Raw genomic sequence first — 56,087 nt, forward strand, 5'->3', positions numbered from 1 at the left:
ACCGCAGTACTGGCAGCCGCAACCGGCGCCGATACCGAATCCGCCGCCGCAACGTGGCGGCTGGGGATCAGCGCTGGGCACCTATGCGGTCCTGGTGGTCGTCGTCATCGTGATCGCCGGCGTGATCGCGCTGCTGGCCAACCTCTGATCGGCTCGCCGACCTGATCGGCGGGTGCCATATTCTGGTCAGAATGAGCGACTTCGACGTCTCCGCCGCCGACTCCATCGACCTCGACCGGTTGCGCCGTTTCGTCGCCGTCGCCGAGGAGTTGCACTTCGCGCGCGCCGCCAAGGCCCTGCGGATCCCGCGGCAGGCGCTGAGCGCCACCGTGATCGAGCTGGAGCAAGAACTCGGCACCCGCGTCTTCGTGCCCGGCGCCTCGCCCACCCAGCTCACCGATGACGGCAATGCCCTGCTCGCGCGTGCCAGGGACCTGATCCGGGTGCGGGAGCAGGCCGAACGGGAGCACAAGCCCGACGCCCCCGCGAGCCTGCGGGTGGGGTTCGTGCCGGGGGTGACGGTGTCGAAGTGGGTGCGGATCTGGGGTGAGCGGCTGCCCGATTACCCGCTCGAGGTCGTCGGCGTCGCGCAGGGCGAGCAGGAATCGGTGCTGCGCGAGGGGCGCGTCGATTTGTGCTTCGTCCGGTTGCCCATCGACCGGACGGCGACCAACGCGATCGCGCTGTGGCAGGAGACGCCCGTCGCGGTCGTGCAGAAGGACGACGCGCTGTCGCTGCTCGAGTCGATCAGCCCGGCGGATCTGGCCGACGAGACGATCCAGGCCGGCGCCGATCTCGATCAGGCCGTCGATACTCTCGCACTGGTCGCCGCCGTCGGCGGGGCGGCGATCATGCCGCAGTCGATCGCGCGTCTGCATCACCGCCGCGACCTGGTCTACCGCCCGATCAGCGACACCGAGTTCACCGAGATCGCGCTGGCGTGGCCCGCCGGGACCGACAGTGATCTGCTCGAGGAGTTCGTCGGCATCGTGCGCGGCCGCTCGGCCAACAGCTCACGCGGCGGCGTCTCGGAACCGGAGCAGCGCGCCGCGGCGCCCGCCCGCAAACCCGCGGCGAAGAAGCCCGCGGCCAAGAAACCGGCGCCGAAGAAGCCGGTCGCGCGTGGCCGCAAACCGGCCCGGCGCGGCCGCTGACACACGAAAACGCCTGCGGCGCTTGGTGTGATTGCCGCAGGCGTGGACGTACTTGTCGCCGAAGAGCTACTTCGGCATCCGCCGGGTGAGCGAGTCGGCGACCAGGATGAGCGCCATCACGCCCGCCAGGCCGACGAGGAAGATGTCCTCGACATGGCCCTGGTGGTTGCCGATGGTCATCCCGAGCAGGGCCACGATGACGACCCACGCCGCGATGCGGAAGGTCTTGCGCGACTCACCGCTCCAGCCCCATGCTGCCGAGGGCACCTCGGCGGGGTCGACGCTGGTGGCGACGGCACGCTCGGTGCTGGCTTTGTCGAGGTCCGTGGCTGCCACGATCGCTCCTAAGGGCTCGAGTTCTGGTTGGGCGAGTGAGCATATCGTGGCATACGACCGTCCGTCGTAGCCAGCAGCCCTGCCACAATGGGCCCGTGTCCCACCCCGCAACGCGTGCCCCGCACGACAGTTTCCCGTCCACCGATCGGGTGAAGGTGCTGCTTCTCGGCAGTACCGGCTCGATCGGTACCCAGGCGCTCGAGGTGATCGCCGCCAACCCCGACCGCTTCGAGGTGGTCGGACTGGCGGCGCGCGGCGGCAACCCCGCCCTGCTCGCCGAGCAGATGACCGCCACCGGCACCCGCAATGTCGCCGTCGCCGATCCCGCCGCCGCCCAGGCGCTCGGGCTGGAACTCGGTGGCCCCGACGCCGTGACCGAACTGGTCCGCCGCACCGACGCCGATGTCGTGCTCAACGCCCTGGTGGGTTCGCTGGGTCTGGAACCCACACTGGCCACCCTGCACGCGGGCACCCGCCTGGCGCTGGCGAACAAGGAATCCTTGGTCGCGGGCGGCTCCCTGGTGACGCGCGCGGCCGCACCCGGCCAGATCGTGCCCGTCGACTCCGAGCACTCGGCGCTGGCCCAGTGCCTGCGCGGCGGTCGCGCGGAGGAAGTCGACCGACTCGTGCTCACCGCGTCGGGCGGGCCGTTCCGCGGCTGGACCACCGAGATGCTCGAATCGGTGAACCCCGCGGAGGCGAAGACCCACCCGACCTGGTCGATGGGCCCGATGAACACCCTGAACTCGGCCTCGCTGGTGAACAAGGGCCTGGAACTGATCGAGACCCACCTGCTCTTCGGTGTGCCCTACGACCGCATCGACGTCACCGTCCACCCCCAGTCGATCGTCCACTCGATGGTCACCTTCACCGACGGCTCGACCCTGGCCCAGGCCAGCCCCCCTGACATGAAACTCCCCATCGCCCTGGCGCTGGGCTGGCCCGACCGCATCCCCGGCGCGGCCGCCGCCTGCGACTTCGGCACCGCCTCCACCTGGACCTTCGAGCCGGTCGACGACGAGGTCTTCCCCGCCGTCCGGCTGGCCCGACAGGCAGGCGAAGCGGGCGGCAGCGTCACCGCGGTCTACAACGCCGCCAACGAGGTCGCCGTGCAAGCGTTCCTCGACGGCAAGATCACCTTCCCCACCATCGTGGGCACCGTCACCCGCGTGGTAGAGGCCGCCGACCGCTGGCACGCCGAACCCGATACCCTGGACGACGTCCTCGCGGCCGACCGCTGGGCCAGGGAGTACGCGGCAGAAGCCATCGCTGGTAGCGCCACGCCCTGACCCGACGAGCAAGCGAGACCACCACGTTTTCGGCCGCCCCGGATCCGAGGGGCGAGACGGAATGCCGAACGCGCAGTATCGCCCCTCGGATCCGGGGTTACGAGGCCGAAAACACGCGGCGCCAGCCGCCAAGAACACAGGAGTCACATGGTTTTCGCGCTCGGGTTCGCACTGTTCGCTCTCGGCATCACGATTTCGATCGCGCTGCACGAGTGCGGGCACATGTGGGCCGCGCAGGCCACCGGCATGAAGGTGCGCCGCTACTTCATCGGCTTCGGGCCGAAGGTGTTCTCGTTCCGGCGCGGTGAGACCGAGTACGGGCTCAAGGCGCTGCCGCTGGGCGGCTTCTGCGATATCGCGGGCATGACGGCGCTCGACGAGCTCGAACCGGAGGAGGTCGACCGGGCGATGTATCGCCAGTCGACCTGGAAGCGCCTGGTCGTGATGTTCGGCGGCATCGGCATGAACTTCCTGCTCGGGTTCATCCTGCTGGTGGCTCTCGCGATCGGCTGGGGTCTGCCCCAGCTCGAGCAGCCGCCCGCCACCGCGCTGGGCACCATGAGCTGTGTCGCGCAGGAGACCCCGGAGAAGACCCTCGCCCCCTGCACCGGCGACGGACCCGCCCAGCGCGCCGGTTTGCAGCGCGGTGACGTGGTGAAGGCCGTGAACGGTGTCGAGGTGAGCACCTGGGCGCAGTTCCAGGCCGAAACCCAGAAACAGACCGGCACTTTCACCTACACGATCGACCGCGACGGCACCACGCTGACGGTCCCGGTCACCCCGGAGCGGGTCATGCGCTCGCCCAAGGAAGGCGCGAGTCGTGAGGTGAGCGCGGTCGGGGTCGGCCCCGACTACGCCGAGCCGAAGCAGTACGGCCCGATCGCGGCGATCCCGGCCACCGTCTCGTTCACCGGTGATTTCTTCGTCGAGACGGTGAAGTCGCTCGCCAAGATGCCGCAGAAGGTGTCGGCGCTGTGGGAAGCGGTCACCGGTGGCGAGCGCGACCCGGAGACCCCGGTCAGCGTGTACGGCGCCAGCCGCATCGGTGGCGAGACCGCCGAGCGTGGCCTGTGGGGCATGTTCATCCTGGTCCTGGCCAGCTTGAACTTCTTCCTTGGCGCCTTCAACCTGCTGCCCCTGCTGCCCCTGGACGGCGGGCACATCGCGGTGGTGCTCTACGAGAAGATCCGGAACACGATCCGCGGCTGGCTCGGCAAGGCTCCGGCCGGTCCGGTCGACTATCTGAAGCTGCTCCCGGTGACCTATGTGGCGGTAGTGATCGGTGGTGCGTTCATGGTGCTGACCTTGGCCGCCGATATCGTCAACCCGATCCGCTTGCCCTGACGGTGAGGTGCCCCTCACAGGGCGCCCGGTCACCCCGCGCGACTAAGCTCGGCAACAACAACCCAGGTCGATCCGCGAAACGTACGAAAGAAGGCAGCCGAACGTGACCAGCACAATCGGATTGGGGATGCCGGCCGCCCCCGCTGCTGTTCTCGCACCCCGGCGCAAGACCCGCCAGCTGATGGTGGGCAACGTCGGCGTCGGTAGCGATTCGCCGATCTCGGTGCAGTCGATGACCACCACCAAGACCCACGACATCAACGCCACGCTGCAGCAGATCGCCGAGCTCACCGCCTCCGGCTGCGACATCGTGCGAGTGGCCTGTCCGCGCCAGGAAGACGCCGACGCGCTCGCCACGATCGCGAAGAAGTCGCAGATCCCGGTGATCGCCGATATCCACTTCCAGCCGCGCTACATCTTCGCCGCCATCGACGCGGGCTGCGCCGCCGTTCGCGTCAACCCGGGCAACATCAAGGAATTCGACGGTCGCGTCGGCGAGGTCGCCAAGGCCGCGGGCGCCGCGGGCATTCCGATCCGCATCGGCGTCAACGCCGGCTCGCTGGACAAGCGGATGCTGGAGAAGTACGGCAAGGCCACCCCCGAAGCGCTGGTCGAGTCGGCGCTGTGGGAGGCGAGCCTGTTCGAGGAGCACGGCTTCGGCGACATCAAGATCTCGGTCAAGCACAACGACCCGGTGATCATGGTCGAGGCCTACCGCCAGCTCGCCGCGCAGAGCGACTACCCGCTGCACCTCGGCGTCACCGAAGCGGGCCCGGCGTTCCAGGGCACGATCAAGTCCGCGGTGGCCTTCGGCGCGCTGCTCAGCGAGGGCATCGGCGACACGATCCGCGTGTCGCTCTCGGCCCCGCCCGCCGAGGAGATCAAGGTCGGCGCCCAGATCCTGCAGTCGCTGAACCTGCGCCCACGCAAGCTCGAGATCGTGTCCTGCCCGTCGTGTGGCCGTGCCCAGGTGGATGTGTACACCCTGGCCGACGCGGTCGCCGCCGGTCTGGACGGCCTGGAGGTGCCGCTGCGCGTCGCGGTGATGGGCTGCGTCGTGAACGGGCCCGGCGAGGCACGGGAGGCGGACCTCGGTGTCGCCTCCGGAAACGGCAAGGGTCAGATCTTCGTCAAGGGCGAGGTCATCAAGACCGTGCCCGAGCACCTGATCGTGGAGACCCTGATCGAAGAGGCGATGCGCATCGCCGAACAGATGGACGAGCAGCCGGGTGCGGAGCCCGTCGTCACCGTGAGCTGAACCGGCCTGCGCACACCGTCGTCCGCCGGATTCGGCGGACCCGTACCGCTCGGCGTGCTTTCGTGGCAGGCTGGTGCCGTGCGGAGTCTGCTGGAGCCGACGCGACGGTCCAAAACCGCTCCCGCGCGTCCGGTGGCCGTGCGAGATCTCGGTGAGGTGCTGCGCGTCCTCGACGCCGACCCCGTGGCGTCGTGCATGATCGCCGCCCGGGTCCAGGAATTCGGGATCGACTCCCGGACCGGTGCCGGTGAGCTGTGGAGCCGCGGCGGGCCGGCCGACTCCCTGTGTTTCTCCGGGGCCAATCTGGTGCCGCTGCGCGGTGACCAGCAGGCATTGCGCGCGTTCGCCGATCGGGCGGGCCGCTGGCCTCGGGTGTGTTCCTCGGTGGTCGGCAGGCAGGAGCTCGCCCTCCCGCTGTGGGAGATGCTGCTCCCGGCCTGGGGTCCGGCCAGGGAACTGCGCGCCGATCAGCCCCTGCTGGCACTGGCCCGGCCCGCCGCCGCGCGCGCCGACGGGGGAGTGCGCCGCGTGCGGCCCGACGAGATCGACCGCTACCTGACCGCCGCGATCGCGATGTTCATCGAAGAGGTCGGCATCGACCCGCGCACGGGCGACGGTGGGCGCGGCTATCGGCGGCGGATCAAGAGCCTGATCGAATCCGGCAGGGCCTGGGCACGTTTCGAGGACGGTGAGGTCGTCTACAAGGCCGAGATCGGCGCGCTGTCGCGACGCACCGGCCAGATCCAAGGCGTGTGGGTGCATCCCGAATTTCGGGGCGCGGGGGTGGGTACCGCGGGCACCGCCTCGGTCGCCAATGCTGTTGTGGCAACGGGCCGGACGGCGAGCCTCTACGTCAACGACTACAACCGGATCGCCCGCCGCGCGTACAGCCGGGTGGGGTTCCGTCAGATCGCTACCTTCGCAACCGTCTTGGTGGACTGAAACTTTGGCGCGTGGCGCCGAGGTCGCGGCGCTTTTCGCCGCTACCATCGGTGCCGATGAGGACACGGATGCTCACCACGTGCGCGGTGGCCGCCCTCGCTGTCGCGGCGACCGCCTGTTCTTCCGGTGCCCAGGGGCCGGTGCCCGCCGCCGACGCCTTCGCCGAGGCATTCGCCGGACACGATCTCGCCGCGGCCGCGGCGCTCACCACGGCACCCGAGAAGGCCACGGCGGCACTGACTTCGACGTGGCAGGCGTTGCAGGCGGAGAAGCTGTCGATCCGCACCGGCGACGCGCGCGTCAACGGTGATACCGCCACGGTCGACTACACCTACGAGTGGACCCTGCCCAAGGGCCGTCAGTGGACCTACTCCGGCGAATTGCAGATGGGCCGCAGCGACGGGCGCTGGCTGGTCCGCTGGAGCTCCGCCGACATCCACCCCAAGCTCGGTGACACCCAGAGCATGGAGCTGCGCACCCGTCCCGCCCCGCGCGCCAGGGTCAACGAGGCGGCGGGCAGTGATGTGCTGGTGCCGGGCAAGGTCTCGCGGGTGAAGTTCACCGTGGCCGACGCTGCCGACCCGACCCGCGTCGCCGGTGCGCTCGCCGCGGCCCTGAGCCGCATCGACCCTGTCGCCTACACCCCGCAGTCCATCCTCACCTCGGCGCGCAAGACCGACGGCGCGCACACCGTGATCCTGCTCAACGAGTACGAGGCCGAGACCATCGGCGGTGAACTGATCGGCCTGCCCGGCGTGACGCTGACCCAGGAGTGGGACATGGTGCCCACCGACCGCAAATTCGCGCCCGACCTGCTCACCCAGGTCCGCAAGACGGTGATCGCCGAGGTGGACGGGAAGGCCGGCTGGAGCGTGGTCACCCGCAATGCCGACGGCGCCGACCTCGATGTGTTGCACGAGGAAGCGGCCGAACCCGCGCCGTCGTTCGCGCTGAGCATCGACCGGTTCGTGCAGAATTCCGCCCAGCACGCGGTGGACCTGCGCACCGAGCAGGCGATGATGGTGGTGCTCCGCCCGTCGACCGGTGCGATTCTCGCGGTGGCCCAGAACAAGTTCGCCGACCGCGACGGTCCGGTCGCCACCAGTGGTCAGTACCCGCCGGGCTCGATCTTCAAGACGGTCACGGCATCGGCGGCGATGGCCGCCGGGCTGGCCACGCCCGACACCGTGCTGGCCTGTCCGAGCAGCACCATCATCGGCGACCGCACCATCCCCAACTACAACATGTTCACCGTCGGTGACGTGCCGATGGCCACCGCCTACGAACGCTCGTGCAACACCACCTTCGCCAGGCTGGCCAGCACACTGGCGCCCGACGCGCTCACCCAGGCCGCGGCGCGCCTCGGCGTCGGCCAGGACTACAAGGTCGAAGGTCTACCGACGGTGTCGGGTTCGGTGCCGGCAGCCGAGGGGCTCGTCCAGCGCGCCGAGGACGGTATCGGTCAGGGCCGAGTGGTGGTGAGCCCGTTCGGGATGGCGGTGATGGCCGCGACCGTCGCCCACGGCACCGCGCCGGTGCCGTATCTGATCGCGGGCAGGCCCACCGAGATCACCGGTGATCGGCCCGCGATCGCGCCGGAAGTGGTCGAGGGGCTGCGGTCGATGATGCGCATGGTGGTCACCGGCGGCACGGCCGAGCGCATCAGAGATCAGGGCGAGGTCTACGGCAAGACCGGCGAGGCCGAGGTCGACGGTGGATCGCACTCGTGGTTCATCGGCTATCGCGGGGATATGGCGTTCGCGACACTGCTGGTGAAGGGTGGTAGTTCCGACAACGCCGTGGCCGTCACCAGGGACATGTTCGCCGCACTGCCCGCCGGCTACTGATCACGCCGGTCGGACAGGCGTTCGGGCCCTACGGGATTCGTGATGGTGCCGGGTCAGTTGGCGTTCTCGGTCGCCAGCAGACCCCGCACCACCGCGAGCGATGTGCTGTCGGTGTGGGATGACGCTGTGTCGTGCAGCACGTTGTAGCTGACCACGGGCTCGGGTGCGGCGGTGGCCGCGCTGTCGAGGACGTCGATGGCGGCCGCGCCGCCGAGGATCATCCCCGCCGTGGTCAAGATCAAAGTAGAACGCCTCATAGTTCGTCTCCCTCATTCAGGGTTTCGACGTGTTCGCGGAGCAGGTCGTTCGATTGTCTGGGGATTAGCTGATGCACAACCGTAGAACGGCGGTTACGTCGGCAACAGGCGACGGCAGCAAGCGACACACAATTGTTGCCCTATGTGCGGGCGTGTTCGAACGCAACTGCTACCGGGCCGTGATGAAAAGGTGAATTATCGGTTTCGATTCGGCAAAGGCGCTGATCAAAGGTTGTGCTCGGGTAAATGGCGATAATGCGCGTGCCTCAGCCGCGTTGCAGAGTTGCCGCCAGATGATGCTGCAAAGATTCGCCGACCGCCGCCATCCGTAGCGTGTACTCGATGGTGTCGCCGGTCACATGAAATGAGCGGCCGACGGCGGTAACCGGCTTTGCCGATTCGCTCAGACCGATATTCGTGGAGTTCAATTCCAGGCGAATCCCGTCCACCGTTTCGGTGATCGTGCCCTCGCAGACCTCGGTGATTCCGGTCGGGTGGGCGAGGATCAGTTCGACCCGGCCGGGCGCCGGACTGCGCAGGTATCCGGTCTCCGCGTGCAGCGGCCTGCCGTCGGAGCCGGCCTTGGTCCGCTGCTTGTAGGTGAGGAAGGGTCTGCCCAGGTGCCCGAAGGTGATCTCCTCGACGTAGTCGAAGGATTCGATGGTCGGGTATTCGCCGTGCCCGCGACCGCGCCAGGTGCCGAGTAGTGGTGCCAGGGCGGCGATGTCGGGATGCGGGGCGATGTTGGGGGAAGGTTCGACCACGGCCGACAGCGTAGCCCTGTGGTTCCTGCGACGGTCACGGCACACCACCGCATCAGCCACGATAAGGTCAGCCTCGCCTGAACGCCGTCCGGCGGAAGGTCGAAAGGACAAGAACGTTGAACGGACATGTGAGGGGCACCCGCGGGGTGCGGTCCGGGCTGGTGCGCGGTGCGGTACTCGGCGCGGCAGTGTTGCTCGCCGTGGCGTGCTCGAACACCGAGCCCTCGGCCGACGATGTGGCGGCGCTGGACGGCAACCGCTACGGCCAGACCAACCTGGCCGCCGACAAGGACTCCTATCACGCCCAGTTCACGCTGCCCGGCATGGTCAACGCCTGGGGGCTGGCCGACCGGCCGAAGGGCGCGGGCGGGCATTTCTGGGTCGGCGCGGGCGGCAAGTCGTTCCAGTTCCTCGGTGACGTGCAATCGTCCTCGGATCCCAAGCTGCAGAAGCTGACCCAGGACCAGCTCAAACTCGTTGGCGTCCCCGGCGCCGACGCCGACACCTCCGACAAGAGCATCGGCAAGGTCACCGGCGTCGTGTTCAACCCGGCGCCGATCACCTCGGATCTGTTCACGTTGCGCGACCAGTGGGTCGATGTGGACGGTATGCCGATTCCGCTCGGCGGTTCCTCGCGCTTCATCTTCGCCACCGACTCGGGCAAGATCTCGGCCTGGACCGAGCAGGCCCCCGACGGCGCGATCGTGCGACGAGACGGCGGCGCGAACCAGGTGTTCGACGGAACCGCCGCGGGCATGGCCTTCTTCGGGATCGCGCTGGCGCCTTCCGGTGACAAGCTGCTGGCCGCCGATTTCGGTGCCGACCCGCAGGTCCGCACCTTCGACAAGTTCTGGCAGCCGGTCGCGACCACCGGTTTCGCCAACCCGTTCGCCACCGGCGAGGTGATCGACGCGTCCTCGCCCGAGAAGGGCAAGAAGGCAAGGCCCGGCGATCCCGCGCCGTTCAACATCACCACCCTCGGCAGCCGGGTGTTCGTGTCCTACGCCGTCACTCGGCCCGACGCGGACGACCCGAAGGCCTTCGACAAGGGCGAGGAAGCCTCGCTCGACGCCGACCAGGACAAGGATTCCCACGGCAAGCCCGACAAGGGCAAGGTCGCCGAGTTCGACGGCGCGGGCAAACTGGTTCGCATCATCGACGACGGCGGCAGGCTCAACGCGCCGTGGGGTGTGGCGATCGCACCGTCGAACTTCGGCGCGCTGTCGGGCAAGCTGCTGATCGGCAACTTCGGTGGCCTCGGCCGGGTCCTCGCCTACGACGACACCACCGGCACCTTCGTCGACTATCTGCGCGACGGTGAGGCCGAGCCGGTCGAGATCGCGGGCCTGTGGGCGTTGATGTTCGGCAACGGCGAAAGCCTGGGCGACGCGAACGCCCTCTACTTCACGGCAGGCCCCGAAGACGAGAAAGACGGTCTCTTCGGCAGCCTGCGCGTGCAGTAGGAAGCCGGGGCGCGGCGGACACGAGGCGGCGAAGCGGACAATTTGGATGTCCGGTGCCCATTCGCTTCCGCCGACGGGCCGTTGTAGGGGACAGTGGTGGCGGAATGGTTGCCGGGTGGATGCGATCGGTGTCCACCCGGCGTGTTCCGTCCGCACGCGATGGCGCCTCCACCGGGGTGCCGTGCCCGAGCCGGAGGTGTGCCAGATGAAGTTTTCCCGTGTTGACGTCGTCGGTTCGGCGGGGGAGCGGTGAAATGCGGCACGCGGCACGAGAGGCGATGCTGCCCGGCCGGGACGTGCTCCTCGCGGCGTTCCGTGGTTTGCCACACGATGACCACCCCATCCTCGATGCCGCCGGGGAGCTGGCGCTGCTGCACCAGTTGCGCGAGCGCGCCCCACTGAGCGAGTCCGAGCGCATCGACCGGCGCCGCACCCAGTTGATGCGGGCGATCGACCGCTGGGTCATCCTCGCCGCTCCCGTTCCACACGCCGCGGCCGACGAACACTGCGAAACCCTCGGCGGCCTGGTCGATCGCCTGGCCATGCACTGTTCCCAGGCGTTCGTCGCCCTGGCAGGCGCTCCCGAGTCGGTGTTCTACGACGAATGGGTCCGCCTCGACGACCTCGCCGACAGCTATGAACGCTTGATCGACGATCTGTGGTCCGGTGTCCGCAGTCTTCCCGCGTACACGTACTGACACCAAGGGTGGATTCACCGCCACCTGGGTGGGTGAGACCGGGCCCCGGGGTTGGTGGGGGCCGGGGCCGTCCTGCGCCACAGTGGAACTCATAGCCTCTGTGGTCGGGTCGGCGAAGGAGTTCGAATGCGAAGTCGGTCTGCGGCGGAAGCCCCCGAAAGTATTGGGCTGCTGGGTGTTTCGCGCGACGTACCATGCGTTGTGAGCACTCGTGACGATCCGGCCGAGCTGCCGCCCGCCTGCGGGTGGACGGCTGATCGGCCCGAATCCTGCTCGGTGGACACGGCCCTCGACGAGCGCGCCGAGTCCGCGGCGACGGCCATCGTGCTCCCGATCCGCCCGCGCACCGCCTACGTCGACGGCGCACCCCTGTTCTGCCTGGCCGGTGAAGCGGTTCTGGCCTGGAACTATGTGGGCCTGGTCGCCCATATCGATCCCCGTGTCCCGATCTACGGTCTGCAGGCGAGCGCCGAACCGCGCACGATCCGCGACTACGCCACCCGCTACCTCGCCGAGATCCGCCGTATCGCCCCGCACGGCCCGTACCAGCTACTCGGTTGGTCCGCCGGGGGTTTCGTCGCCCACGAAGTCGCGGTACGACTCCGCGCGGCAGGCGAGCACGTCCGTGTCGTCGTCCTCGCGACCGACCCCGAGGCCCCCGCTCCGGCGCCCGCCGACTGTGTCGCCCTGCTGCTGGGCGACCGAACCCCGGCTTTCGCCGCGGCTGTCGAAGGCGCGACGAACCCGTCCTCCGACGACACCGCCGCGGCGATCAACGCCGCCATGGCGGGAACGATCGACGTCACCGGCGACGATCTCGACCGCCTCGCCGACCTGAGCGCCACGGCCGCGCGCATGGTGTCCGGACACCGACCCTCGTGGCTCCCCGGCGACCTCACCGTGTGCATCCCGGGCCGCGAACCCGGCGGCACCGATCGCCTCGACCCCGGCGCCACGGTTCGCCGGTGGCGCCCCTATGTCGAGGGCGCGGTCACCGGCTTCGTCCTCGACGCCACCCCGGACGAACTCACCGCACCCGACGTCCTGCCCGAGATCGCCCGGATCCTCGCGACCGCCCCGCCCTGCGCGCGCACGACATGCTGACCGGGTTACCTGGTCCCACCGCGTACATCGACCACGATGGGGGCGTGCAGACCGCCGGCGAGCTCGCGACCGACCGCGCGCCGACGGTGGCGTTCACCCAGTGGTGGGTGCTCGCGCGACGGTTGATCCGCCCGGCATGGCGCACAGGTGAGATCGTCACCGCTCTGCTCGCCCCCGCGGTGTTCACCCTCGGCTTCTACGTCCCGCTCAACCTCGTGATGACGGTCTACGGGCACGGGCTGAGCAGTTACGCCCAGTTCCTGATGCCGATGATCGTCATGCAGGCTGTGGCGTTCTGCGCCATCTCGGCCGCGTTCCGTGCTGCCACCGATGCCCGCGACGGCCTCGACGTCCGGTTCGCGACCCTGCCGATGCCACGCTGGGTTCCGTTCGCGGCCAGGATCACCGTGGCCGCCCACCGTGCGGTGATCTCGGTCGGCGCCGCGCTCGTCTGCGGCGCCGTCATCGGTTTCCGCTTCTACGGAAGCTGTTGGCACACGGTCGGTTTCCTCGCCTTCTCGCTGCTGATCGCGACGGCCCTGTGCTGCGGCGCCGATCTGCTCGGCAGCATGTCCTCCAGTCCCGAGGCCACCACCCAGATTCTCGTGCTGCCACAGCTGCTCTTCGGCATGGTGTCCACCGGCTTCGCGCCCGCGAGCCAATTTCCCGGCTGGATCCAGGGTTTCGCCCGCAACCAGCCCGTCTCCCAGTTCGTCGACGGCCTGCGCGCGCTGGCGGGCGATGCCACTGGCGACGCGGGCACCGTCGACCTCGCGACGCTGGGTCCCGGCCTGGCCTGGGCGCTCGGCATCCTGGTGGTCTGCGGCGGCCTGTCCTGGCGTCATGCCGCCCGGCGGACCGCATGACGACCCTTCCCCTGCCCGCTCTCGCGCGGCACAGCGAGTCGCTGCGAATGCTGCTGCCGCAGACGGCGATCCAGACCCGGCGGTTGCTGACACGCTGGTGCCGTGACCCGTTGACCGTGATGCAGGCCCTGCTGTTCCCGGCGCTGCTGCTGGTGATGCTCAATGCGGTGCTGGGCAAACAGGTGTCGTCGTTCGCGGGCGCTGACGCCCTCTACGGTTCGGTCCCGATGATCTCCCTGGTCGGGGTGATGTCGGGTTCCCTGGCCGGCGCCGTCACCCTGGGCCGCGAGCGCGATGCGGGCCTGTTGTCCCGATTCTGGGTACTGCCGGTCCATCGCGCGTCGGGTCTGCTGTCGCGCGTCCTGGCCGAAGGCGTCCGGATTCTGGTGTGCACCATGGTGATCTTCGCGGTCGGCATCGCACTCGGATTTCGCTTCACCCAGGGCCTGCCTGCCACGATCGCCCTGTTCGCCGTCCCGGTGGTGTACGGACTCGGCTTTGCGACGATGGTCACCGCACTGGCGGTCTACACCGCCAAAGCCGCACTGGTGGAGGTCGTTTCGCTGGGCTCATCGTTGCTGATGTTCTTCAGCACCGGGTTCGTCCCGCTCGCCGCCTACCCCGGCTGGGCGCGCCCGATCGTGGAGCACAATCCGCTCACACACGCCATCGACACCATGCGCGGACTCTCGCTCGGCGGGCCGGTGCGCGACCCGTTGCTGGCCACCCTGGCGTGGTCGCTCGGCGCGATCGCGGTCTTCGCCCTACCGGCCGCGATCGGTTTCCGGCGGGCCAGCCGCTACTGAGCGGACGCGGACCGGGTGATCGCGTCCCGTGCTTCGGTGATCAACTTCGCCGAATCGCGAGGACTCAGCGCCATGGCCCGCAGCTGGTCGAAGATCACGCCGAACCGGCGGATCTCCGAGTGCCCCTCGACCAGGTCGTGTACGGACATACTCTCCACGTACACCAGTTCCGGGTCGACGGGATTGCGGAAGTCGAGCAGCGTGAACGAGCCGGCCATGCCGGGGTGCGCGCCCGCGTCGAACGGAAGTACCTGCAGGATCACGTTCTTGCGCTTGGTCTCGTCTAGCAGCCGGTCGAGCTGACCCGCCATCGTCGCGGGTCCGCCGACCACCCTGCGGATCGCCGCCTCGTCCATCACCACCCACAATTCCAGCGGGTCGTCCTTGGTCAGGTTGATGGCGCGGTCCATGCGCGCCTGCGCCCTGCTCTCCATCACCGAGGCGTCGAGGCGCGGCATCGAGGTGTCGATCACGGCGGCGGCGTACTCGAAGGTCTGCAGCAGGCCGGGCACCGTCGAGGTCTGGTATTGCCTGGCCGACAACGCTTCCGCTTCGAAGTTGATGTAATTCGCATACACCTCCGACACCGCGCCTTCGTAAGGGCGCGACATGCCGGGTTTCAACGCGTCGGTCAGCAGACTGAGTGCTTCCTCGCGCATTTTGTCGTCGACCTGATACAGGTCGAGCATGGCGCCGAGAGTGCGACGTTGTGGGCGCGCCTGCGCCATTTCGATCCGGTACAGCGTGGTGACGTTGATTCCGGTGCGCGCGCTGACGTCTTCCTTGCTCAGCTGGGCACTTTCGCGCAACTCGCGCAGCATGGCCGCGAGCCTGCGGAGCCGGACGGTCAGGGTCGTGCGCTTGCCTGCCATGAAACGCATTATTGCGCTGCAAGGCCGCTCTGTCACGCGTTCGGCGAAGACGGCGGCATAGGTCCTGCCATGGTGCTCGGCGAGTCCGCGAGGCACGCCGGAAGACCGTGCGGCGCTGCGCATGTGACTCCTGGTTCTGTCAGGGCGGCTTTACTGCAGGAGTGATAACGCAATCTTGCGTTTCGCCTTCTGAGCGAGCATGATCCAGTTAGCCTGGTTGCGAACAATCCAAACAGATGACCGGGATAACCGAATCGAGAGCCAATCATGTTGGTAGACAAATCTTGGGTGTCGGGTGAATTCGGGGCAGTGCGATGAGCGCGCCGGTGATGGGGGTACTGCCCACCGCTCCGCAATTGTTGTGCGCATTTCAGGGGCGGCGATTTCAAGATCGCGAATTGTTGCGGTCAGCGCACGCGCTCGCTGAACTGCACGAACGGCGGGGGCAGGTGCGTGATACGGCATTGATCGCCGAGATCGATTGCCGTCGAAGTGAACTCGTCGACGATATCAACGACTGGTGTGTCCAGGAGATCCCGTTGCATCGCAACGGTGCCTCGCTGCACACCGAAAGTCTCGGTGCGGTCGTCGACCGGATGGCGCGTAGCTGGGTGGATGCCAATCAGGCGATCGATATCGACGGCGCGCGAAGCGACAACACCCACAAGCACTGGTACCACCTTGCCGAGCTTGTGGATGGTTACACAGATCTGGTCACCGATGTGGCCGGTGGACGGCGACGGCTGCCCGAGCAGTAAGGGGCTACGCCGGCTCCGGTGACAGTCTCGCCTCGAAGGCGATGCGGTCACCACGGTAGAGCGAGCGCACCCGTTCGACGGGTGCGCCGTCGGCGTCGACACTGCGCCGGTGCAGCAGCAACATCGGTAGTGCGGTGGTGCATTCGAGCAGACCCGCCTCTCGCGGGGCGGCGAGTACGGTTTCGATGCGTTCGCGCGCACCGGCGAGTTCGACGCCGGTGGCGCGGATCGCGGAGTACAGCGACGTGGTGGGGTCATAGCTGCCGCGCAGGGCGGCGAAGCGGTGCAGCGGCAGGTAGGTGCTCTCCAGTCCGACACGTTCACCGTCGGCGAGCAGTACCCGCTCCAGGTGCATCACCTCGGTGCCCGGCTCCACCTCGAGGTCGGTGGCCGTCGCCGCATCCGCGGCGACGTCTTCCCATGTCACCAGGATGCGGCCGGGGGTGCGGCCGAGGCTGATCGCGCCCTCGGTATAGGAGCGCAGCGACAGTGGCTGGGTGAGTTTGGGCCGGGAGATCACCGTGCCGCGGCCCTGGCGGCGAATCCTGCCTTCCACCAGTAGTTCTCGCAGTGCCTGCCGTACGGTTTCGCGGGCGACGCCGAAGCGGGTGGCGAGGTCGCGTTCGGAGGGCACCGGGTCGCCCTCGGTGAGATCGGCCAGGAGCAGATCGATTTCGGTGCGAACCAGGAACACCTTCGGAACCCGGGTCGTCTGCGGCGAATCCATGCCGCCCAGCGTACCCGGATTGGTCTATACCAAAAATTAACTTGCCGTTCTCGCGGCCCACACCTATCGGTCTAGACCATTTGCCACTATCGGTGGCATGCGATTGGTCATCATCGGTGGAGGGATCCTCGGCACCGCACACGCCTGGGCGGCGATAGCCCGTGGGCACGAGGTCGTGCACCTCGAACGCGAACGCGAAGCCCGCGGCGCGACGGTCCGCAACTTCGGGCTGGTCTGGGTCTCGGGCCGGTCGGCGGACGAGCTCGAGCTGACGCTGCGCTCGCGCGAATTGTGGGAGGAGATCGGCGGCCGGGTCGCCGGCGTCGGCTTCCGGCCCGCCGGTTCGATCACGCTGGTGCGGACCCCCGCCGAACTCGCTGTCGCCGAGGCCGCGGCGGCAGGCGACTCCGCCGATGCCCGCGGATTCACCCTGCTCGACCCCGATCAGGTGCGCGCGATCAACCCCGCGGTGCGCGGCAAATACCTGGCGGGCCTGCACTGCTCGACCGATGCCGCGGTGGAGTCGCGTCACGCGCTGCCCGCGCTGCGCGCCCACATGGCCGCGTCCGATCGCTACACCTTCCATGAGGGCACCGAGGCCCGCGCGGTTCTCGACACCGGTTCCGGCGCGGTGGTGGTCGACGATCACGGTCGCCGTCACGAGGCCGACCTCGTCATCCACTGCCCCGGCGCCGCCCACTCCGGGCTCACCCGTGAGCTGGCGGGCGAACTGCCGGTGCGCCGGGTGCGGCTGCAGATGATGCAGACCGCCCCGCTGGGCGAACCGCTCACCACCGCGATCGCCGACGGCGACAGCTTCCGCTACTACCCGGGTTTCGCGGGCCCGCAAGTGGATTTGCTGGCCGCCGAGCAATCGCAGACCGCGACCGCCGCCGAGCACAAGATGCAGCTGCTGTGCGTGCAGCGCCTGCACGGTGGCCTGACGATCGGCGACACCCACGAGTACGCCGAACCGTTCGCCTTCGACGTCGACGAAGCGCCCTACGACCACCTCACCGAGGTGACCGAGGAATTGCTCGGCCGCACGCTGCCGCCGATCGTGCGGCGCTGGGCGGGTGTCTACAGCCAGAGCGTCGACCCCGGCGTCGTCGTCACCCGGGTGCGGGCCGATACCAACGTCTGGGTCGTCACCGGCCCCGGCGGTCGCGGTATGACGCTCGGCCCCGCCATCGGCGAACAAACCGCCGACCAGATCGGACTGTGAGGAACAACTGTGCCGGACAACAAGATTCAGCTAGCCGCCCTCGACATGGCGGGCACCACCGTCGCCGACGGCGGACTGGTGTTGCGCGCCTTCGAGAGCGCGGCCACCACCGCCGGAATCGAGACCGAGGGCCCGGGCCGGGAACAGGCTCGCCGCTACGTGATCGACACGATGGGCCAGTCCAAGATCGAGGTGTTCCGCGCGCTGCTCGACGGCGACGAGACCGCCGCCCACCATGCCAACCGCGCTTTCGAAACCGCCTACGAGGCGCTGGTCGACGAGGCCGACATCGCGCCGATTCCCGGTGCGGTGGAAGCGATCACCGCACTGCGCGATGCCGGGGTCCGGGTCGCGCTCACCACCGGATTCAGCCGGAGCACGCAGGACAAGCTCCTCGCCGCACTGGGCTGGGCCGACCTGGTCGACCTCACCCTCGCTCCGTCCGACGCCGGACGCGGCCGCCCCTACCCCGACATGGTGCTCGCCGCCGCGCTGCGCCTCGGCGTCGACGCCGTCGACCGGATCGCCGTGCTCGGTGACACCACCAGCGATATCGCCACCGGCCTGGCCGCCGGCGCGGGCATCGTCGCGGGCACCCTGACCGGCGCGCACACCGCCGAGCAGTTGCGCGCCGCCGGCGCCACCCATGTCGTGGCGTCGGTCGCCGAGTTCCCGGCGCTGGTGCTTGCTCCTTGAGAGCTGGGCTCAATGACCTGCCGTCGCGGTATTCGCCGCGGCGTCGCCCTCCGATCCACCCGTCCCTGCGATTCCCCCGACATCTGAAATGAAAGTTGCTGTCAACGTGCGTACTTCCCTCACCGCGCGCCGCCTGTCCAAGGCCGCGCTGTTGCTGGCCGGCGTCACCGCCGTCGCGTTCACCGGCGCCTGCGGTGGCACCGGTACCGAATCCGCGGACGGCAAGACCGTCACCGTGTACTCCGCCGACGGTGTCGGCGGCTGGTACAAGTCCCAGTTCGACGCGTTCACCAAGGAGACCGGCATCGCGGTCAACCTCGTCGAGGCGGGCTCCGGCGAGGTCGTGAACCGGGTCGACAAGGAGCAGTCCAACCCGCAGGCCGACGTCGTCGTCACCCTGCCGCCGTTCATCCAGAAAGCCAAGCAGTCGGGTCTGCTACAGCCCAGTGGCATCGACACCGCCGCTGTACCCGCCGCGGCCAAGGACGCCGAGGGCACCTATGTGACCCTGGCCAACAACTTCCTGTGCTTCATCGCCAACCCGGCGGTCGACGCCTCGGCGCTCACCTGGGAAGACCTGTTGAAACCGGAGTACAAGGGCAAACTGCAGTACTCCACGCCCGGCCAGGCCGGTGACGGCACCGCCGTGCTGGTGCTGCTGCAGCAGTTGCGCGGCAAGCAGGGTGCTCTCGACTACCTGGCCGCGCTGCAGGCCAACAATGTCGGCCCGTCGTCCTCGACCGGCAAGCTGCAAGCCAAGGTGGACAAGGGTGAACTGCTCATCGCCAACGGTGACGTGCAGATGAACCTGACCACGGTGAAGGAGAAGGGCTCCAAGTTCAACGTCTTCTTCCCGGCCGCCGCGGGCAAGCGTTCCACCGTGGCCGTTCCGTACATGATGGGTTTGGCCAAGGGCGCGCCGCACAAGGACGACGCCACCAAGCTGATGAGCTTCCTGATGGCCCCGGCCGCTCAGGCGAAGCTGGGCCCCGAGGCGTTCGCTGTGTCGCCCCGCACCGATGTGCCCGCCCCGGCCGACGGCGGTCCGGCCGCCGCCATGACGGGTGTCGAGGTGGTCCCGGTCGACTGGAACAAGGTGCTGACCGAGCTGGACGCCGATGTCGCGGCGTACCAGAAGGCCACCGGCAGCTGACTGCGGCTGTGACACAAGGGAGTTGACGATGTCCGACGGTGACCTCCAGATGAAATCCGCCACCTCCGTGGCGGCAACCACCGAACCCGCGATCGTGTTCGACCGGGTCGGGGTCAGCTACGGCCGCGGTCGCAAGGCCGCGGTGGCGCTGGCCGATTTCACCCTGCGCGTCGCCGTCGGCGAGACCGTCGCGCTCCTCGGCCCGAGTGGGTCGGGCAAGTCGACCGCGCTCAAGGCCCTGGCCGGTTTCGTCCGGCCCACCTCGGGCGCGGTCCGACTGGCGGGCCGCGACGTCACCGATCTCTCGCCCGCCAAGCGCGGGATCGGTGTCGTCGTGCAGTCCTACGCGTTGTTCCCGCACATGAGCGTGCACAGCAATGTGGCGTTCGGCCTGAAATCGCATCGGGTGCCGCGTGCGGAGATCGCCGCACGGGTCGCCGAGGCGCTCGACATGGTCGGCATGGGCAGCTACGCGCAGCGGCTTCCGCGGGAGTTGTCCGGTGGCCAGCAGCAGCGGGTGGCGATCGCCCGCGCACTGGCCATCAAGCCCAGCGTGCTGCTGCTCGACGAGCCGCTCGCCGCACTCGACGCGCAATTGCGCCACTCGATGCTCGGCGAGTTGCAGGCGCTGCGAAAAGCGTTGCCCGACACCGCGATGCTGTACGTGACCCACGATCAGGCCGAGGCGCTGGCGCTGGCGGATCGGATCGCGGTGATGCGCGATTCCCGGCTCGTCGACATCGATACCGCCGAAAACCTGTGGCAGCGACCGCCCACCGACTTCACCGCAGGATTCCTCGGCGGCGCGAACCTGGTGCCCTGCACCGTCGATCACGTCACCGGGACCGCCGCGCTGGTCACCGCGGGCGCCAACACCCTGCGCGCCCAGGCGCCGCAACCCGGTGTGGGACTGGCGGAGTGGGCGCCCGGCGACGATGCCCTGCTGTGCATCCGCCCGCACACGATCACCGTCGGCAAACCCGGCGAGCGGGATGCCCTGCGCGCCACTGTGTCGACCTCGGTGTGGCGTGGCGCCACGACCAGGGTCGAGCTGTCCGTCGACGGGTTGCCCGGCACGCTCACGGCCGACGTGCCAGGGCATTTCACGACCGAAGTCGGTGCTGTTGTCGGGGTGAAGCTTCCAGACCCGGCGGGTGTGCTGATCCCGCGCGCCATCGGCGCGACACCTACTACGGCCGGCGATTCCGTGCGCTCGGCGGATGAGTCATGACAGCGATCGTGCGCGAAGCGGGCACCAGCGAGGTGCTGTCGTGAGCGCTGTCGTTCTCGACCGGCCCGACCCGTCGCCGCCGACGAAAGATCCCGCATCTCGTCGGTCGTGGTTGCCGGTGCTCTGGACCTTGCCGCCAGTTCTCATGGTGCTCGGGATCGCGGGGTATCCGATTCTGCGGGTACTCACCGAGTCCACACAGACGCCGACCGGGCGTGGCACCGAGGTGTGGACCTCGGTACTCGGGTCCGAAGCGTTTCGGGAAGCGTTGTGGCGCACCGTTTCCATCGCCGTCTGTGCCACGGCGGGATGTCTGGTGCTCGGCACGTTCCTGGCGATCGTGCTGGCCTTCGTGCCGTTCCCCGGATCCGGTCTGGTCGGCAGGCTCATCGACACGATCCTGACGCTGCCCTCGTTCCTGATCACCCTCGCCTTCACGTTCCTCTACGGGACGGCGGGCGCGGTGAACGCCCTGATCGCCGAATTGACCGGCGCCACCACACCGGTCATCGACTTTCTGACGACCCCACTCGGTGTGATCCTGGCCGAGATCACCTACTTCACCCCGTTCGTGGTGCGCCCGGTGCTGGCCGCGTTCGCGCAGATGCCCCGCGAACAGCTCGATGTGGCGGCGAGTCTCGGTGCTTCGCCATGGCGGGTGCTGCGTCAGGTGGTGCTGCCCGAGGCGTGGCCCGCGCTCGCGGCGGGCGGGTCGCTGGTGCTGCTGCTCACGCTCAACGAGTTCGGCATCGTGTTGTTCACCGGCGCCAAGGGCGTCATCACGCTGCCCGCGCTGATCTACACCCGGGGCATCGTCACCTTCGACCTGCCCGGTGCGGCGGTGCTGGCCTCGGTGCAGGTGCTGCTGTCGCTGAGTCTCTACCTCCTCTACCGGTTCGTGTTCGCCCGGTTCATCGCCCGCCCGAAGGAGCAATGATCGTGCTCGTCTGGACTCCCCGCGGAAAAGCGCTGGTACTCGGCGTGTTCGGGCTGGTGGTCGCGGTGGTCTTCGTCGCCCCGATCGCCACCGTGATCGCCGCCGCCCTGGCAGGTAGCTGGACCGGCCCACTGCCGTCGGACCTCGGCTTCACCAATATCGGCAACGCGCTCAGCGGTGAGCAGGCGGCCAGCCTCTCGGTGAGCCTGCAAACCGCCCTGCTCGCCGGCGCGATCTCTCTCGTTCTCGGCACCTGGGCCGCCCTGGCCTCCCGAGCGGCGCCCACCTGGTTGCGCCGACTCACCGACGCCGTCTTCCACCTCCCGGTCGCCGTCCCCTCGGTCGCGGTCGGTCTCGGCGTCCTCATCGCCTTCAACGAACGCCCGTTGCTCCTCGGCGGGACCAAGTGGATCGTCATCGTCGCCCACGCGGTCCTGGTGCTGGCCTACGCCTTCAGCGCGGTCTCCGCCGCCCTCGATCGGCTCGACCCCGTCTACCGCCAGGCCGCGCAATCCCTGGGCGCGGGCCCTGTTCGCGTCCTCTGCCAGATCACCCTGCCGCTGCTGCTACCCGCCCTCGGCGCGGCAGCAGGCTTGGCGGTCGCCCTCTCCATGGGCGAGCTCGGCGCGACCATCATGGTCTACCCCGCCACCTGGAAGACATTGCCCGTCAGCATCTTCGCGCAGACCGACCGCGGCGAGGTCTTCGACGCCGCGGCCGGAACCACGGTCCTGGTCGTGGTCACACTGGTGGTCCTGGTGGTGCTCGGCCGAATCCGGGGACGCGCAGCGCTGCGCTGAGCCGAACGATCTCGCTCCACTCGATGGCTACAAGATCGCCGATGTGCCGACTGCGGTGAGCCCGCCGTCGACGCGAAGGTCGTGGCCGTTGACGAAGGCGGCATCGGACGAAGCCAAGAAGGCCACAGCGGCGGCGACGTCGTCGGCGGTGCCCACACGACCCGCGGGGGACAGGGCAGCGACACCCTGCTGCGCGGCTTCGGAGAGCTCCGCACGGAAGGCGGGGGTGTCGATGTAGCCCGGGCTGACCGAATTCACCCGGATTCGGCGGGGCGCCAATTCCGCTGCGAGAGAGCGGGTCAGGTTGTGAACCGCCGCCTTGCTCGCGGAGTACAGGGCAGAGCCCGGGACGCCGAGGTGTAGTCCGAAGGAAGCATTGATGACGATCGAGGCATGGTCGGGGAGTAGCGACAGAGTCTTCTGAATGGTGAAGAAGGCACCCTTGAGGTTGCTGCCGATCACCTGATCGAAGAGTGCGCCGGTGACCTGCTCGATCGTCTGGAACGAGCCGACGCCCGCGTTGGCGAACAGGAGATCGAGTTGCCCGAAACGGTCGGCCACCGCCGCGGCGAGGCGATCGAGATCATCGAGATCGGTGGCATCACCGGCGATTCCGTGTGCCTGCCCACCGAGCTCGGCGACAGAGGTGTCGAGCCGCTTCTTGTCCCGGCCGGTCACCACGACTCGAGCCCCCTCCGCGATCAGACGATGCGCGGTAGCCAATCCCATTCCACTGCTACCGCCCGTGATCAGCGCGGTCTTGCCATCGAATCGAGAACCGTTGTGCGTCATGGATTCAGCCTGGTGGGTGGCAGCTCGAGCAGACAGTGCGCAGTTATCAGAGGTGTGCCACCACCAGGATCGTCGTCACCCGGGACGGACGGCAACCGCTGCGCCCGCCTGTGACCTGCGAGGCGAAGTCGATCGACACGCGCAGAGGATCGTCACGCGGATTCGGAGAGGTGCAGTCGGGGGAGGGCAGCCAGGCGTTCGGCGGTGCCGGTGTTCGGTTTCGGGTTGTAGAGCACCAGTGACCAGTGGGGATGGTCGGCGACGGTGAGCGTGGTGGCGTCGAAGTAGAGATTCCCGGCTTCTGGATGGCGCAGGGCGTTCACGGCTTGGAGCGGCGCACCGACATCGTGGCGTGCCCAGAGTTCGGCGAACGCCGGCTCGGAAGCAGCGAGTTCATCTGCTACACGCTGGAATTCGTCGTCGTGTGGGACCAGGGCCGCGTCCGCGCGATAGGCGGCGACGACACCAGGCGCGGCCTCGGCCCACAGGTCGGGCAGCCCGCGATAACGCGGGCTCGTGAAGAACGTGACCAGGCAATTGTGCGGCTCGCCGTCGTCACACCCGAACACCCGCCCCGCAAGCACGTTGCACGCCACGATGTTCCAGTACCGATCCCGCACCACAGCGGGTCCGCGCACCCACCCATCGATGAGGGCCCGAATCTCCGCGGTCACCTCCCCCGCAGACCCCCACGCCACCGGCGGATTAAGCCCGGACAACACATACAGATGCGCCCGCTCCGCCATACTCAACCGCAACACCCCCGCGACCGCGTCGAGCACCTCACCTGACACTGTGATGTCACGCCCCTGCTCCAACCAGGTGTACCAAGACACCCCGACCCCGGCCAGCATGGCAACTTCTTCCCTGCGTAGGCCAGGTGTCCGCCGTCGCCCCACGATCGGCAAATCCACCTCAGCCGGACTGAGACGCTCCCGCCGTGATCGGAGGAAATGACGGAGCTGTTCGCGGCGGTGTGTCGACGATGCGCTAGGCATGCCTATCAACGTAGCCGGTACGAGTGTCGGTGGCTGTCGGCGTGTGAAGCAGATGAAACTACTCCTCCCGCAACGGAACCGGTGCGAGCCTGCCCCTATGGCGGCAGCATTGCCGAGCGGCCGGGCTGCTACCTATGGGTTTGGTATCGGCGGGGTTTGGTATCGGCCGTCGGCGGCGGCGGTGAGTTGGTGGGCCAGGGCGCGGACGGCGTCGTTGAGGGTGTCGGGGTGCTCGATGACGAACGGGCGGTTCAGGCCGGCGAGCAGGGCGGGAATCCAGTCGAGTTGTTCGGCGCGGATTCGGATCCGGACCCACGGGTCGGGGTCAGTGGGCTGCGAGTCGATCTCGTGCACGGTCGCGATTGTGGCGGGGAGCAGCGGGCGGACCTGGGTGGGTGTGCCCTGGACTCGGATCGATACCTCGTGCCGATAGGGCGCGGTGGCCATTGCGGACAGCAGATGCGCGGCGGGTTCGAATTCGGTGGGCGGAGCGAATGTTCCGGGCTGTGTGGTCGCCGCGGTGATGCGGTCCAGCCGGAACTGGCGTAGTTCGTCGCTGTTGCTGTCCAGCCCGGTCAGGTACCACCGGCCGGAGTGCTCGACTAGCCCGTAGGGGTGCACGGTCCGTTGGCTGGAGCGCCCGTTTCGGTCGGTGTACCCGATGGCGACCGGTCGGTGCTCGCGGGTGGCCTCGGCGAGCCGGAGCAGGACGGCGGTCTCGACAGCGACTTCCGGGCGTGCGTCGGCGGTGAATTCGACGGTGTCGATCAGTGCGTCCAGCCGGGCCGTCAGCCGTTGGGGGAGGACGCGGCGGAGTTTGGCCGTCGCGCTGTCGGCTGCGCGGGCAGCCGCTGTCGGCCGGTCGGCGCCACGGCTGGTGAGGAGCCCGAGTAACACGGCTACCGCCTCGTCGTCGGTCAGCATCAGCGGTGGCATTCGGTATCCGGGAGCGAGCCGGTATCCCCCGTAGCGGCCCCGCACCGATCGGACCGGGATATCCAGGTCGGTGAGATGGGTGACGTATCGCCTGACGGTGCGTTCATCGACGCCGAGCCGTCCGGCGAGTTCGCCGACGGTATGAGTCCCGCCGGTCTGCAACAGCTCGAGCAGAGCCAGCACTCGGGCGGTGGGGCGGGTCATCGCGAAATTGTCGCATCCATACCGGGCGGAAACTGTCCGGTATCGGCTCTACCGTGGCGTGCGGCGGTGGAACCTCCACCTCATCCGACAGCAGGAGCACACAATGAAGCTCGTCTCGATCCGTCTGATCACTGACGACATCCAACGGCTGGTCAGTTTCTATCAGCACGTGACCGGCGTCGAAGCAAACTGGGCTACACCGGATTTCGCCGAGATCGTCACACCGGCCGGCACCCTCGCGATCGGAAGCACCCGCACCGTAGCGCTGTTCGCTGCGGGCAGCGCGCACCCAGCCGACAATCACACGGCGATCATCGAATTCCTGGTCCCCGACGTCGATGCCGATTACCGGCGGTTGCGAGATGCGGTCGAGGATTTTGTCAAAGAGCCAACGACAATGCCCTGGGGGAACAGGTCGTTGCTGTTTCGCGATCCAGACGGCAACCTGATCAACCTCTTCACCCCGGTCACCACGCAGGCCGCCGCGAAGTTCGCCCGGTGAAATCCGCTCATCGGCATCTCAGCCGGGGTTTCGCGCTACGCCTGAATGACCTCGATGCCGACCAAGGCGTTGAGCGAGTCGCAGCTGGCCCATGACTGGTTCTGTCCGTACTGTGCGGGGCCGTACTTCCAGTAGACGAACGGGACCGGCCACGCGACACAGGTGAGTTTCACCTGGTGCCAGGTCGGCAGCTCGCAATTGGCCATTCCGCCGGTGTTGAAGATGTTGTAGACGTGACAGTTGGCCTGCCACACCGGAACGTCGGCCTGCGCCACGCCGCCACCGGCGATGACGGCGGAAGCGGTGGCGGTGGCAACGAGGGCACCCGCGGCGAGTCTCTTCACAGAAAGCATGTCGACCTCCTGAATCGATGTTGTCTGAAAAATCGCCAGGTGATCGAAAACGTTACTGGGATGATTGTGTGCGGGTGAATTTCCCTGTATTTCGATGTGTGGAGGCAGGTTGCTGGGGGTGAGCCGGAGAAGAGTGTCCGGCCTTGGTTATTCGGCGGCGCGACTGGTGAAGTCGAAAGATCCGCCGTCGATGCCCCAGGAGATGATCCGTTCGGGGCGAATTCGGATGATCGCGCGTTCCTGGTGTTCGAACGGTGGCTGCTCGTCCTCGAGCGCGTCGGCGGTGCCGCGTACCTCGATGCCGCGAATCACGTACGGCTCCCAGGAAACCTGTTGGTCGATGACGAACGAGACCCGGCTGCCCGCCACGACGTTGCGGTATTTCCGGCTGCCGCGCATCCGCATACCCCCGATATCGATCGTGCCGTCGGGGTTCACCCGATAGGCGGTCGGGTTGTTCTGTACAACGCCGTCGAGCGACACCGTGGCCAACCGGCCGATCCCGGCTTCCGCGAGAAACTGCTGTTCATTGCTGGTGAAGGTCATGTCGGATACTCCTCGGTGAAGTCGGGATCAGAACAGGATCAGTGCGGCGCACAGGCCGGCGATGGCGACGAACTGCAGGGTGGCCCGGTACTTCAGGATGCTGTCCCACTTGTCTTGCAGCGCACGGGCGTCGGCCGGAATGATGCCGCTCTGTGCGGCGGCGGTCTGCTGGGCATTGATCGGCTTGGCGATGCGGACGTAGAGGGCGAGCCAGGTGAGCAGGGCGGCCACCGCGATCCCCGCCGCGACCGCGGCGCCGATCTGTCCGGCCAGCAGCGCGATGAGCAAGGTGAGAACCGCGGTGATCACACCGCCCGCGCCGACCACCGGCATGCGCCGGTCGCCGTAGTAGTGACCCCAGCCCGCGCTGATGGTGACGGTCGCGTCGTCGAGCTTGCGGTACACCGACCGCATGATCACGGCCGCGCAGACATCGGTGCCGTAGACGACGGCATTGGCGAGAACTGCGGCGGTGGCGATGATCTGGCCGGTGACGATGAGCATTTCGGCTTCCCTCTCTCGATATCTAGCAGCGCTAGATGATGGAGCAAAGGTAACAGTTGCTCGCTAGCGTGTCTAGCGATGCTAGATATCGACGCCGGACGTCATTGCCGCGCGGTGTCGGCAGGCGGGCTTAGGCTGAGCGGGTGTCGGTGCTCCCTCTGATCTTCACCGCGGGCTGGGCCAGCGGTATCAACGCGTACGCGGTGGTGTTTCTGCTGGGATTGTTCGGGCGGATCGGATGGGCGGGCGATGTGCCGCCGGGGCTGCAGCGCACCGATGTGCTCGTCGCCGCCGGGGTGCTGTTCCTGATCGAGGCTGTCGCGGACAAGATTCCGTACCTCGACTCGTTCTGGGACGCGGTGCACACGGTGGTGCGGCCCGCGTCGGGCGCGGTCGTCTCGGCGCTGATCGCGGGGCAGGACGATTCGCTGCCCACGATGTTCGCCGCGGCGGTGGGCGGGACGACCGCCTTGCTCAGCCACATCGTCAAAGCGGGCACCCGGATGGCGATCAACACCTCGCCGGAACCGGTCACCAATATCGCGGTGAGCACCGCCGAAGACCTCACGGTCGGCGGCGTCCTCACCCTGGCGGTGTTCTTCCCGGTACTGGCCGCGGTGATCGCCGCTGTCCTGTTGGCCATCGGTTTGTGGGTGGTCTACCTGTGCGCCAGCCGAATCAGTCGGTACCGTCGGCGACGGCGAGAGCGCCGGACCGCCGGCATCGACCCGGCGCTCGAATAGGCCCTTGTCAGCGCACCTGCGGCGCCACCTTCGCGCCCAGCAGTTCGATGCTGTGCAGCACCTGCTCGGGCGGCAGCGTCCCCACGCTGGTGTGCAGCATGAACCGGTCGAGGCCGAGGGTGTCGCGGACCTCGGCGATCTTGCCGGCCACGTAATCGGGGGTGCCCACGAACAGCGAACCGCTCTGCGAGCGCAGCGCGTCGAACTGTTCGCGCGTCATCGGGCCCCAGCCACGCTCCCGGCCGATGACCGACATCGCCCCGGCGTAGGGCTCGTAGAACTCGGCGACGGCTCGCGCGTCGGTGTCGGCGACATAGCCGTGCGCGTGCACCGCCACCGGCTGCTTCTCGTGGCCGCCTTCGGCGAGTGCCCGGTGGTACAGCTCCACCAGCGGCTTGAATCGCGCGGGCTGGCCACCGATGATCGCCAGGGCGAGCGGCAGGCCGAGCAGCCCGGCACGGATCACCGATTCGGGACTGCCGCCGACGGCGATCCACACCGGCAGCGGTCGATCGTCGGTGCGCGGGTACACCGTCGCGTCGTGTAACGGCGCCCGGAATCGGCCCGTCCACGTGACCGGGCCTTCTTCGCGCACGCGCAGCAGCAGCGCCAGCTTCTCCTCGAAGAGCGCGTCGTAGTCGGACAGGTCGTACCCGAACAGTGGGAACGACTCTGTGAACGACCCGCGCCCCGCCATCAGCTCCGCCCGCCCGTTCGACAGCCCGTCCAGCGTCGCGAAGTCCTGGTACACCCGCACCGGATCATCGGAGCTGAGTACGGTCACGGCGCTGGTCAGCTGGATGCGCTCGGTTCTGGCGGCAGCGGCGGCCAGGACGACAGCGGGGGAGGACGCGGCGAAATCCCGGCGATGATGTTCGCCCACGCCGTACACGTCGAGCCCGGCGGCCTCGGTCGCGACCGCCTCGTCGACCACCTGGCGCAACCGCTCGGCAGCGCTCGGCGCGGGCCGGTCGGCGGTCGGGTACAGCTCGGCGAAGGTGGTGAGCCCCAGTTCCATGTGAACCTCTCTTCAGGATGCGGTTCTCTTCTAAACGGACCGTAGTCCGATAACATTCCCCCGAATTATGGATAGATGCGGATTATCTATGACAAAACTATAGTGAGCGCTATGACTGCCCTGGCGACGACGCGCACCGCACCCGACCTGTCCTTCCTGCTCGACCGCACCAGTCATGTCCTGCGCACGCAGATGGCCGCGGCGCTGGCCGAGGTCGGGCTGACCGCCCGCATGCACTGCGTGCTGGTGCACGCGCTGGAGGCCGAACGCACGCAGGCTCAGCTCGCCGAGCTCGGTGATATGGACAAGACGACCATGGTGGTCACCGTCGACGCCTTGGAGAAAGCCGGTCTGGCCGAACGGAAACCATCGAGCACCGACCGCCGCGCTCGCATCATCGCGGTGACTCCGGCCGGTGCGGAACTCGCCGCGCGCAGTACTGAGATCGTCGATGGGGTCCATCGGGAGGCGCTCGGTTCGCTGTCGAAAACGGAGCGCGAATCCTTGCTGAGCGCGCTGAATCACCTGGTGGACGGGCATCTGTCGACGGTGGTCGAAGCCGCGCCCACGCGTCGCGCGAGGCAATAGTCCGTTATAGATTGTCTGCTACGGAACTATCTAGTACGGTCTCTCTTGTTCGCTTCGAGCAGGAGATGACCCATGACCAAGTCCCAGCGCACCGCCCTCGCGGTGCTGTCGGCAGCGATGCTGATGACCATCCTCGACGGCAGCATCGTGACCGTCGCCATGCCGGCGATCCAGGAGGATCTCGGCTTCACGCCCGCCGGTCTGAGCTGGACCGTGAACGCCTACCTGATCGCTTTCGGCGGTCTGCTTCTGCTGGCGGGACGCCTCGGTGACCTGATCGGCCGCAAGACGATGTTCGTCACCGGCACCGTTGTCTTCACCGCCGCCTCGGTGCTGGCAGGCGTGGCGACCACCCCCGCCGTGCTGGTCGGGGCCCGGTACCTGCAGGGCGTCGGCAGCGCGATCGCCGCCTCGGTGGTCCTCGGCATCCTGGTGACGATCTTCACCGAGCCACGCCAACGGGCCACGGCCATCGGTGTTTTCAGCTTCACCGGTGCCGCGGGCGCCTCGATCGGACAGGTGCTCGGCGGCGTGCTCACCGACGCGCTGAACTGGCATTGGATCTTCCTGATCAACGTGCCGATCGGCGTGCTGACCGTGCTGGTGGCGGTGCGGGCACTGCCCACCGACCGCGGCCTCGGCTGGTCCGCCGGTGCCGATGTGCTGGGTGCCGCTCTGGTCACCATCGGTCTGATGCTCGGCATCTACACCGTCGTCGAAGTCGAACGCTACGGCTGGGTCTCGGCGCACACTCTGGGCCTCGGCGCGCTCGCTGCCGCACTGCTCGCGGCCTTCGTCCTCCGGCAGGCCACCGCCGCGAACCCGCTGCTGCCGCTGCGTATCTTCCGCTCCCGCACGGTCTCCGGCGCCAATGTGGTCCAGATGCTCACTCTCGCGGCCATGTTCGCCTTCCAGATCATCGTCGCGCTCTACCTGCAGAAGGTGCTGGGCTACAACGCCTTGCAGACCGGCTCGGCGATGCTGCCCGCCGCCGTCGCCATCGGCGGGGTGTCGCTGTTCGCCTCCGCCCGCCTGATCACCCGCTTCGGCGAGCGGTCCGTGCTCATCGCCGGCCTGGTCCTGCTGCTGGCCGGGATGTCCTGGCTGACGCGGCTCCCGGTCGACGCCGGTTACCTTACCGACGTGCTGCCGGTGATGGTGGCCGTCTCCGGTGGCGGTCTGGTGCTGCCTGCGCTCACCGCGCTGGGCATGTCGGGCGCCGACGCCGACGACGCGGGCTTGGCCTCGGGGCTGTTCAACACCACCCAGCAGGTCGGCATGGCGATCGGTGTGGCGGTGTTGTCCACCCTCGCCGCCGCGCGGACAGGCACCGAACTGGTAGCCGGTGCCTCCGATCCCGCTGCTCTGACCAGCGGTTACCGGCTGGCGTTCACGGTCGCGGCCGGACTGCTCGCCGCGGCCCTGGTCATCAGCGTCACCGTGCTGCGCACGCGGCACACATCCGGGGACGCGTCGGTCGCGCAGGCGGTCCCGGCCTTCTGACGCGACGAATCGCCGGGAACCACCCCCGCGATTCACCCCCCGGGTGGATGTCCGCCCGGGGGGTTCGGTGGTGTCCTCGAAGGATGCTGACCGATCGCACGACGTTGACCCGATTCCTCATCGAAGAGCGCCGGCGTCATCCCGGTACCAGCGGTGAGCTCAATTCCCTGATCCTCGACGTCGCGCTGGCCTGCAAGGCGATCGCCAAGCGCATCGCCTCCGGTGCGCTCACCGGCGTCCTCGGCGGCGCCGGGGTGGTGAACGTGCAGGGTGAGCAGCAGCAGAAGCTCGACGTGGTCGCCAACGACCTGTTCCTGCGCGCCAACGAATGGGGCGGCCAGCTGGCGGGAATGGTGTCGGAGGAGCTCGACGACCCTTATCCGATCCCGCCCGAATATCCGCGTGGCAAATACCTCCTGGCCTTCGATCCGCTCGACGGCTCGTCCAATATCGATGTGAATGTCGCGGTGGGCAGCATCTTTTCGATTCTGCGCGCACCGGCCGCCGGCATCGACGCGACGACGGCGGACTTCTTGCAGCCCGGCACCGAGCAGGTCGCCGCGGGCTACGCGATCTACGGCCCCGCGACGCAACTCGTGCTCACCGTCGGCACCGGCGTGCACGCCTTCACCCTCGACCCCGAACTGGGCGAGTTCTTCCTGACGGGGCAGAACCTGCGGCTGCCGGAGACCACCTCGGAATACGCGGTCAACAGCTCCAACAGCCGCTTCTGGGAACCGGCCGTGCGCCGCTACATCGACGAATGCCTGGCGGGCGCGACGGGCCCGCGCGAGAAGGACTTCAACATGCGCTGGGTGGCGTCGCTGGTGGTCGAAACCCACCGCATCCTGACCCGGGGCGGGGTGTTCCTGTACCCGCGTGACTCGAAGGACCCGGCCAAGGCGGGCCGACTGCGGCTGCTCTACGAGGCCAACCCCATCGCGTTCCTGATCGAGCAGGCCGGCGGTCTCGCCTCGACTGGTCGCGAGCGGATCCTCGAGATCGCCCCCACCGAACTGCACCAGCGGATCGCGTTCGTTTTCGGTTCCCGCGACGAGGTAGCGCGGATCGTGAGTTACCACGCCGACGCGGCCGAGGAGCCCGACGGCCGGTGGAGTCCGCTGTTCGGTCTGCGCGGTCTCTACCGTTCCACCACCTGAGGAGGAGATTCATGTCCGCCAAGCACCCTGTCGTCGCCATCACCGGGTCATCCGGTGCCGGAACAACGTCGGTGATGCGCACGTTCGATTCGATCTTCCGCAGGGAAGGCATCGACGCCGCGTACGTCGAGGGCGACAGCTTCCACAAGTTCGACCGGGCAGGCATGAAGGAGGAGCTGGCGCGAGCGCTGTCCGACGGTGACCACACCTTCAGCCATTTCGGTGCCGAGGCCAACCTGTTCGAAGATCTCGAGAAGCTGTTCCGCGGCTACGGCGAGACGGGGACGGGACGGGTGCGAAAGTACCTGCACGACAAGGACGAAGCTGCGCCGTACGCCCAGGAGCCCGGCACCTTCACACCGTGGGAGGACCTTCGCCCCGGTACCGATCTGCTGTTCTACGAGGGGCTGCACGGCGCGGTCGCCAACGAACAGGTCGACGTGGCGCAGTACGCGGACCTGCTCATCGGGGTGGTGCCGGTGATCAACCTCGAGTGGACCCAGAAGTTGCACCGCGACAAGGACAAACGCGGCTACTCCACCGAGGCGGTGACCGAGACGATCCTGCGCCGCATGCACGACTACGTGAACTTCATGTGCCCGCAGTTCTCCCGCACGCATGTGAACTTTCAGCGGGTACCAGTGGTCGACACGTCGAATCCCTTTGTCGCCCGGACTATTCCGACGCCAGACGAGTCGATGCTGGTGATCCGGTTCGCCGACCCGCACGGCATCGACTTCCCGTATCTGCTGTCGATGCTGCACGACTCGTTCATGTCGCGCCCGAACACGATCGTGTGCCCGGGCGGGAAGATGGACCTGGCGATGCAGCTGATCTTCACGCCGATGCTGTTGCGGCTCATGGAACGTCGCGGCCACACGCGCTGAGCCCGATTCGACGGCCACCTCACGCGAGGTGGTCGTCGAACCACGTCACCAGCTCCGGGTCGTCGAGCCCGTCGGCGACGAGCACCGCCGCCGAGAGGTCGTCGGTGCGCGTGTAAGCGTTCTGAGCGGCCACACACCGCAGCCCCGCGGCCACCGCCGACCGCACGCCGTTGGACGAGTCCTCCACGGCCACTGCCTGATCGGGGGACAGCCCGGTCTGGATTAGTACATCCAGATACACCGCGGGGCTCGGCTTCAAGACGGGCACCTCGGTTCCGGTGGTGACGGTGTCGAACGGCTCACCGAAAGCGTGTTTCAGCAGGGGTTCGACCCACGCGCGGGTGCCGGTGGTCGCCACGTGCAACCGGACACCGTGGGACCGGAGCCGTTCGATCAGTTCGCGCGCGCCCGGACGGGCCCGGATCTGCCCGTCCGCGGCCATCTGCCGCATGACGCGGGTCTTGGTGCGGTGCAGCTGATGCGCGAGCGCACGCGCTTCCTCGACGGGCCTGCCCCGCTGTTCGAACCAGAACGCCAGCCGTTGTGCGCCACCGGCGACCTTCAGCAGCTGCCCGTACTCCTCGACCTCCCAGCGATCAGGCAGACCCGCCTCGGCGAAGGCCGCGTTGAAAGCCACCCGGTGGCCGTCGCGCTCGCTGTCGACCAGGGTGCCGTCGACGTCGAAGATCACCGCGCGCAGCGCAGTCACGGCGCACCGTCGAGGTATTCGCGAATCCGGTCGAGGACGGCCGACACGGTGAACCCGTGCCGGGCCATGACCTCGTCACCGGGGCCGCTGTGGCCGAACTCGTCGAGACCGATCGCCAGGTCGACCAGCCCGGCCCAGCCCGCGGTACTTCCCGCCTCGATGCTGACGGTGTGCGCCCCGGCGTCCGGGGTGTAGCGCGAACGATCCATCACCGACACCACCCGCACGTCGAACCCTTCGGCCCGTAGCTGCTCGGCGGCGGCGAACGCCAGCGCGACTTCCGAACCGGTTGCGGCGATTTCGATGCCGCGCAAGGCGACGGTGGAGGAATCGTCCGCCGCCGCTTCGGGCGAGGGCAGCGCAGTCTCGGTGGCCGCTGTGCGCGGCCGGGTGCCGCCCTGCGTGTCCTCCAGCTGGGGGAGTGCCTGGCGGGACAGGATCAGCGCGGTCGGTCCGTCGACCCGGCTCAGCGCGAGTTCCCACGCGAGAGCGGTTTCCGCGTCATCGGCCGGTCGCAACACTTGCAGCCCCGGAATCACCCGCAGCGACTCGACCTGCTCGACGGGCTGATGAGTCGGTCCGTCCTCGCCGACCGCGATGGAATCGTGGGTGAGCACATAGATCACCGGCTGCCCCATCAACGCCGACAGCCGCAGGGCGGGACGCAGATAGTCGGCGAACACCAGGAACGTACTGCCGAAGACCCGGAACCCGCCGTGCAGGCTCATTCCGTTCAGCACGGCCGCCATCCCGAACTCGCGGATGCCGAAAGCGACAGCGCCGGGGCTGAAGTCGTCGCGATGCACCACCTCGCCACACACGGTGCCGGTCGACCCGGCCAGGTCGGCCGACCCGCCCACCAATTCCGGCATCACCGACAGCGCCGCGTGCAAACACGCCTGCGAGGATTGCCGGGTGGCCCGCGGTGCCTGCGCGGCAACGGCTTCCAGTGCGTCCGGCAAACCTACTGGCAGCAGTCGCGCGAGAGCGCGCCGGAACTCGGCGGCCCGGTCGGGCGCGACCGTGTCGAACGCCGCGAACTCCGCGAGCCAGGCCGCATGCTCGGCACCACCGATCGCGGCCAGCACCGCGCAGGTCGCCTCGACCTGCTCGGGCACGGCGAATGGTGGAAGCGTCCATCCCGCAGACTCTTTGGCCTGGGCGAGTCGCTCGGCACCCAGCGGCGAGCCGTGGGCCGTCGACGTCCCGGCGACGCCGGGCGCACCATGCCCGATCACCGTGCGCACCGCGAGGAAACTCGGCCGGCCATCACCCTTTGCCCGGGTCAGCGCCGCGTCGATCGCCTCGACATCGGTCCCGTCGGTCACCACCTCGGTATGCCACCCGTAGGCCGCGAACCGCGCCACCTGATCGTCACTGCACGAACGCCCGACCGCGCCGTCGATGGTGATCTCGTTGTCGTCCCACAACACGATCAACCCGCCGAGCCCCAAATGCCCTGCGAACGACGCGGCTTCGTGACTGACACCTTCCATCAGGCAGCCGTCGCCGACGATCGCGTAGGTGCGATGCCCGGTGATCTCCGGATAGCGGGCGGCGGTCATCCGCTCGGCGAGGGCCATCCCCACCGCCATCGCCAGCCCCTGACCCAGCGGCCCGGTGGTGCACTCCACGCCGGGCGTGTCACCGAACTCGGGATGACCGGGCGTGCGCGACCCCAACTGCCGAAAGCGCCGCAATTGCTCGACGGGCAGGTCGTAGCCGAACAGGTGCAACAGCCCGTACAGCAGTGCCGACCCGTGCCCGGCCGAGAGCACGAACCGGTCCCGATCGGCCCACTCGGGATCGGCCGGATCGTGGCGCAGGTGCCGGCTCCACAGCGTCCATGCCATGGGCGCCGCTCCCATCGGCATGCCGGGGTGACCGGACTGCGCGGCCTCCACCATGTCGGCCGCGAGGAACCGCAGGGTGTCGACGGCGAGCTGGTCGGTCGCCACCGACGGCACGACAGCCGTTGGCGCGATGTCGGTCATCAGGCTGCCCGTCCCGCCACCGTGGCGGCATCGCGAAGCCGCTTGACCGCGGCCGCTTTGCCTTCGGGACAGCCGTACATCCACGATCCCGAGATGAACACGTCGGCGCCGGCCGCGGCCGCCCCGCCGATCGTGTCGCCGGTGATCCCGCCGTCCACTTCGAGCTCGACGGGGTGCCCGGACTCGTCGATCATCCGGCGCAACCGCGCGATCTTCGGTTCGACGGCCGGAATGTAGGCCTGCCCACCGAAGCCCGGATTCACGGTCATGGCCAGCACCAGGTCGGTCTCGGCGAGCACGTGCGCGACGACCTCGGCGGGGGTGTGCGGATTCAACGCGACACCGCTGCGCGCACCCAGTTCGCGGATCCTGGCGAGCGTGCGATGCAGATGCGTACAGGCTTCGGCGTGCACGATGATCAGCTCGCAACCCGCGTCGATGTACGTGCCGAGCAGCCCATCGGGGTTCATCACCATGAGGTGCGCCTCGAACCCCACGGTGCTGTGCGCACGCGCCGACGCGATGACGTCGGGACCGAAGGTGAGGTTGGGGACGAACACGCCGTCCATCACGTCCCATTGGATCCGGTCGACGCCCGCCGCGCACAGATCACGCACTTCCGCACCGAGACAGGCGAAATCGGCGGGCAGGACCGACGGCACTATGAGCGGCCGACGAACTGAGGACTCCGGCATGGCGCGGCCTTTCTGATCGGGTCCGTTCATCGGACCGCACCGGCGTACCCGCCGCACTCCCCCTCGGGGGTGGGGGCCCGGGTGAGATCTCGTCAATGCCCGTAACCCCCGTGCGACTCGCCGTAGGGTGGAGTCATGCCGGAGTTACCTCCGACCCCGTTGAAGCTGGTGCTCGTCGACGATCACGAAATGGTGCTGCACGGGCTCGACGCCATGCTCGGACACTTTCCCGACGAAGTGGTGATCGTCGGCCAGTCCACCACCGACACCGCCGCGCTGCGGATAGTGGCCGAACATCGGCCCGATATCGTCCTGTGCGATGTGCGGATCGGCAAGGCCAGCGGCCTGGATCTGTGCCGCCAGATCACCCTGCAATATCCCGAGACCAAGGTCGTGCTGCTGACTGTCTACGACGACGAGCACTACCTGTACCAGGCACTGCGCGTGGGGGCGTCGGGCTACATTCTCAAGCGGGTCGACGGGCGCGAACTCGTTGCCCAGCTGTGCCGCGTGCGCGACGGCGAGACGGTGGTCGACGCCGCACTGGCCGGTCGGGTGGCGCTGGCCGCGGCGCGGCTCAGCGCGGGCCAGTTCTGGTCCGGCGCGCATCTCGGGCTGACTCAGCGCGAGTCGGAAGTGCTGGGGCTGTTGGTATCCGGTCACTCCAATCGCGCGGTCGCGAGCAAGCTGGTGGTCAGCGAGGACACCGTGAAGACCCACATTCGTGGGCTGTATCGCAAGCTGGGGGTGTCCGATCGCAGCGGGGCGATCGCGGTCGCGTTGCGCGAGGGCCTGTTCCGGTGAGCTTCGCGCGCGGCGCGGTGCCCACGGCAGCGGAGCTGGCTCCACTGCTCGGCGCCGAAGGTGTGCTGCTCTATGCCGTCGACGGCCAGGATCTGAGCATCGTCGATCTGTGGCCCCCGCACCCCTCGGCGGGTTCCTTGCGGTTGCAGGTCGGATTCGGGGTGACCGGGCTGGTGGCCCGCACCCGTGCACCAGTGCTGCTCGACAACGATTCGCCGCGTAATGCCCTGCACCGCAGGCTTTTACGTTTGGAACCGCAACAGACGGTGGCGCGGATGTGTTTGCCGCTGCCGGGGCTGGAAGGTGAGGTGGTCGGTGTGCTCGCCGTGCACCGCGATCCGCGCGACCCGTTCGCCCAGCGCGACCTCGACGCCGCGCGACAGTACGCGGGCGTGCTCGGCCTGTGGCTGCACGCGCAGCGGCTGTTTCGCACCGTCAACCGGCAGCGCACCGAGCGGGACCGCCTGGTCGAGCAGGCGATCACCGCCCAGGAGGCCGAACGCAGGCGCATCGCCTTCGATCTCCACGACGGCGTCACCACCGCCCTGGCGTCGATGTCGTTTCACCTGTCCGCTGCCGACCTCACCGTCTCCGAACTCGTCGCCCACGTCGACGTCACCGACGAGGCCAGTCTGCGCGACCTCGCCAGGGCCCGGGCCGAACTCGTCAGCGCACGCGAACTGGCCGATTTCGCCTACAACCAGACCAGGGCGGCGATCTCGGGTCTGCACAGCCTCGTCCTCGACGACCTCGGCCTGGTCGCCGCGATCGAATCGCTGGTGCGCGCGGTGAGCGGCGAAGGGCCGCCGACGATCGAATTCCTCGTCGATCACGCCGCCGCCATCGACGACATCCCCGACCACGCCGCCGCCACCCTGTACCGGATCGCCCAGGAAGCGCTGGCCAACGCGGTGAAACACGCTGATGCGCAACGGATCGTGCTCTCCCTGCGCCGGGTCGGCGACTCGGTCATCTTCGGATGTTCCGACGACGGTGCGGGTTTCGACCCGGCAGCGCAGCGCGCGCATCGCGCCGCCGACACCGACGGCGAACAACACTTCGGCTTGAGCTCGATCGCGGAACGCTGTGCCCTGATCGAAGCCTCGCTGCGCGTGGAATCGATGCGGGGACGCGGCACCACCTTGCTGGTGGACCTACCGCTGAAATAGTGGCCGGCACCGGCCGGCGAACGCAGCAGCGGTGCCCGAGGGGTAGCGCCGCTGCTGCGCGTTGCCGCCGCGCTCAGGACGGCTGCCGAGCGGGACCCGCCTACGCGGCGTGCTCGGCGGCAGCCGAGGCGTTGCGGCAGTTCTGGAGCAGAACACGGTGTGCTGCGGGAACTTCGGAGTTCGTTCCACCCCAAGTGTGCAGGGCCGCGCTCACGAGCGCGCGTCCGAACGAGAATGTCACAGGCCACGGCCGCCCGTCGACGGCGGCGAGCTCGCTCAGGTAGGCACAGACCCGCGAGGTCGGATGCCCACCGGACAGGAACGCGATGCCCGCCACCTCGGCGGGCACCAGCTCACGCAACACCGCGAAGGTAGCGGCCGCGACGTCGGCGGCCGGGGCAGCCGCGGCGTCCAGGCCGGGGGTGACGAAGTTGGGCTTGAGCACGATGCCGGTGAGATCCACCGCGGCGTCGACGAGTTCGGTGAACACCGCGCTCAGGGCCAGGCGGGTCGCCCTCGCCGAGGTCGCGAGGTCGTGGTCGCCGGTGCACAGGACCTCGGGCTCGACGATCGGGACGATGCCGTGCTGCTGACACAGCGCGGCGTAACGGGCCAGCGCGTGCCCGTTGGCGCGGGCGGAGTAGGGGGTGATGGTGTGCACGTCGAACACCGCCCGCCACTTGGCGAACGCGGCCCCTCGATCGGCATAGGAGGCCAGCCGTGCGCCGAGCCCGTCGAGCCCCTCGGTGATCAGCGCACCGCCCTGGCCGGGTAGCGCGGTGGTGCCGGTGTCGACCTTGATGCCGGGCAGGATGCCGAGTTCGCGCGCCGCGATCGGGAACGGGCGTCCGTCGGCGAGGTGCTGGCCGAAGGTCTCGTCGCACAGGATGATTCCGCTGATCGATTCCGGCAGGCCGCCGGCGGTGAGCAGCAGTTCGCGGTAGTCGCGCCGGGCGGTCGCGCTCGCGGGCACTCCTTCCTGTTCCAGGCGCGAAGACATGGTCTTGATCGACTCGTCGGCGGCGAGAATGCCACGGCCGCCGCCGGTCAGCTGCTGGGCGATGTCGGCGAGGGCGCTGGCGGAAAGTGTCGTCATGACGACCAGCATGCGAGCGCCTCGTCTCCGCCGTCCTCACCCTTTCGGGCGAGACCGGGTGTGAAATGCGGCCGCGCCCACCTGCGCCGGATCGCACAGGTGCGCCACGAACAAGCGGGTCGCCGCGGTCGGTTCCTGGGTCGTGCAGACGTGCCACGGCCGGTCGAGCGGTGTTCCCGGCACGCCGTAGGACACCAGTTCCCCCGAGGCGAGTTGCTCGCGCGCCGCCTCCTCGTGCACGAGGGTGACGCCGAGCCCTTCGCGTGCGGCGGCCACGGCGGCGCCCGAGGTACCGAGGGTGAGCAGCGGTGGCGCGGCCTGCAACCGGCTCAGCAACGACAGCGTGGTGTCTCGGGTGCCGGAGCCGATCCCGGTGAGCAGCCAGGGCGTGGTGAGCGGATCGTCGACCAGTCCGGGCCGCCCGACCAGCAACAGCCGGTTGGCCCGCTGAGCGGCGGTCACCAGCCCGGAGCCCCGCGGCGGTCGACCCGCCAGGGCGATATCGAAGACGTGGTCGGCGGCGCGGGCGAACAGCTCGCCGCGCGTGAGCACCGACAGCGACAGTTCCACGTGTGGATGGGCTTGCGCGAAGGTGGCCATCAGCGCCGGCAGCACGTACTCACTGGCCGTCGCGACCGCGCCGATGCGCACCCGCCCACGATCGGCGTCGTGCACCGCGCCGGCCGCCTCCGCGAGCAGCCCGAGCAGCTTGCGCACGTAGCCGGCGAAGATCTCACCCGAATCCGTCGCCACGATGCCCCGGCCGGACTTGGCGAAAAGTGTGGTGCCCAGCGCCTCTTCGAGGGCGGCGAGCGCGGCCGACACCGCCGGTGGCGTCACGTGCAACGTCTGCGCGGCGGCACGCACGCTCCCGGTGTCGTACACGGCGAGAAAGGTGCGCAGCCGACCCCAGGTAGCGGCCGCGGGCAGGTCGGGGCTGGCGAACATCGTTCAATGATGTCTTAACAATGCTCAGGAAACATTCCATTGTCGCTGAACAGTCACGCCCACACACTGAAAGTGCTTCATAGGCGTGACCCGAAAGGAACGGCGATGACGACGATCGACAGCGACGGCGCGGCGACCAAAGAGCGTTGGGATCCGGGCGTACAGAGCTACGCCGGAATGGGCTACTGGAACCCTGATTACATCCCCAAGGACACCGACGTGCTCGCCGTCTTCCGGGTCACCCCGCAGGACGGCGTCGACCCGATCGAGGCCGCGGCCGCCGTCGCGGGTGAATCGTCCACCGCCACCTGGACTGTCGTGTGGACCGACCGGCTCACCGCCAACAACCACTACCAGGCCAAGGCGTACCAGGTCGACGAGGTTCCCGGCAGGCCCGGCGAGTACTTCGCCTACATCGCCTACGACATCGACCTCTTCGAGGAAGGCTCCATCGCGAACCTGACCTCCTCGATCATCGGCAACGTCTTCGGTTTCAAGCCGCTCAAGGCCCTGCGCCTGGAGGACCTGCGCATCCCCGTCGCCTACACCAAGACGTTCCAGGGCCCCGCCCACGGCATCGTCATGGAACGGGAGATGCTCAACAAGTACGGCCGTCCGCTGCTGGGCGCCACCATCAAACCCAAACTGGGTTTGTCGGCCCGCAACTACGGGCGCGTCGTCTATGAGGCCTGTCGCGGCGGTCTCGACTTCACCAAGGACGACGAGAACATCAACTCCCAGCCCTTCATGCGCTGGCGTGACCGCTTCCTCTACGCGATGGAGGGGGTGAATCGGGCGATGGCCGAAACCGGCGAGATCAAGGGCCATTACCTCAATGTCACCGCGGGAACGATGGAGGAGATGTACCGGCGGGCCGAGGTCGCCAAGGAGCTCGGCAGCGTGGTGGTGATGATCGACCTCACCATCGGCTACACCGCCATCCAGTCGATGGCGCACTGGGCCCGCGAGAACGGCCTGCTGCTGCACCTGCACCGGGCCGGGCACTCCACCTACACGCGGCAGAAGACGCACGGGGTGAGCTTCCGGGTGATCGCGAAATGGTCGCGGCTGATGGGTGTCGACCACGTGCACGCGGGCACCGTCGTCGGCAAGCTCGAGGGCGACCCGGCCACCACCCGTGGCTTCTACGACACGTTGCGCGACAACACCGTCGCGCGCAATCTCGGCAACGGCATCTTCTTCGATCAGGACTGGATCTCGATGCCCGGCGTCATGCCGGTGGCCTCCGGCGGCATCCACGCGGGCCAGATGCACCAGCTGCTCGACCTGTTCGGCGACGACGTGATCCTGCAGTTCGGCGGCGGCACCATCGGGCACCCGTACGGCATCGCCGCGGGCGCCGAGGCGAACCGGGTGGCGCTCGAGGCAATGGTCAAGGCGCGCAACGAAGGTCGCGATCTGCTGATCGAAGGACCCGACGTGCTGCGCGGGGCGGCCAAGCGCTGCACACCGCTGCAGGCCGCCCTGGACACCTGGGGCGACATCACCTTCGACTACACCAGCACCGACGCCCCCGATGTGGTGGCGACTCCGGTGCCCTCGATCTGACCAGGAGCACCCGATGAAACTGCGCTACGGAACTTTCTCCTACCTGCCCGACCTCACCGACGACGAGATCGCCGCCCAGGTGAAGTACGCCCTCGATCACGGCTGGCCGGTATCGCTGGAGTACACCGACGACCCGCACCCGCGCAACGTCTACTGGGAGATGTGGGGGCTGCCGATGTTCGACCTGGCCGAACCCGACGGCGTGCTCGCCCAGCTCAACGACTGCCGGGCCACCTTCCCGCAGCACTACATCCGGCTGCTGGCCTACGACGCGGCCCTGGGCAGGCAGTCCACCGCGATGTCGTTCCTCGTTCAGCGACCCGCGCACGAGCCCGGCTTCCTGCTCGAGCGCGTGGAGGGCCCCGACCGCACCCAGCGGTACTCGGTGAAGTCCTACGCCACCGCCCGTCCGACCGGCGATCGGTACACGGGCGAGTGAACTGATGGACACACCAAAGGGATTCGGGTTCCACCGACCGTCGGCAGGCGGCGCGGCGCAGACCACGGCAGTCGAGGAGCAGACGCCCGAGCCTGCGATTCTGGGCGACGACGAGGTGCTCGATCTCTCGGCCGACGAGGCCGCGGCCAGGGTGAGCGACACCCTGGCCGCACTCGACGCCGAACTGGTCGGCTTGGCCTCGGTCAAGCGCCGGGTCCGCGAGATCGCCTCGCTGCTCCAGGTCGACCGGGCACGCCGCCGGTTCGGGCTCACCACCACCCGCCCCACCTTGCACATGAGCTTCACCGGCGGTCCCGGCACCGGCAAGACCACCGTCGCGCTGCGGATGGCGGCGATCCTGCACGCGCTCGACTACATCAGGGCGCCGCGCGTGCACACCGTCACCCGCGACGACCTGGTCGGCCAGTTCATCGGCCACACCGCGCCCAAGACCAAGGAGGCGATCGCCCGCGCCGCCGGGGGAGTGCTGTTCATCGACGAGGCCTACTACCTGTTCCGGCCGGAGAACGAGCGCGACTACGGACAGGAGGTCATCGAGATCCTGCTCACCGAGATGGAGAACGAGCGCGGTGATCTGGTGGTGATCTTCGCCGGCTACCCCGACCGGATGGCGACCTTCTTCGCCGCCAATCCGGGCCTGAGTTCCCGTGTGCCGCACCATCTCACGTTCGCCGACTACGACCATGCGGAGCTGACCCAGATCGCGGGACTGATGGTGGAGTCGGAAGGATTCGCCTTCGACGACGACGCGCACAAGGCGTTCGCCGAGTACCTCACGCTGCGCATGGAGCAGCCGAGGTTCTCCAACGCACGCAGCGTGCGCAACGCCATCGAACGCTGCCGGCTGCGGCAGGCCCGCAGGCTGGTCGCACTCGACCGGCCACTGGGCAAGTCCGACCTCATCACGCTCACCGCCGAGGACGTCTACGGCAGCAGCGTCTTCGAGCCGGCGCCGGACTGAGTCACGCGCGGAGCGGGAAGCCCGATCACCGGCATCTGTCGGGTGATCGGGCTTTCCGCTTTGACAAGGGTGGACAATATGAGAAGCCTGGTGTCAGAGATGCCGAACGCGCGGGTACCGCGGGACTGAGAAGAAGCTGACCAATGACCTCGATCGAGGACCCAGAAGACGATCTGAGCGTGACCCCACCCAAGACCTGGGCGGTCGGCGTTCCCGCGGTGGCGCACGCGATCGAGTACTCGCTCTCGCAGAACTCCCCGGCCCGCACCGCGCTCACCTTGCTGAACATCAATCAGACCAAGGGCTTCGACTGTCCCGGCTGCGCGTGGCCCGAGCCGAAGCGCCGCCACCGCAACGAGTACTGCGAAAACGGTGCCAAACACATCAACGACGAGGCCACCACCCGCCGCGTGACCCGGCAGTTCTTCGCCGAGCATCCGGTCGCCGAACTCGGCACCATGTCCGACTACTGGCTCAACCAGCAGGGCAGGCTCACCGAGCCGATGGTGAAGCGGCCCGGCGCCACGCATTACGAGCCGATCGGCTGGGACGACGCCTTCGGCGTGCTGGCCGACGAACTGCGCGGGCTGGCTACCCCCGACGAGGCCCTGTTCTACACCTCGGGGCGACTCAACAACGAGGCCGCGTTCCTGCTGCAACTGTTCGCCCGCGCCTTCGGCACCAACAACCTGCCCGACTGCTCGAACCTGTGCCACGAGTCGAGCGGTTCCGCGCTGACGCAGACCATCGGCGTCGGCAAAGGCAGCGTGTCCCTCGAGGACATCTACGAAGCCGACCTGATCTTCGTCGTCGGCCAGAACCCCGGCACGAACCATCCGCGCATGCTGACGGCGCTCGAGGAGACCAAACGCAACGGCGGCAAGATCGTGGCGGTGAACCCGCTGCCCGAGGCCGGGCTGATCCGGTTCAAGAACCCGCAGAAGGCGCGCGGAGTGATCGGGCGCGGCACCGAGATCGCCGATATCTTCCTCAAGATCCGCCCCGGCGGGGACCTGGCCCTGTTCCAGATGCTGAACAAACTGCTCCTCGACGCCGAGGACGCGGCGCCGGGCACGGTGCTCGACCACGCCTTCATCGCCGCGCACACCAACGGCTTCGATGCCTTCGCCGAGCACGCCAGGACAGTGAGCTGGGAGCACGCGCTCACCGCCACCGGGCTGGCGCGCGCGGAGATCGAGGCCGTGCACCAGCAGGTGCTGGCCAGCAAGAAGGTCATCGTGTGCTGGGCGATGGGTTTGACCCAGCACAAGCACGGTGTGCCCACGATCCGCGAGATCGTCGACTTCCTGCTGCTGCGCGGCAACCTCGGCCGCCCCGGCGCGGGGGTGTGTCCGGTGCGCGGGCACAGCAATGTCCAGGGCGACCGCACCATGGGCATCTGGGAGCGGATGCCGCAGTGGTTCATGGACGCGCTCGGCAAAGAGTTCGACTTCACCCCGCCCGCGGCCCACGGGCTGGACGCGGTCGGTTCCATTCGTGCGATGCGCGACGGCACGGCGAAGGTGTTCGTCGGTGTCGCGGGCAATTTCGTGCGGGCTACGCCCGACAGCGAGGTCACCGAGGCCGCCCTGCGGCAGTGCTCGCTGACCGTGCAGATCTCCACCAAACTCAACCGCTCTCACACGGTCTGCGGCGAGACGGCACTGATCCTGCCCACGCTGGGCCGCAGCGATCGCGACCTCCAGGCCACCGGCGAGCAGTTCTACACGGTCGAGGACTCGATGAGCCAGGTCCGCACGTCGCGGGGACGGCTCGACCCGGCCTCGCCCGATCTGCTGAGCGAGGTCGCGATCATCTCCCGGCTGGCGCGCGCCACGCTGGGGGCGGAGTCCACGATTCCGTGGGAGGAATTCGTCGCCGATTACAGCACCGTGCGCGACCGCATCTCCCGGGTCGTGCCCGGTTTCGAGAACTTCAACGAACGCGTCGCCGGGCCGGACGGCATGCTGCTGGTCAATCCGGTCAACCAGGGCATCTACCGCACCGCGAGCGGCAAGGCCGAGTTCACCCGCAACGACTTCGACATGATCGACGCGCCGCCGGGATACCTTGTGCTGCAATCACTGCGGTCCCACGATCAGTGGAACACCATTCCGTACGCGGGCAACGATCGCTACCGCGGCATCCACCACGCGCGCCGGGTGGTGATGGTCAACCCCGACGACCTGGCCGAGCGGGGGATCACCGACGGGGAGGTGGTCGACATCGTCAGCATCTGGCACGACGGCACCGAGCGGCGGGCGGAGAATTTCGTCGCCGTCGGGTACCCGGCCAGCCGTGGTTCGGCGGCCGCGTACTACCCGGAGACCAATGTGCTGGTTCCCCTCGACAGCGTCGCCGACATCAGCAACACGCCGACCTCGAAAGGCATCATCGTCCGTCTGGAGCCGGTGGTCCGACCGACTGGTACGCACGAGGATGCGCGCGCATAGATACACTGCTCTTATGTCCGTGCGCACCCGTCAGCCACTAGTTCCCGGCACCCAGTCGCCGATCCGGGAAGTTCCCCGCTCCATCGAGCGGCCCGAATACGTGTGGAAGAAGACCGCGAACGAGGGCAACGAGCCCTGGGTACAGACCACCGAGACCATCGAGAAGATGCGGATCGCGGGCCGGATCGCGGCGCGGGCACTCGAAGAGGCGGGCAAGGCCGTGGTTCCCGGCGTCACCACCGACGAACTCGACCGGATCGCCCACGAGTACATGTGTGACCACGGCGCCTACCCGTCGACGTTGGGCTACAAGGGTTTTCCCAAGTCCTGCTGCACCTCGCTCAACGAGGTCATCTGCCACGGCATCCCCGACTCGACGGTGGTCGAAGACGGTGACATCGTCAATATCGACGTCACCGCCTTCATCCACGGCGTGCACGGCGACACCAACAAGACCTTCCTCGCCGGCGATGTCGACGAGGAGGTGCGCCTGCTCGTGGAGCGCACCGAAGAGGCCACCAACCGGGCGATCAAGGCGGTCAAGCCGGGTCGCGCCCTGAACGTGGTCGGCCGCGTCATCGAGGCCTACGCCAACCGCTTCGGCTACGGCGTGGTCCGTGACTTCACCGGCCACGGCGTCGGCCCCACCTTCCACAGCGGCCTGGTGGTGCTGCACTACGACCAGCCCAACATCGAGTCGGTGATCGAGCCCGGCATGACCTTCACGATCGAGCCGATGATCAACCTCGGCGGCATCGACTACGACATCTGGGACGACGGCTGGACCGTGGTCACCCAGGACCGCAAGTGGACCGCGCAGTTCGAGCACACACTGGTGGTCACCGACACGGGCGCGGAAATCCTCACGCTGCCGTGAGCGCGCCCCTGCGCGGCGCGCTGCTGATCGCGGGTACCACCTCCGACGCCGGGAAGAGTGTCGTGGTGGCGGGTATCTGCCGGATGCTGGCGCGGCGCGGGGTGCGGGTGGCGCCGTTCAAGGCGCAGAACATGTCGAACAACTCGGTCGTCACCCTGGACGGCGGGGAGATCGGGCGCGCCCAGGCGCTGCAAGCGCGAGCCTGCGGGCTGGAGCCGAGCGTGCGGTTCAACCCGGTGCTGTTGAAGCCGGGGAGTGATCGCCGCTCGCAGCTGGTGGTACGCGGCACCGCTGTCGGAACTGTCGGCGCGCGTGACTATTTCACTCGCAGGCAGGAACTGCGTGAGGTCGTCGCGGCCGAACTGGACTCGTTACGTGACGAATTCGACGTCGTGATCTGTGAAGGGGCGGGCTCGCCTGCCGAGATCAACCTCCGGGCGACCGATCTCGCGAACATGGGGTTGGCGCGTGCCGCCGATATTCCGGTGCTGGTGGTGGGCGACATCGACCGCGGTGGCGTCCTCGCCCACCTGTTCGGCACCGTCGCCGTGCTGGAACCCGACGACCAGCAACTCATCGCGGGCTTCCTCATCAACAAATTCCGCGGCGACGAGTCCCTGCTGCGACCCGGCCTCGACCAACTCCTCGCGCTGACCGGCCGCCCCACCCTCGGCGTCCTCCCCTTCGCCGAAGACCTCTGGCTCGACGCCGAAGACTCCCTCGGAACCCTCTCCGGCGCCCCCGTCGGCCGCCCTGGCCCGCCGCACGGCACCGACTGGCTCACCGTGGCCGCCGTCCGCCTCCCGCGAATCTCCAACTCCACCGATATCGAGGCTCTCGCCTGCGAACCCGGCGTCTCGGTCCGCTGGGCCGACAGCCCCCATCAACTGACCGGCGCCGACCTCGTGATCGTTCCCGGTAGCAAGGCGACCGTCTCCGACCTGAACTGGTTGCGCGCCAACGGAATAGCCGATGCGCTCCGCGCTCGCGCCGTCGCGGGCCGTCCCGTCCTCGGCATCTGCGGCGGCTACCAGATGCTCGGCACCCGCATCGTCGACGGCGTCGAGCACACCGCGGCAGCGGGCCGGGCCGATGTCGGCGAATCGGTGTCCGCGCGGCCCTGCGTAGTGGACGGCCTCGGTCTGCTCGACCTCGACATCGAATTCGCGGACCCCAAGATCGCCCGGCAGGTGTCGGGCATCGCGGGCGCGGACCCCCTGCACGGCTACGAGATCCATCACGGCCGAGTCACCCGCACCGCCGACCCCGCCTGGCTGACCATCGACGGCGACCCGGAAGGCAGTGTGCGAGAAGCGGTCTGGGGCACCCATGTCCACGGGCTCCTCGAGTCCGACGAGTTCCGCCGCACCTGGCTCACCGAGGTGGCCGCCCGCGCCGGGCGCACCGGCTTCACCGTCGCGCCCGGCACCTCGGTCGCGGCCGTCAGGTCCGCGCAGCTCGACCTCCTCGCCGATCTCATCGAGAAACACGTCGACCTCGCGGCGCTGGACCAGGTGATCCGCGACGGTGCCCCGGCCGGCCTTCCGGTCATCCGGACCGCCCGGTGACCCAGCGCGCTGCGGACGCGGCGGTGTGCGGCCCGTCTCGCCTCACAGCCTGAGCGGCGGCGTTGTGACAGGTTCGGCAATTCGGGCGTTGTGGGCAGTGAAAGCCCAGTACACGGGGGTGTGCGGATCGGCGGGGCGGGCCGGAACAGGCCGCGTTGTTCAGGCTGGACGTGTACCGTAACCCGGCATGAAATCTCGGCAGATCACGGTCGGTGACCAGGCCTGGACAGTGCGGGTCGACGGACCTTCTTCGCGGCACAATGTGCTGCTGCTCCCCGACGCGGACGACCCTGCCGACGTGTTCGACAAGGTGTGCACGCGGCTGCACGAATCCGACCTGCAGACGATCGTCGTGGAGTCCGTCGAGGGGCTCGATCCGGCGGGCGTGCGCGCGATTCTCGACGAGCTCGAACTGCCCTACGTCAACGTCGCGGGCCGCGGGTCGGGCGCTGAGCTGGCGTGGCGGGTGTGCGCGGGCCGGTTCGGTCGGTTCATGAGCCTGGTCGTCGCCGACTACGGGCACCCGGCGGTTCCCGACGCCGACGGCCGGGTCGCCGACGCGACCTGTCCGCCGCTGGAACTGCCTGTCACGATGCTGGTGACCAAGAGCCTGCCCCGCGCCACCGCTGACGCCTCCGGCCGCTATGTCTACGGCGAATTCCGGGTCGTCCCACTGGAAGTGGACAACATCGCCACCGAGGCGGGCCACGAATTCGCGACCGAGATCGTTCTGCGCACCAGCCTCTGGTAGGCCGCCGAGATCACCGGGCGCTGACGCGGATCGCCGTTCGCGCGATCCTTGCGTGAGCGCCCGGTGAGCGGCCCTTCGGCTCAGGACTTCCGGTAGGTCGCCAACCAGTCGAGCCAGTTGTCGGTTTCCTGGAACGCGTTGGCGCGCACGGCTTCCGAGGACAGGAACACGTCGTGGCGGGCGCCGTCGATCGGGACGATCGAGGTGCGCTCGCCCAGGCAACCCGCCCAGCGCTGGATCTGCTTCACATCGAGCACGGCATCGGCCACGTCGACGGCGGGGGAGTGCTCGCGGGCGAACTTCGTCAGTCGCGAGCGCAGGATCAGCGCGGGCACGCCGATGGTCAGTCCCTGGTGCAGACGCGCGTGTCCCTGGCGGATGGCGCGCAGCCAGCCCAGCCGCACCGGTTCACCGTTGAGCGGCTTCCAGTCCAGGTTGTAGTCCCACTCACCCGAGCGGCTGGTGTGCAGGCTGTCGCCGTACGCGGTGCTGACACCGCCGGGCAGCTGGGCGAAGGCGCGGAAGCGGCCCACCGCGTTGATGACGGGGGTGCCCACGGTGCGGTAGAAGGACGGTCCCTGCAGGTCGAACCAGGGACTGTTGAGCACGACCCCGGCCACCCCCGCCGCCGCGCTGCCACCGGCCGCTTCGAGCCGGTCCAGCCACAGCGGCACGATCAGGCCACCGGTCGAATGCGCGACGATCAGCACATCGTTGCCGGTCTCCTCGCGCGCGATCCGCAGCGCCTCGGTGAGCTCGTCGTCGTAGAGCGCCAGGTTGCTCACGTAGTGCGCGCTCTGCCCCGCTCGCCGCGAGCGCCCGCATTTGCGCAGGTCGAGCGCGTAGAACCGGTGCCCGCGCGCCGCGAAATGCTCGGCCAGGTGCTCCTGGAAGAAGTAGTCGGTGAACCCGTGCACGTAGAGCACGGTCGGCTCGATCGCCGGTGCCGCGGCATCGGGCAGATAGCGCACGAGCGTGGCCACCACCTCGCCCTCACCGTCGGGGTCGATACCGAGCGGGAGGGTCCGCTGCTGATAGGCGGTACCGAGAACATCGGGTTGCCACTGCTCGTCGGTGCGATCGGCGAGGGTTTCGTTCGTCACACTGCTCAATCTATCCCGGGGTCGCGGCGACGTGCAGGCTTGCTTTTCATCACATTCGGGAGGTCCGTTGCAGAACCGTGCTCAGCTGAGGTGCACAATTGGCAGAAGGTGAACGACGGGTAACCTACCTCCCGGCGATTCACCGCGAGTCGCATGAACACCGCCAAAGCGCCCGCGCCAAGCGAACTCACCTGCCGGTGGGTAGCTGAGAAGGACAAGGAAGTCGATCTACCCGTGCCGAACGCTGCGAAGAGTGAAAAGACCGATGTAGTTCTCATCGGCGCAGGCATCATGAGTGCCACGCTGGGCGCGCTGCTGCGGCAGCTACAGCCGGACTGGACGATCTCGGTGTTCGAGCGGCTCGACGCCGCCGCCGCGGAGAGCAGCGACCCGTGGAACAACGCGGGAACCGGCCACTCGGCGCTGTGTGAGCTCAACTACAGCCCGCAGAACGCCGACGGCTCGGTCGACGTGAGCAAGGCCGTCGACATCAACGAGCGCTTCCAGGTCTCGCGCCAGTTCTGGGCCTCCGCCGTCGATGCCGGTGTGCTGGCCGACCCCGCGGGTTTCATCAACCCCATTCCGCACGTGAGCTTCGTCCACGGCGCCGACAACGTCGACTACCTGCGCAAGCGCTACGAGGCGCTGTCGCCGCACCCGCTGTTCCGCGGCATGGAGTACATCGACACCCCCGACGAGTTCGCCGCGCGCCTGCCGCTGATGGCCAAGGGCCGCGATTTCAGCGACCCGGTCGCGCTGAACTGGTCCGACGGCGGCACCGATATCGACTTCGGCGCGCTCACCAAGCAGTTGCTGGCCTACATCGGCTACTCCGGCGGCGAGATCGCCTTCGGCACCGAGGTCCGCAACCTCGACAAGCAGTCCGACGGATCGTGGAACGTCACCGTCCGCAACCTGCGCACCTACCAGTCGCGCACCATCAACGCGAAGTTCGTCTTCGTCGGCGCCGGTGGTGGCGCGCTGCCGCTGCTGCAGAAGGCCGGCATCAAGGAAGCCAAGGGCTTCGGCGGCTTCCCGATCAGCGGCCAGTTCCTGCGCTCCACCAACCCGGAGCTGATCGCCGCGCACGAGGCCAAGGTGTACGGCAAGGCCGCCGTCGGCGCGCCGCCCATGTCGGTGCCGCACCTCGACACCCGCGTCATCAACGGCCAGAAGGGCCTGCTGTTCGGCCCCTACGCCGGCTGGACTCCCAAGTTCCTCAAGGACGGCTCCAACGCCGACCTGTTCAAGTCGATCAAGCCGAACAACATCGGTTCGCTCGTCGGCGTCGGCCTCACCGAGCTGGGTCTGACCAAGTACCTGGTCGAGGAGCTGCTGAAGTCGCAGAACGGCAAGGTGGGCGTGCTCGGGGAGTTCCTGCCGCGCGCGCAGGGCCGCGACTGGGAGCTCATCACCGCCGGTCAGCGTGTGCAGGTCATCCGCCGCAAGGGCGCGGGTGGTGTGCTCGAGTTCGGCACCGCGGTCATCTCCGCCCAGGACGGCTCCATCGCCGGTCTGCTCGGTGCGTCGCCGGGTGCGTCGACCTGTGTCACCGCCATGCTCGACGTGATGCAGCGCTGCTTCCCGGAGCAGTACACCGGCTGGACGCCGCGGCTGCAGCAGATGATCCCCTCCCTCGGCCAGAAGCTGTCGGAGAACCAGGCCCTGTTCCAGGAAGTGTGGGACTGGACCAGCAAGTCGCTGAAGCTGGACGGCAACAACGCCCCTGCGAACGAGCAGGTCCAGAGCTACGCGCAGGTGTGAGCGCCGAACTGAGGCAGGCGTGGGCGGCGGATCTCGACGCCGCCACCCTCTACCGGCTGTTGCGCCTGCGGGTCGATGTGTTCGTCGTCGAGCAGGAATGCGCCTATCCCGAGCTGGATGGGCGTGACCTGCTGGCGACGACGCGACATCTGTGGCTCGACGACGGTGGCGTGCTCGCCACGTTGCGCCTGCTCGACGAGTCCGCCGACGGGATCGCCTGCTACCGCATCGGCCGGGTCTGCGTCGCGCAGTCCGCGCGCAAACACGGGTACACCACCCAGCTGATGCGGGCCGCACTGGCCGAAACCGGTTCGGCCACTGTGCGATTGGATGCCCAGTCGCACCTGGTCGGGATGTACGCGAAGTTCGGTTTCGCCGTCGACGGGCCCGAATACGACGACGACGGGATCATGCACGTGCCGATGCGGCGCGCCTGAGGCGGTGCACCGCCCGTCGATGCCCGGGGGAGGGCCGGGAATGTCGCGCGCATAGAGTTGGGGCGTGCCTGGTTTTGCTGATGTTGCCGCTGGTCCGCACACCGCCGCCCGTGCGGCGGGTGAGGCGGGGTTCCCGTTCTCCGCTGTGGTGGGGCAGGAGCGGTTGCAGCTGGCGTTGATCTTGTCGGCCGTGCACCCCGGGATCGGTGGGGTGCTGGTTCGGGGTGAGAAGGGCACGGCGAAGTCGACCGTGGTGCGCGCGCTCGCGCAATTGCTGCCGCCCGTGGTCGACGAGACCGGGGCTCGGCCCGCCCGGCTGGTGGAGTTGCCGGTCGGCGCCACCGAGGACCGGGTGGTCGGCTCACTCGACCTCGAGCGGGTGCTGCGCGACGGGGAGCAGGCGTTCCGTCCCGGGCTGCTCGCCGCGGCCCATCACGGCGTGCTCTACGTGGACGAAGTGAACCTGCTGCACGACCACCTGGTGGACGTGCTGCTCGACGCGGCGGCGATGGGACGCGTGCACGTCGAGCGCGACGGTGTCTCGCACTCGCATCCGGCGCGGTTCGTGCTGGTCGGCACGATGAACCCCGAAGAGGGCGAGTTGCGCCCGCAGCTGCTCGACCGGTTCGGGCTCACGGTCGACGTGGCGGCCTCGCGCGAGGTCGACGTGCGGATGGCGGTGGTGCGCCGTCGCCTCGACTACGAGGCCGACCCGGCCGCGTTCGCCGCCCGCTATGTCGACGCCGATCAGGTGGTGGCCGAACGCATTCTGACCGCACGCGACCGGTTGCCCGAAGTCGCGCTGGACAACGCGGAGCTGCGCCGGATCGCGGCGCTGTGCGCGTCGTTCGATGTCGACGGGATGCGCGCCGACCTCGTGGTCGCCCGGACCGCGACCGCGCACTCGGCGTGGCGCGGGCGGGATCGGGTCACCGAGGACGATGTGCGGATCGCCGCGGAACTCGCACTGCCGCACCGTCGTCGGCGGGATCCGTTCGACGAGCCCGGAATCAGTGAGCAGCAGCTCGACGAAGCGATGGACGCTGCGGCCGCCGAGGTCGACAAGGCTTCGGGGGACGAGGAATTCGACGGTCCGCGGGGATCGGGTGACGCAGGCAACGACCACAGGGACGAGCTCGACACCGACGGTGATGAGTCCGCGCGCCCAGATGGCCCCGGTGGCCTCGATGACGAGCGGTCGCGGGACAACGGTCGTGAAAGCGGTCCGGATAGCCTGGGTCCCGACGATGGTCCCGATGACGACGGCGGCCCCGCCGGCGGCGGCCCGGACGACAGAGGACCTGACGGCGGTCCTGACAACGGCGGACCGGGAGGTGGCGGGTCCGGCGGCGACCGCTCGGACAGCTCCCATCAGGACAACGCGGGCAACGGTTCGCGCCCCGGACCTGAAAAGCTTTCGGGCACACCGGCTTCGGCCGCCAAGCCCGCGCCGCGCTGGGAGGTCCCCGGGATCGGCGAAGGCGCGCCCGGTCGCCGTTCGCGAGCCCGGACCCGGACCGGCCGGACGGTGCGCCCCGACGCCGACCCGTCGACCGGCCTGCACCTGCTCGGCACGATCTTCGCGGCCGCGCCGAAGCAGTTCGAGCGCGGCAGGTTCGCGGGCCCACTCGCCCTGGAAACCGAAGACCTGCGCGGCGCGTATCGCGAAGGCCGAGAAGGCAATCTGGTCGTTTTCGTCGTCGACGCGTCCGGCTCGATGGCCGCGCGCGACCGGCTCACCGCCGTCACCGGCGCGATTGTCACCCTGCTGCGCGATGCCTATCAGCGCCGCGACAAGGTGGCCGTGATCAGCGTCCGCGGCAGTGCGGCCGAACTCGTTCTGCCGCCCACCTCCTCGGTCGACATCGCGGTCCGCCGCCTGGCCGGGATGCGCACCGGCGGCAAAACACCACTCGCCGCGGGCTTGCAGAAGGCTCGCGAGGTGATCGCCCGCGAACACGTCCGCGACCCCCGCCGCCGCCCGATGCTGGTCCTGCTCACCGACGGCCGTGCTACCGGCGGCACCGACCCGCTGCCACGGGCGCGCTCCGCCGCCAAGCTGCTGGCCGCGCAAGGACACACGGCCATGGTCATCGACTGCGAGCGCGGCATGATCCGGCTCGGCCTCGCCGCCGAACTCGCTCGCGACCTGCGCGCCCGCTACCTGCGCTTGACCGAACTCACCGGCGAGACAGTCGCCGACGTGGTCCGTGCCACGGGTCTGCCAGCTCGAGCGGCGTAAAGGTTCCAGCCCGTCCGGCGTAGGGGTCGAGCCCTGTGAGTGTGCCGGGCGCACCCTGATAGAAAGGGTGACGAACCGGCACGCGCGGCCGGCCCGAGAGGTACGGGTCGCGGAGCGGGCTTCGACATTCGAGCGCGCCGGCGTGCGACAGATTTCGACCGCGAGGTCGTGCAGAACGCGCACCTCGTGTGCGTCGAGAAGAGGAGTTTCCGTGCCCAAAGGTGTTCCGGAGAGCGTCCCCGAGGACGGTCTGACCACCCGGCAGCGACGCAATCAGCCGGTGCTCGCCGTGCACACCGGTCCGGGCAAGGGCAAGTCCACCGCGGCGTTCGGGATGGCGTTGCGGGCCTGGAATCAGGGCTTCGACGTGGCGGTCTTCCAGTTCGTGAAGAGCGCGAAGTGGAAAGTCGGCGAGGAAGCCGCTTTCCGTACCCTCGGCACCCTGCACGAGGAGACCGGCGCGGGTGGCGCGGTCGAGTGGCACAAAATGGGCGAAGGCTGGTCCTGGACCCGCAAGCACGGCACCGAGGAAGACCACGCGGCCGCCGCCCTGTCCGGCTGGCAGGAGATCTCCCGCCGCCTCGCCGCCGAACAGCACCGCTTCTACGTCCTCGACGAGTTCACCTACCCGCTCAAATGGGGCTGGGTCGACATCGACGAGGTCGTCGACACCCTCACCCACCGCCCCGGCAACCAGCACGTGGTCATTACCGGCCGCGACGCACCCCCGGCCCTGATCGAGGCCGCCGACCTCGTCACCGAGATGACGAAGGTCAAACACCCGATGGACGCGGGTCGCAAAGGCCAACGCGGTATCGAATGGTGAGTGCTCCCGCTGTAGTGATCGCGGCCCCGGCGTCGGGGAGCGGCAAGACCACGCTGGCCACCGGGCTGATCGGTGCGCTGCGGCGGGCCGGGCACCGGGTGGCGCCGTTCAAGGTAGGACCGGACTACATCGACCCCGGCTACCACGGGCTCGCGGCGGGGCGGCCGGGGCGCAATCTGGATCCCGTTCTGGTGGGCGAGGATCGGGTGGTGCCGCTGTACCGGCACGGCGCGCAGGGCTGCGATATCGCCATCGTCGAAGGCGTGATGGGCTTGTTCGACGGCCGGATCGACGAGAGCCGCACCGACGCGATTGCCGAGGGTTCCACCGCGCAGGTGGCCGGCCTGCTCGGAGCACCGGTGGTCCTGGTCGTCGATGCTCGCGGTCATTCCCAGAGCCT

The 56,087-nt window shown here is 68.5% G+C and carries 57 protein-coding genes (2 of these 57 cut by a window edge); 39 read left to right on the forward strand and 18 right to left on the reverse strand.

Annotated elements, in window-relative coordinates:
• Together ACFWFP_RS02675 and ACFWFP_RS02680 are read left to right on the forward strand one after the other, a co-directional pair.
• Positions 1–148, forward strand: partial view of a serine/threonine-protein kinase gene (locus ACFWFP_RS02675; RefSeq protein ID WP_379292776.1) — the 3' end only. 992 nt of this gene lie to the left of the window's left edge; 148 of the gene's 1,140 nt are visible here — the last part of the coding sequence; its start codon lies beyond the left edge, outside the window; it ends in the stop codon at positions 146–148.
• 43 nt (positions 149–191) lie between these two features.
• Positions 192–1,154 carry a LysR family transcriptional regulator gene (locus ACFWFP_RS02680; protein ID WP_379292777.1) on the forward strand — a complete coding sequence of 321 codons (963 nt, stop codon included), beginning with the start codon at positions 192–194 and terminating at the stop codon, positions 1,152–1,154.
• A 66-nt stretch (positions 1,155–1,220) separates the two neighbouring features.
• Here the strand turns inward: ACFWFP_RS02680 and ACFWFP_RS02685 are convergent, their stop codons facing one another.
• Entirely contained in the window at positions 1,221–1,490 is a 270-nt protein-coding gene (locus ACFWFP_RS02685; RefSeq protein WP_379292778.1) for a DUF2631 domain-containing protein, read from the reverse strand.
• Positions 1,491–1,585: 95 nt separating this feature from the next.
• Between ACFWFP_RS02685 and dxr the strand changes: the two genes are divergently transcribed.
• The 5 genes from dxr (at position 1,586) to ACFWFP_RS02710 (ending at position 8,170) form a co-directional block, all read left to right on the forward strand.
• Positions 1,586–2,779 carry a 1-deoxy-D-xylulose-5-phosphate reductoisomerase gene (gene dxr / locus ACFWFP_RS02690; RefSeq protein ID WP_379292780.1) on the forward strand — a complete coding sequence of 398 codons (1,194 nt, stop codon included), beginning with the start codon at positions 1,586–1,588 and terminating at the stop codon, positions 2,777–2,779.
• Positions 2,780–2,926: 147 nt separating this feature from the next.
• Positions 2,927–4,123, forward strand: coding sequence for a M50 family metallopeptidase (locus ACFWFP_RS02695; RefSeq protein WP_379292781.1), 1,197 nt, complete (start codon positions 2,927–2,929; stop codon positions 4,121–4,123).
• A 103-nt stretch (positions 4,124–4,226) separates the two neighbouring features.
• Positions 4,227–5,381 carry a flavodoxin-dependent (E)-4-hydroxy-3-methylbut-2-enyl-diphosphate synthase gene (ispG, locus tag ACFWFP_RS02700; protein WP_379292782.1) on the forward strand — a complete coding sequence of 385 codons (1,155 nt, stop codon included), beginning with the start codon at positions 4,227–4,229 and terminating at the stop codon, positions 5,379–5,381.
• A gap of 87 nt (positions 5,382–5,468) precedes the next feature.
• On the forward strand, positions 5,469–6,323 hold the full coding sequence (locus ACFWFP_RS02705) for a GNAT family N-acetyltransferase (RefSeq protein ID WP_379293729.1): 855 nt from the start codon (positions 5,469–5,471) through the stop codon (positions 6,321–6,323).
• A gap of 56 nt (positions 6,324–6,379) precedes the next feature.
• A complete protein-coding gene (locus tag ACFWFP_RS02710) occupies positions 6,380–8,170 on the forward strand; it encodes a penicillin-binding transpeptidase domain-containing protein (RefSeq protein WP_379292783.1) in 1,791 nt (596 codons plus the stop codon).
• Between the two features lie 53 nt (positions 8,171–8,223).
• Here the strand turns inward: ACFWFP_RS02710 and ACFWFP_RS02715 are convergent, their stop codons facing one another.
• Both ACFWFP_RS02715 and ACFWFP_RS02720 read right to left on the reverse strand, forming a co-directional pair.
• Positions 8,224–8,427 carry a hypothetical protein gene (locus tag ACFWFP_RS02715; protein WP_379292784.1) on the reverse strand — a complete coding sequence of 68 codons (204 nt, stop codon included), beginning with the start codon at positions 8,425–8,427 and terminating at the stop codon, positions 8,224–8,226.
• A 266-nt stretch (positions 8,428–8,693) separates the two neighbouring features.
• Positions 8,694–9,191, reverse strand: coding sequence for a peroxynitrite isomerase (locus tag ACFWFP_RS02720; RefSeq protein ID WP_379292785.1), 498 nt, complete (start codon positions 9,189–9,191; stop codon positions 8,694–8,696).
• Positions 9,192–9,307: 116 nt separating this feature from the next.
• Here ACFWFP_RS02720 and ACFWFP_RS02725 point away from each other — a divergent pair, with 116 nt between their 5' ends.
• From ACFWFP_RS02725 to ACFWFP_RS02745, 5 genes are all read left to right on the forward strand, one after another.
• The gene (locus ACFWFP_RS02725) at positions 9,308–10,654 is read left to right on the forward strand and encodes a TIGR03118 family protein (protein ID WP_379292786.1); all 1,347 of its coding nucleotides are present in this window, start codon (positions 9,308–9,310) and stop codon (positions 10,652–10,654) included.
• 254 nt (positions 10,655–10,908) lie between these two features.
• Positions 10,909–11,352, forward strand: coding sequence for a hypothetical protein (locus tag ACFWFP_RS02730; RefSeq protein ID WP_379292787.1), 444 nt, complete (start codon positions 10,909–10,911; stop codon positions 11,350–11,352).
• A gap of 201 nt (positions 11,353–11,553) precedes the next feature.
• A complete protein-coding gene (locus ACFWFP_RS02735) occupies positions 11,554–12,456 on the forward strand; it encodes a thioesterase domain-containing protein (RefSeq protein WP_379292788.1) in 903 nt (300 codons plus the stop codon).
• A 44-nt stretch (positions 12,457–12,500) separates the two neighbouring features.
• On the forward strand, positions 12,501–13,322 hold the full coding sequence (locus ACFWFP_RS02740) for an ABC transporter permease (protein WP_379292789.1): 822 nt from the start codon (positions 12,501–12,503) through the stop codon (positions 13,320–13,322).
• Positions 13,319–14,128: an ABC transporter permease gene (locus tag ACFWFP_RS02745; RefSeq protein WP_379292790.1), complete on the forward strand. Its 810-nt coding sequence runs from the start codon at positions 13,319–13,321 to the stop codon at positions 14,126–14,128. Before ACFWFP_RS02740 ends, ACFWFP_RS02745 begins: the two co-directional genes overlap by 4 nt.
• On the opposite strand, the gene ACFWFP_RS02750 is transcribed toward ACFWFP_RS02745, so the two are convergent.
• Entirely contained in the window at positions 14,122–15,000 is an 879-nt protein-coding gene (locus tag ACFWFP_RS02750) for a helix-turn-helix domain-containing protein (RefSeq protein WP_378655165.1), read from the reverse strand. The genes ACFWFP_RS02745 and ACFWFP_RS02750 overlap by 7 nt on opposite strands.
• A 398-nt stretch (positions 15,001–15,398) precedes the next feature.
• Between ACFWFP_RS02750 and ACFWFP_RS02755 the strand changes: the two genes are divergently transcribed.
• A complete protein-coding gene (locus ACFWFP_RS02755) occupies positions 15,399–15,758 on the forward strand; it encodes a DUF4254 domain-containing protein (protein WP_101468584.1) in 360 nt (119 codons plus the stop codon).
• A 4-nt stretch (positions 15,759–15,762) separates the two neighbouring features.
• On the opposite strand, the gene ACFWFP_RS02760 is transcribed toward ACFWFP_RS02755, so the two are convergent.
• On the reverse strand, positions 15,763–16,485 hold the full coding sequence (locus ACFWFP_RS02760; RefSeq protein WP_379292791.1) for a GntR family transcriptional regulator: 723 nt from the start codon (positions 16,483–16,485) through the stop codon (positions 15,763–15,765).
• 97 nt (positions 16,486–16,582) lie between these two features.
• On the opposite strand from ACFWFP_RS02760, the gene ACFWFP_RS02765 reads away from it, so the two are divergent.
• From ACFWFP_RS02765 to ACFWFP_RS02790, 6 genes are all read left to right on the forward strand, one after another.
• Positions 16,583–17,710: a TIGR03364 family FAD-dependent oxidoreductase gene (locus tag ACFWFP_RS02765; protein ID WP_379292792.1), complete on the forward strand. Its 1,128-nt coding sequence runs from the start codon at positions 16,583–16,585 to the stop codon at positions 17,708–17,710.
• 9 nt (positions 17,711–17,719) lie between these two features.
• Positions 17,720–18,406 carry a phosphonatase-like hydrolase gene (locus ACFWFP_RS02770; RefSeq protein WP_379292793.1) on the forward strand — a complete coding sequence of 229 codons (687 nt, stop codon included), beginning with the start codon at positions 17,720–17,722 and terminating at the stop codon, positions 18,404–18,406.
• Between the two features lie 88 nt (positions 18,407–18,494).
• Entirely contained in the window at positions 18,495–19,559 is a 1,065-nt protein-coding gene (locus tag ACFWFP_RS02775; protein WP_379292794.1) for a 2-aminoethylphosphonate ABC transporter substrate-binding protein, read from the forward strand.
• A gap of 28 nt (positions 19,560–19,587) precedes the next feature.
• Positions 19,588–20,790: an ABC transporter ATP-binding protein gene (locus tag ACFWFP_RS02780; RefSeq protein WP_379292795.1), complete on the forward strand. Its 1,203-nt coding sequence runs from the start codon at positions 19,588–19,590 to the stop codon at positions 20,788–20,790.
• 40 nt (positions 20,791–20,830) lie between these two features.
• Positions 20,831–21,727, forward strand: a complete 897-nt coding sequence (locus ACFWFP_RS02785; protein WP_379292796.1) for a 2-aminoethylphosphonate ABC transporter permease subunit — start codon at positions 20,831–20,833, stop codon at positions 21,725–21,727.
• 2 nt (positions 21,728–21,729) lie between these two features.
• The gene (locus ACFWFP_RS02790) at positions 21,730–22,527 is read left to right on the forward strand and encodes an ABC transporter permease (protein ID WP_379293730.1); all 798 of its coding nucleotides are present in this window, start codon (positions 21,730–21,732) and stop codon (positions 22,525–22,527) included.
• Between the two features lie 27 nt (positions 22,528–22,554).
• On the opposite strand, the gene ACFWFP_RS02795 is transcribed toward ACFWFP_RS02790, so the two are convergent.
• From ACFWFP_RS02795 to ACFWFP_RS02805, 3 genes are all read right to left on the reverse strand, one after another.
• Positions 22,555–23,319, reverse strand: a complete 765-nt coding sequence (locus ACFWFP_RS02795) for a glucose 1-dehydrogenase (protein WP_379292797.1) — start codon at positions 23,317–23,319, stop codon at positions 22,555–22,557.
• Between the two features lie 152 nt (positions 23,320–23,471).
• Positions 23,472–24,317, reverse strand: coding sequence for a helix-turn-helix transcriptional regulator (locus ACFWFP_RS02800; protein ID WP_379292798.1), 846 nt, complete (start codon positions 24,315–24,317; stop codon positions 23,472–23,474).
• 132 nt (positions 24,318–24,449) lie between these two features.
• Positions 24,450–25,457, reverse strand: coding sequence for a helix-turn-helix transcriptional regulator (locus tag ACFWFP_RS02805; RefSeq protein ID WP_379292799.1), 1,008 nt, complete (start codon positions 25,455–25,457; stop codon positions 24,450–24,452).
• 103 nt (positions 25,458–25,560) lie between these two features.
• Between ACFWFP_RS02805 and ACFWFP_RS02810 the strand changes: the two genes are divergently transcribed.
• Entirely contained in the window at positions 25,561–25,959 is a 399-nt protein-coding gene (locus ACFWFP_RS02810) for a VOC family protein (RefSeq protein ID WP_379292800.1), read from the forward strand.
• Positions 25,960–25,994: 35 nt separating this feature from the next.
• Here the strand turns inward: ACFWFP_RS02810 and ACFWFP_RS02815 are convergent, their stop codons facing one another.
• The 3 genes from ACFWFP_RS02815 to ACFWFP_RS02825 all read right to left on the reverse strand — a co-directional run bounded on the left by ACFWFP_RS02815 (position 25,995) and on the right by ACFWFP_RS02825 (position 27,362).
• Positions 25,995–26,312, reverse strand: coding sequence for a hypothetical protein (locus ACFWFP_RS02815; RefSeq protein WP_379292801.1), 318 nt, complete (start codon positions 26,310–26,312; stop codon positions 25,995–25,997).
• Positions 26,313–26,459: 147 nt separating this feature from the next.
• A complete protein-coding gene (locus ACFWFP_RS02820; RefSeq protein ID WP_379292802.1) occupies positions 26,460–26,858 on the reverse strand; it encodes a PPOX class F420-dependent oxidoreductase in 399 nt (132 codons plus the stop codon).
• 27 nt (positions 26,859–26,885) lie between these two features.
• Positions 26,886–27,362 carry a DUF1772 domain-containing protein gene (locus tag ACFWFP_RS02825; RefSeq protein ID WP_379292803.1) on the reverse strand — a complete coding sequence of 159 codons (477 nt, stop codon included), beginning with the start codon at positions 27,360–27,362 and terminating at the stop codon, positions 26,886–26,888.
• A gap of 143 nt (positions 27,363–27,505) precedes the next feature.
• Here ACFWFP_RS02825 and ACFWFP_RS02830 point away from each other — a divergent pair, with 143 nt between their 5' ends.
• Positions 27,506–28,105 carry a DUF4126 domain-containing protein gene (locus ACFWFP_RS02830; RefSeq protein ID WP_379292804.1) on the forward strand — a complete coding sequence of 200 codons (600 nt, stop codon included), beginning with the start codon at positions 27,506–27,508 and terminating at the stop codon, positions 28,103–28,105.
• 7 nt (positions 28,106–28,112) lie between these two features.
• On the opposite strand, the gene ACFWFP_RS02835 is transcribed toward ACFWFP_RS02830, so the two are convergent.
• Positions 28,113–29,123, reverse strand: coding sequence for an LLM class flavin-dependent oxidoreductase (locus ACFWFP_RS02835; protein ID WP_379292805.1), 1,011 nt, complete (start codon positions 29,121–29,123; stop codon positions 28,113–28,115).
• Positions 29,124–29,234: 111 nt separating this feature from the next.
• Here ACFWFP_RS02835 and ACFWFP_RS02840 point away from each other — a divergent pair, with 111 nt between their 5' ends.
• From ACFWFP_RS02840 to ACFWFP_RS02855, 4 genes are all read left to right on the forward strand, one after another.
• Positions 29,235–29,711, forward strand: a complete 477-nt coding sequence (locus tag ACFWFP_RS02840) for a MarR family winged helix-turn-helix transcriptional regulator (RefSeq protein ID WP_379292806.1) — start codon at positions 29,235–29,237, stop codon at positions 29,709–29,711.
• A 72-nt stretch (positions 29,712–29,783) separates the two neighbouring features.
• On the forward strand, positions 29,784–31,214 hold the full coding sequence (locus ACFWFP_RS02845; RefSeq protein ID WP_379292807.1) for a DHA2 family efflux MFS transporter permease subunit: 1,431 nt from the start codon (positions 29,784–29,786) through the stop codon (positions 31,212–31,214).
• 83 nt (positions 31,215–31,297) lie between these two features.
• Positions 31,298–32,374, forward strand: a complete 1,077-nt coding sequence (locus ACFWFP_RS02850; protein WP_379292808.1) for a class 1 fructose-bisphosphatase — start codon at positions 31,298–31,300, stop codon at positions 32,372–32,374.
• 11 nt (positions 32,375–32,385) lie between these two features.
• Positions 32,386–33,261: a phosphoribulokinase gene (locus tag ACFWFP_RS02855; RefSeq protein ID WP_379292809.1), complete on the forward strand. Its 876-nt coding sequence runs from the start codon at positions 32,386–32,388 to the stop codon at positions 33,259–33,261.
• A gap of 19 nt (positions 33,262–33,280) precedes the next feature.
• Here ACFWFP_RS02855 and ACFWFP_RS02860 read toward each other — a convergent pair whose 3' ends face one another.
• Genes ACFWFP_RS02860 through rpe form a run of 3 tightly spaced genes read right to left on the reverse strand, consistent with a single transcriptional unit; the run spans position 33,281 to position 36,689 of the window.
• A complete protein-coding gene (locus tag ACFWFP_RS02860; RefSeq protein WP_379292810.1) occupies positions 33,281–33,970 on the reverse strand; it encodes an HAD family hydrolase in 690 nt (229 codons plus the stop codon).
• The gene (tkt, locus tag ACFWFP_RS02865) at positions 33,967–35,964 is read right to left on the reverse strand and encodes a transketolase (RefSeq protein WP_379292811.1); all 1,998 of its coding nucleotides are present in this window, start codon (positions 35,962–35,964) and stop codon (positions 33,967–33,969) included. Before tkt ends, ACFWFP_RS02860 begins: the two co-directional genes overlap by 4 nt.
• Complete coding sequence (gene rpe, locus ACFWFP_RS02870; RefSeq protein ID WP_379292812.1) at positions 35,964–36,689, reverse strand: ribulose-phosphate 3-epimerase; 726 nt, start codon at positions 36,687–36,689, stop codon at positions 35,964–35,966. Before rpe ends, tkt begins: the two co-directional genes overlap by 1 nt.
• A 105-nt stretch (positions 36,690–36,794) precedes the next feature.
• Between rpe and ACFWFP_RS02875 the strand changes: the two genes are divergently transcribed.
• Together ACFWFP_RS02875 and ACFWFP_RS02880 are read left to right on the forward strand one after the other, a co-directional pair.
• Positions 36,795–37,463, forward strand: coding sequence for a response regulator (locus tag ACFWFP_RS02875; protein WP_379292813.1), 669 nt, complete (start codon positions 36,795–36,797; stop codon positions 37,461–37,463).
• Positions 37,460–38,632 (forward strand): GAF domain-containing sensor histidine kinase, encoded by a 1,173-nt coding sequence (locus tag ACFWFP_RS02880; protein WP_379292814.1) that lies wholly within the window; start codon positions 37,460–37,462, stop codon positions 38,630–38,632. Before ACFWFP_RS02875 ends, ACFWFP_RS02880 begins: the two co-directional genes overlap by 4 nt.
• A 100-nt stretch (positions 38,633–38,732) precedes the next feature.
• Here ACFWFP_RS02880 and ACFWFP_RS02885 read toward each other — a convergent pair whose 3' ends face one another.
• Together ACFWFP_RS02885 and ACFWFP_RS02890 are read right to left on the reverse strand one after the other, a co-directional pair.
• A complete protein-coding gene (locus ACFWFP_RS02885) occupies positions 38,733–39,728 on the reverse strand; it encodes a class I fructose-bisphosphate aldolase (protein ID WP_379292815.1) in 996 nt (331 codons plus the stop codon).
• Between the two features lie 36 nt (positions 39,729–39,764).
• Complete coding sequence (locus tag ACFWFP_RS02890) at positions 39,765–40,676, reverse strand: LysR family transcriptional regulator (protein ID WP_379292816.1); 912 nt, start codon at positions 40,674–40,676, stop codon at positions 39,765–39,767.
• A gap of 105 nt (positions 40,677–40,781) precedes the next feature.
• On the opposite strand from ACFWFP_RS02890, the gene ACFWFP_RS02895 reads away from it, so the two are divergent.
• From ACFWFP_RS02895 to ACFWFP_RS02925, 7 genes are all read left to right on the forward strand, one after another.
• Positions 40,782–42,245 carry a form I ribulose bisphosphate carboxylase large subunit gene (locus ACFWFP_RS02895; protein WP_379292817.1) on the forward strand — a complete coding sequence of 488 codons (1,464 nt, stop codon included), beginning with the start codon at positions 40,782–40,784 and terminating at the stop codon, positions 42,243–42,245.
• Between the two features lie 13 nt (positions 42,246–42,258).
• A complete protein-coding gene (locus ACFWFP_RS02900; protein WP_379292818.1) occupies positions 42,259–42,684 on the forward strand; it encodes a ribulose bisphosphate carboxylase small subunit in 426 nt (141 codons plus the stop codon).
• Positions 42,685–42,688: 4 nt separating this feature from the next.
• On the forward strand, positions 42,689–43,666 hold the full coding sequence (locus ACFWFP_RS02905; protein WP_379292819.1) for an AAA family ATPase: 978 nt from the start codon (positions 42,689–42,691) through the stop codon (positions 43,664–43,666).
• A gap of 143 nt (positions 43,667–43,809) precedes the next feature.
• Positions 43,810–46,119: an FdhF/YdeP family oxidoreductase gene (locus ACFWFP_RS02910; RefSeq protein ID WP_379292820.1), complete on the forward strand. Its 2,310-nt coding sequence runs from the start codon at positions 43,810–43,812 to the stop codon at positions 46,117–46,119.
• A 13-nt stretch (positions 46,120–46,132) separates the two neighbouring features.
• The gene (gene map, locus ACFWFP_RS02915; RefSeq protein WP_379292821.1) at positions 46,133–46,996 is read left to right on the forward strand and encodes a type I methionyl aminopeptidase; all 864 of its coding nucleotides are present in this window, start codon (positions 46,133–46,135) and stop codon (positions 46,994–46,996) included.
• Positions 46,993–48,564 carry a cobyric acid synthase gene (locus ACFWFP_RS02920; protein ID WP_379292822.1) on the forward strand — a complete coding sequence of 524 codons (1,572 nt, stop codon included), beginning with the start codon at positions 46,993–46,995 and terminating at the stop codon, positions 48,562–48,564. Before map ends, ACFWFP_RS02920 begins: the two co-directional genes overlap by 4 nt.
• Before the next feature lie 187 nt (positions 48,565–48,751).
• Positions 48,752–49,315, forward strand: a complete 564-nt coding sequence (locus ACFWFP_RS02925) for an alpha/beta hydrolase (RefSeq protein ID WP_379292823.1) — start codon at positions 48,752–48,754, stop codon at positions 49,313–49,315.
• Between the two features lie 80 nt (positions 49,316–49,395).
• On the opposite strand, the gene ACFWFP_RS02930 is transcribed toward ACFWFP_RS02925, so the two are convergent.
• Positions 49,396–50,418 carry an alpha/beta hydrolase gene (locus ACFWFP_RS02930; protein WP_379292824.1) on the reverse strand — a complete coding sequence of 341 codons (1,023 nt, stop codon included), beginning with the start codon at positions 50,416–50,418 and terminating at the stop codon, positions 49,396–49,398.
• A gap of 153 nt (positions 50,419–50,571) precedes the next feature.
• Between ACFWFP_RS02930 and mqo the strand changes: the two genes are divergently transcribed.
• The 5 genes from mqo to ACFWFP_RS02955 form a co-directional block, all read left to right on the forward strand.
• Positions 50,572–52,182: a malate dehydrogenase (quinone) gene (gene mqo, locus ACFWFP_RS02935; RefSeq protein WP_379292825.1), complete on the forward strand. Its 1,611-nt coding sequence runs from the start codon at positions 50,572–50,574 to the stop codon at positions 52,180–52,182.
• Entirely contained in the window at positions 52,179–52,619 is a 441-nt protein-coding gene (locus ACFWFP_RS02940; protein ID WP_379292826.1) for a GNAT family N-acetyltransferase, read from the forward strand. The genes mqo and ACFWFP_RS02940 overlap by 4 nt, the downstream gene beginning before the upstream one ends.
• A gap of 145 nt (positions 52,620–52,764) precedes the next feature.
• Positions 52,765–54,861, forward strand: a complete 2,097-nt coding sequence (locus tag ACFWFP_RS02945) for a VWA domain-containing protein (RefSeq protein WP_379293731.1) — start codon at positions 52,765–52,767, stop codon at positions 54,859–54,861.
• Positions 54,862–55,072: 211 nt separating this feature from the next.
• The gene (cobO, locus tag ACFWFP_RS02950; RefSeq protein WP_378761942.1) at positions 55,073–55,687 is read left to right on the forward strand and encodes a cob(I)yrinic acid a,c-diamide adenosyltransferase; all 615 of its coding nucleotides are present in this window, start codon (positions 55,073–55,075) and stop codon (positions 55,685–55,687) included.
• Positions 55,681–56,087, forward strand: the beginning of a protein-coding gene (locus tag ACFWFP_RS02955; RefSeq protein ID WP_379292827.1) for a cobyrinate a,c-diamide synthase. It continues 1,117 nt past the right edge of the window; 407 of the gene's 1,524 nt are visible here — the first part of the coding sequence; it begins with the start codon at positions 55,681–55,683; its stop codon lies beyond the right edge, outside the window. The genes cobO and ACFWFP_RS02955 overlap by 7 nt, the downstream gene beginning before the upstream one ends.

The sequence above is a fragment of the Nocardia sp. NPDC060249 genome, from assembly GCF_042728755.1.
Taxonomy (GTDB): Bacteria; Actinomycetota; Actinomycetes; order Mycobacteriales; family Mycobacteriaceae; genus Nocardia.

What these genes read in the sequence shown, in the direction of transcription:
- ACFWFP_RS02715 (WP_379292784.1), bottom strand. Translation starts at nt 8,427, where the DNA reads ATGAGGCGTTCTACTTTGATCTTGACCACGGCGGGGATGATCCTCGGC.
- ACFWFP_RS02750 (WP_378655165.1), bottom strand. Translation starts at nt 15,000, where the DNA reads ATGGCAGGCAAGCGCACGACCCTGACCGTCCGGCTCCGCAGGCTCGCG.
- map (WP_379292821.1), top strand. Translation starts at nt 46,133, where the DNA reads ATGTCCGTGCGCACCCGTCAGCCACTAGTTCCCGGCACCCAGTCGCCG.
- ACFWFP_RS02875 (WP_379292813.1), top strand. Translation starts at nt 36,795, where the DNA reads ATGCCGGAGTTACCTCCGACCCCGTTGAAGCTGGTGCTCGTCGACGAT.
- ACFWFP_RS02815 (WP_379292801.1), bottom strand. Translation starts at nt 26,312, where the DNA reads ATGCTTTCTGTGAAGAGACTCGCCGCGGGTGCCCTCGTTGCCACCGCC.
- ACFWFP_RS02850 (WP_379292808.1), top strand. Translation starts at nt 31,298, where the DNA reads ATGCTGACCGATCGCACGACGTTGACCCGATTCCTCATCGAAGAGCGC.
- ACFWFP_RS02840 (WP_379292806.1), top strand. Translation starts at nt 29,235, where the DNA reads ATGACTGCCCTGGCGACGACGCGCACCGCACCCGACCTGTCCTTCCTG.
- ACFWFP_RS02710 (WP_379292783.1), top strand. Translation starts at nt 6,380, where the DNA reads ATGAGGACACGGATGCTCACCACGTGCGCGGTGGCCGCCCTCGCTGTC.
- ACFWFP_RS02800 (WP_379292798.1), bottom strand. Translation starts at nt 24,317, where the DNA reads ATGCCTAGCGCATCGTCGACACACCGCCGCGAACAGCTCCGTCATTTC.
- ACFWFP_RS02895 (WP_379292817.1), top strand. Translation starts at nt 40,782, where the DNA reads ATGACGACGATCGACAGCGACGGCGCGGCGACCAAAGAGCGTTGGGAT.
- ACFWFP_RS02760 (WP_379292791.1), bottom strand. Translation starts at nt 16,485, where the DNA reads ATGGATTCGCCGCAGACGACCCGGGTTCCGAAGGTGTTCCTGGTTCGC.
- ACFWFP_RS02730 (WP_379292787.1), top strand. Translation starts at nt 10,909, where the DNA reads ATGCGGCACGCGGCACGAGAGGCGATGCTGCCCGGCCGGGACGTGCTC.
- ACFWFP_RS02805 (WP_379292799.1), bottom strand. Translation starts at nt 25,457, where the DNA reads ATGACCCGCCCCACCGCCCGAGTGCTGGCTCTGCTCGAGCTGTTGCAG.
- mqo (WP_379292825.1), top strand. Translation starts at nt 50,572, where the DNA reads ATGAACACCGCCAAAGCGCCCGCGCCAAGCGAACTCACCTGCCGGTGG.
- ACFWFP_RS02695 (WP_379292781.1), top strand. Translation starts at nt 2,927, where the DNA reads ATGGTTTTCGCGCTCGGGTTCGCACTGTTCGCTCTCGGCATCACGATT.
- ACFWFP_RS02890 (WP_379292816.1), bottom strand. Translation starts at nt 40,676, where the DNA reads ATGTTCGCCAGCCCCGACCTGCCCGCGGCCGCTACCTGGGGTCGGCTG.
- tkt (WP_379292811.1), bottom strand. Translation starts at nt 35,964, where the DNA reads ATGACCGACATCGCGCCAACGGCTGTCGTGCCGTCGGTGGCGACCGAC.
- ACFWFP_RS02825 (WP_379292803.1), bottom strand. Translation starts at nt 27,362, where the DNA reads ATGCTCATCGTCACCGGCCAGATCATCGCCACCGCCGCAGTTCTCGCC.
- ACFWFP_RS02855 (WP_379292809.1), top strand. Translation starts at nt 32,386, where the DNA reads ATGTCCGCCAAGCACCCTGTCGTCGCCATCACCGGGTCATCCGGTGCC.
- ACFWFP_RS02835 (WP_379292805.1), bottom strand. Translation starts at nt 29,123, where the DNA reads ATGGAACTGGGGCTCACCACCTTCGCCGAGCTGTACCCGACCGCCGAC.
- ACFWFP_RS02795 (WP_379292797.1), bottom strand. Translation starts at nt 23,319, where the DNA reads ATGACGCACAACGGTTCTCGATTCGATGGCAAGACCGCGCTGATCACG.
- rpe (WP_379292812.1), bottom strand. Translation starts at nt 36,689, where the DNA reads ATGAACGGACCCGATCAGAAAGGCCGCGCCATGCCGGAGTCCTCAGTT.
- ACFWFP_RS02765 (WP_379292792.1), top strand. Translation starts at nt 16,583, where the DNA reads ATGCGATTGGTCATCATCGGTGGAGGGATCCTCGGCACCGCACACGCC.
- ACFWFP_RS02845 (WP_379292807.1), top strand. Translation starts at nt 29,784, where the DNA reads ATGACCAAGTCCCAGCGCACCGCCCTCGCGGTGCTGTCGGCAGCGATG.
- ACFWFP_RS02905 (WP_379292819.1), top strand. Translation starts at nt 42,689, where the DNA reads ATGGACACACCAAAGGGATTCGGGTTCCACCGACCGTCGGCAGGCGGC.
- ACFWFP_RS02925 (WP_379292823.1), top strand. Translation starts at nt 48,752, where the DNA reads ATGAAATCTCGGCAGATCACGGTCGGTGACCAGGCCTGGACAGTGCGG.
- ACFWFP_RS02820 (WP_379292802.1), bottom strand. Translation starts at nt 26,858, where the DNA reads ATGACCTTCACCAGCAATGAACAGCAGTTTCTCGCGGAAGCCGGGATC.
- ACFWFP_RS02900 (WP_379292818.1), top strand. Translation starts at nt 42,259, where the DNA reads ATGAAACTGCGCTACGGAACTTTCTCCTACCTGCCCGACCTCACCGAC.
- ACFWFP_RS02810 (WP_379292800.1), top strand. Translation starts at nt 25,561, where the DNA reads ATGAAGCTCGTCTCGATCCGTCTGATCACTGACGACATCCAACGGCTG.
- ACFWFP_RS02910 (WP_379292820.1), top strand. Translation starts at nt 43,810, where the DNA reads ATGACCTCGATCGAGGACCCAGAAGACGATCTGAGCGTGACCCCACCC.
- ACFWFP_RS02780 (WP_379292795.1), top strand. Translation starts at nt 19,588, where the DNA reads ATGTCCGACGGTGACCTCCAGATGAAATCCGCCACCTCCGTGGCGGCA.
- ACFWFP_RS02775 (WP_379292794.1), top strand. Translation starts at nt 18,495, where the DNA reads ATGAAAGTTGCTGTCAACGTGCGTACTTCCCTCACCGCGCGCCGCCTG.
- ACFWFP_RS02885 (WP_379292815.1), bottom strand. Translation starts at nt 39,728, where the DNA reads ATGACGACACTTTCCGCCAGCGCCCTCGCCGACATCGCCCAGCAGCTG.
- ACFWFP_RS02680 (WP_379292777.1), top strand. Translation starts at nt 192, where the DNA reads ATGAGCGACTTCGACGTCTCCGCCGCCGACTCCATCGACCTCGACCGG.
- ACFWFP_RS02745 (WP_379292790.1), top strand. Translation starts at nt 13,319, where the DNA reads ATGACGACCCTTCCCCTGCCCGCTCTCGCGCGGCACAGCGAGTCGCTG.